The sequence below is a fragment of the Pseudomonas bubulae genome (assembly GCF_037023725.1).
In the GTDB taxonomy this organism is placed as follows: Bacteria; Pseudomonadota; Gammaproteobacteria; order Pseudomonadales; family Pseudomonadaceae; genus Aquipseudomonas; species Aquipseudomonas bubulae.
Map to the genome: position 1 here is coordinate 10,001 of NZ_CP146077.1, position 57,514 is coordinate 67,514.

Here is a 57,514-nt window from a genome sequence, read left to right on the forward strand (position 1 = left end):
GTCAGTATCAGTCCAGGTAGTCGCCTTCGCCACTGGTGTTCCTTCCTATATCTACGCATTTCACCGCTACACAGGAAATTCCACTACCCTCTACCATACTCTAGCTTGCCAGTTTTGGATGCAGTTCCCAGGTTGAGCCCGGGGATTTCACATTCAACTTAACAAACCACCTACGCGCGCTTTACGCCCAGTAATTCCGATTAACGCTTGCACCCTCTGTATTACCGCGGCTGCTGGCACAGAGTTAGCCGGTGCTTATTCTGTCGGTAACGTCAAGACAATCACGTATTAGGTAACTGCCCTTCCTCCCAACTTAAAGTGCTTTACAATCCGAAGACCTTCTTCACACACGCGGCATGGCTGGATCAGGCTTTCGCCCATTGTCCAATATTCCCCACTGCTGCCTCCCGTAGGAGTCTGGACCGTGTCTCAGTTCCAGTGTGACTGATCATCCTCTCAGACCAGTTACGGATCGTAGCCTTGGTGAGCCATTACCTCACCAACTAGCTAATCCGACCTAGGCTCATCTGATAGCGCAAGGCCCGAAGGTCCCCTGCTTTCTCCCGTAGGACGTATGCGGTATTAGCGTCCGTTTCCGAACGTTATCCCCCACTATCAGGCAGATTCCTAGGTATTACTCACCCGTCCGCCGCTCTCAAGAGAAGCAAGCTTCTCTCTACCGCTCGACTTGCATGTGTTAGGCCTGCCGCCAGCGTTCAATCTGAGCCATGATCAAACTCTTCAGTTCAAACATCTTTGGGTTTTTAAGAAACCCTAAACTTGGCTCAGCAATCGTTGGTTACATCTTTGATTTCTCGCGGAGTAACTTGTGATGCTGATAATCTTGCTGACTATCAGTCTGACTCCACAAGCACCCACACGAATTGCTTGATTCAATTGTTAAAGAGCGGTTGGTCAGCTATTCGCTGTACCGAGGCGCGCATTCTACAGCAGCCTCTGTTGCTGTCAAGCGGTTATTTTAAAATGTTTTCAAAGTTTCCTTTGTAACATCAACCACTTGCGCCTTCGATCTCTCGTTAGCGGGAGGCGAATTCTACAGCGTTACACGCTGCTGTCAACACCTCATTTCCTGCTTCGATGACTTGAAGCTGGCACTGCCAAAAACCATCCAACTCATTGAAACTCAAGGAGTTTTCCGTTTCGACTGCGCCGGAAGAGGTGCGAATTATAGGCCGTTTGAACCTCGGGTCAAGCACTAGTTTCACACTTCTGTCATATAGCCTTGAAAGGGGCCTAAAAGCAGAGGCCAGCCTGACGGCTGGCCTCTTTTCTTCTATAGGCTGCTATCGCCTGCCTTACAGACTCGGAAAGGCAAACTGAGAGGCTTCATGGCTGGCACGTTGCGGCCAACGTTGTGTGATCGCCTTGCGACGCGTGTAAAAGCGCACGCCATCCGGGCCATAGGCATGCAGGTCACCAAACAGCGAACGTTTCCAGCCGCCGAAGCTGTGGTAGGCAACAGGTACTGGCAACGGTACGTTAACCCCCACCATACCCACTTCAATCTCGTCGCAGAACAAACGGGCCGCCTCTCCATCACGGGTGAAAATGCAGGTACCGTTACCGTACTCGTGATCATTAATCAGTTGCATGGCCTCTTCCAGGCTCTTGACCCGCACGATGCACAATACCGGCCCGAAGATCTCTTCTTTATAGATACGCATCTCAGGTGTCACGCGATCAAACAGGCAGCCCCCCAGGAAGAAGCCTTCTTCATGCCCCTTGATACTCAACCCGCGACCATCGACCACCAACTGCGCACCTGCTGCTACGCCATCATCGACATAGCCACTGACCTTGTCCCGCGCCTGACCGGTAACCAGGGGGCCCATGTCCAGACCGCACGAAGTCCCCGCACCAATTTTCAGCGCTTTGATTTGAGGAACCAGTTTGGCCACCAGGGCATCTGCCACCTGATCACCGACGCACACTGCAACCGAGATGGCCATGCAACGCTCGCCGCACGAACCATACGCTGCGCCCATCAGTGCACTGACTGCGTTATCGAGATCCGCATCCGGCATCAACACTGCGTGGTTTTTCGCCCCACCCAGTGCCTGCACGCGCTTACCGCGTTTGGTGCCTTCGGCGTAGATGTACTCGGCGATCGGGGTCGAGCCAACAAAACTTAGCGCTTTCACTTCCGGCGCCTCGATCAGTGCATCAACAGCTGACTTGTCGCCGTGCACCACGTTCATAACCCCCTTGGGCAAACCAGCTTCTTGCAGCAGTTGAGCAATCAACAGTGTCGAGCTTGGATCACGCTCCGAGGGCTTAAGAATGAAACAGTTGCCGCACACGATCGCCAACGGGTACATCCACAACGGAACCATGGCCGGGAAGTTGAACGGTGTAATCCCTGCAACGACACCCAGTGGCTGGAAGTCCGACCAAGCATCAATATTCGGGCCTACGTTACGACTGTATTCGCCCTTCAAGATTTCCGGAGCCGAGCAAGCGTATTCGACGTTCTCGATCCCGCGCTTCAGTTCACCCGCAGCATCCTCCAGAGTCTTGCCATGCTCTTCGCTGATCAACTGCGAGATCCGCGCTTCGTTCTGCTCAAGCAATTGCTTGAAACGGAACATCACTTGGGCGCGCTTGGCAGGCGGGGTATTACGCCATGCCGGGAAGGCGGCCTTGGCTGCATCGATCGCCTGCTGGATTGTTTCACGGCTGGCCAGGGGAACCTGGTGGATCACTTTACCGGTGGACGGGTTATACACATCTGCGGTGCGCCCGGAATCGTTCAGCAACTCGCCATTGATCAGGTGTTGAATAGTGCTCATGGATGCTCCAGAAAGTTGTCCACAGGCGCGAACGCTGCGCGCCTGGGTGAATGCATTAAGTGTCGCTTCTATATAGAAGGATCAGTCGATCTGATTCAGCGCTTCGCCGACCGCATCGAACAAGCGATCCAGGTCTTGCGGCTTGCTGTTGAACGTTGGCCCGAACTGCAGGGTGTCGCCGCCGTAGCGCACGTAGAAACCGGCTTTCCACAGTTTCATCGCTGCATCGAACGGGCGCACAATTGCATCGCCATCACGCGGCGCAATCTGGATTGCACCCGCCAGGCCATAGTTGCGAATGTCGATGATGTTCTTCACGCCCTTCAAACCGTGCAATGCATTCTCAAAATGCGGTGCAACTTCAGCCACGCTCTGTACCAGGTTCTCTTTTTGCAATAGATCAAGCGCAGCAATACCCGCAGCACAGGCTACGGGGTGAGCCGAATAGGTATAGCCATGAGGGAATTCAACCGCGTACTCAGGCGTCGGCTGATTCATGAACGTGTGATAAATCTCGCTGGTAGCGATAACAGCCCCCATCGGAATCGCGCCGTTGGTGACTTGCTTGGCAATACACATCAAGTCAGGTGTCACGCCGAAGCTGTCAGCACCAAACATTGAGCCTGTACGACCAAAGCCAGTGATCACTTCATCGAACACCAACAGGATATTGTGCTGGTCGCAGATTTCCCGCAGACGTTTCAGATAACCCTGAGGCGGAACCAATACCCCCGCCGAGCCTGCCATCGGTTCTACAAAAACGGCAGCAATGTTCGACGCATCGTGCAATTCGATCAGCTTGAGCAGTTCATCGGCCAGGGCAATCCCGCCCTGCTCGGGCATGCCGCGAGAAAATGCGTTGCTTGCCAACAGGGTGTGGGGCAGATGATCCACATCCATCATTGCCTGGCCAAACAGTTTGCGGTTGCCGTTCACCCCACCCAGGCTGGTGCCTGCAATGTTCACTCCATGGTAGCCGCGGGCACGGCCAATCATTTTGGTTTTGCTCGACTGGCCTTTTAGACGCCAGTAGGCACGCACCATCTTCACCGCCGTGTCGGCACACTCCGACCCCGAGTCGGTGAAGAACACGTGATTGAGGTTGCCCGGCGTCAACTCGGTGATTTTTTCTGCCAGCTTGAAAGACAGCGGATGGCCGTACTGGAACGCCGGCGAGTAATCGAGGGTGCCCAATTGTCTGGCCACGGCTTCCTGGATTTCAGTACGGGTATGCCCTGCGCCGCAGGTCCAAAGACCTGACAGCGAATCGTAAATCTGCCGACCCTTATCATCCGTCAGATAACTGCCCTTGGCCGCGACGATAAAGCGCGGATCGCGATGGAAGTTACGGTTGGCAGTGTAAGGCATCCAGTGAGCATCCAGCTTGAGCTGGCTGGTCAGGTTCAATTCGGCATTTTCGGGCATGTTCATCAGCAAAACCTCGCAAGGCAAAAGCGGCGTGGGATGTTGAAAGCGTTGTTGCGCCTAAATTGCCACGGCTATAAAGTCCATGAAATCCAACTCTTCTAACCTTTAGTCAGGCATACACTAAACTATGAGCAGCCGTCGCCCCGATGCACTGGCCCAGGTCAGCGACTTTGATATTCGACTGCTGCGTATTTTTCGCAGCGTCGTGGAGTGCGGCGGCTTTTCGGCAGCAGAGACGGTACTGGGCATTGGCCGTTCTGCCATCAGCCAGCAGATGAGCGATCTTGAACAGCGCCTGGGTTTACGCCTGTGCCAACGTGGGCGAGCGGGTTTTTCACTGACAGAGGAAGGTCGTGAGGTCTACCACTCTGCGCTGCAATTACTCGGCGCACTTGAGAGCTTTCGTACCGAGGTCAACGGCCTTCACCAGCATTTGCGCGGCGAACTGACCATTGGCCTGACCGATAACCTGGTCACCCTGCCCCATATGCGTATCACCCATGCACTGGCCCAACTCAAGGAGCGTGGGCCTGATGTACAGATTCATATCCGCATGATCTCGCCCCATGAAGTTGAACAGGGTGTGCTCGACGGCCGCCTGCATGTGGGTGTGGTGCCCCAGGCCAGCACATTGTCCGGGCTTGAGTACCAGCCGCTCTACAGTGAGCGTTCACTGTTGTATTGCGCCGTAGGCCATCCGCTGTTTTATGTCGACGACAGGCAATTGGAAGATGCACGGTTGAATGCTCAGGATGCCATTGCCCCCACCTTTCGCCTGCCCTCGGATATCCAGGCCCACTACCAGGCGCTCAATTGCACCGCCAGCGCGTCGGATCGCGAAGGCATGGCCTTTTTGATTTTGACCGGGCGCTATATCGGTTACCTGCCCGACCATTACGCCAGCCTGTGGGTTCAGCAGGGCCGCTTGCGGGCACTGAAGGCAAAAACACGTTTCTACGATTTGAGCCTGGCATCGGTGACACGTAAAGGCCGGCGCCCGCATCTGGTCCTGGAAAGTTTCCTTGAGAGCCTGGAAGCGACGCGTTAACGTGAAAAACTTCGCTACACAAACAGGTTGCCCGGAGCGCCCATGACCCTTGAAGTTCCTGCCCATGACGGCAAGCCTCCCAGCCGTATCCGGCAGAAAAACGAAGAGGCCATTCTCAAGGCCGCCGAAGATGAGTTTGCCCGTCACGGCTTCAGAGGCACCAGCATGAACGCCATCGCCCTGAGTGCCGGGCTGCCAAAGGCCAATCTGCATTATTACTTCACCAACAAGCTAAGCCTGTATATCGCAGTACTGAGCAATATCATCGAGCTATGGGACCGTACCTTCAACGTTTTGACCGCTGACGATGACCCGGCCCAGGCCCTGACTCAGTATATCCGCGCAAAAATGGAGTTTTCCCGGCGACAGCCCCAGGCTTCGCGAGTGTTTGCGATGGAAATCATCAGTGGCGGGGCCTGCCTGACCGAGTATTTCTCACAAGACTACAGAGCTTGGTTTCAAGGTCGTGCAGCTGTGTTCCAGGCCTGGATAGATGCAGGCAAGATGGACCCGGTCGACCCGGTCCATCTGATTTTCCTGCTATGGGGCAGCACCCAGCATTACGCCGACTTTTCGACACAGATTTGCCGCGTAACGGGGCGCAAGCACCTGACCAAACAGGATATGCATGCGGCCTGCGACAACCTGATCCGTATCATTCTCAAAGGCTGCGGCCTGACGCCCGCAGTCTAAGCCTGGAACCGACATGCCTTCGACCCTCACGGGGCTTTGCGAGTACCGCGAAGAAATCCGTAAAAGCCGCTTTATTACTTTTGCTGCCCCCATCACCAGCGCCCAGCAGGCCCTCGAATTTATCGAGCAACACAGCGACCTGAATGCCTCGCACAATTGCTGGGCGTGGAAACTTGGTGGGCAGTACCGCAGCAGTGATGATGGCGAACCTGGCGGCACCGCGGGCCGCCCGATACTCTCGGCCATTGAAGCGCAGGACTGCGATCAGGTCGCGGTGCTGGTTATCCGCTGGTATGGCGGCATTCAGCTGGGCACCGGCGGCCTGGCTCGGGCCTATGGCGGTGGCGCTAACAAATGCCTGCAAAACGCCGAAAAACTGCCGTTGGTCAGCCGTATAGCACTCAGTTGCTCTTGCAGTTTCAGCGAGCTGGCATTGGTCAAACTGCGCCTGGGTGAACTCAACGGCCTGATCACCGGCGAAGCCTTCACTGCCAATGGCGTTGACCTGCAACTGGCGCTGGTCGAAGAACAGATTGCTCCCGCGCGACAGCTTTTAGCGGACCTTAGCCGCGGCAGGATCCTGCTGCATCGTGACGCTGTCGAGCCAGCCCCATAAAAATGCTATTTTCCGACATCCATAGTTGCCCACAGTCACTGTGCACCCACCTGTGGATAACCTGAGCACATGCGGCCACAGCCCTTGTGTGCTGGGGGGCTTGAAGCACTTGTACGATTTTTAACCAACTCATATCAACTTTGTAGAGGACGCTACTCATGACCGCAAAAAAAGCACTGATCATCGGAGCTTCACGTGGCCTGGGCCTGGGTCTGGTCAAGGAGTTGCTTGCCGATGGCTGGGACGTAACCGCCACTGTGCGCCACCCACAAAAAGCCGATGCCCTGAAGGCATTGGGGCCGGTGCGCATCGAACAACTGGACATGAACAATCAACAGGCGATCAAGGCATTGGGCAATACCTTGCACAATGAAGTCTTCGATCTGCTGTTTATCAATGCCGGGGTCAAAGGCCCGGACGACCAGCTGTCGGGCAATGCAACGCTGGCCGAGGTGGGGCAGCTGTTTTTCACCAACAGCGTGGCACCGATCAATGTGGCCCGGGAGTTTGTCAGCCGGATCCGTAAGGACAGTGGCGTACTGGCATTTATGAGCTCAGTACTCGGCAGTGTCACTCAACCTGATGCCCCCGAAATGGCCCTCTACAAGGCCAGCAAAGCGGCTCTCAACTCGATGACCAATACCTTTGTACTGTATGAACTGGGCGACAATAACCCGACTGTGCTGTCCATGCACCCGGGCTGGGTAAAAACCGATATGGGCGGCGAAGGCGCCGACATTGATGTCGAAACCAGCACCCGTGGCCTGGTGGCACAGGTCAAGGCATTTGCCGGAAAAGGCGGCCATCACTTTATCGACTACAAGGGCCAGACGATTCCCTGGTAGGCAGCCTGCGACAAATGGCGGGGGAATTGTGCCCCCTCCGACCTGTAGAATGTCGCCATCTGTACCCGATTTGATGAGAAAACCTTTTATGTATGACTGGCTGAACGCCCTGCCAAAAGCTGAACTGCACATGCATCTGGAGGGTTCCCTGGAACCCGAGTTGCTGTTTTCGCTGGCCGAGCGCAACAAGATCGCCCTGCCCTGGAACGACGTTGAAACCCTGCGCAAGGCGTATGCCTTCAACAACCTGCAAGAATTCCTCGATCTTTATTACAAAGGCGCCGACGTACTGCGTACCTCCCAGGACTTCTACGACCTGACCTGGGCCTACCTGTTGCGCTGTAAAGAACAGAACGTCATTCACACAGAACCCTTCTTCGACCCGCAAACCCACACCGATCGTGGCGTGCCGTTTGAAGTCGTGCTCAATGGCATTGCCAGCGCACTTAAAGATGGCGAGCAGCAACTGGGTATCACCAGCGGCCTGATCCTCAGCTTCCTGCGCCATTTGAGCGAAGAAGAAGCAGAAAAGACCCTCGATATGGCCCTGCCATTTCGCGATGCCTTTGTCGCCGTTGGCCTCGACAGTTCAGAAATGGGCCACCCACCGAGCAAGTTTGTGCGCGTATTCGACCGCGCCCGTGATGAAGGCTTCCTGACCGTTGCCCACGCGGGTGAAGAAGGCCCGCCGGAGTACATCTGGCAAGCCCTGGACTTGCTCAAGATCCAGCGTATCGACCATGGCGTGCGCGCCATTGAAGACGAACGTCTGATGCAACGCATCATCGACGAGCAGATCCCGTTGACCGTATGCCCGTTGTCCAACACCAAACTCTGTGTGTTTGATCACATGTCGCAACACAACATTCTCGACATGCTTGAGCGTGGCGTAAAAGTGACCGTCAACTCTGATGACCCGGCCTACTTTGGCGGTTATATGACTGAGAACTTCCACGCGCTATACACCGATCTGGGCATGACCCAGGACCAGGCCAAACGCCTGGCGCAAAACGGTCTGGATGCGCGGTTGGTCAAGCCGTAACACGCGGTCTCCCCTGTGGGAACGGGCTTGCCCACGATGGCATCAACTCGATCAGGCAGACACACCTGATTGTCAGCATCGCGAGCAAGCCCGCTCCCACAGACATTTGAAACTGCAACACCGTCACTACCACAGCAGTTTTACTGTTTCCCCGGGTACAACTTGCTCAACATCGCACAGCGCTCACTGAGCATGTCGCGCAAGAGCCGCACCGGTTTACTCAATTGCGCCCGGTGACCACACAGCAGATTCAGCGGCGCCCGCTCGCACATCAGCCCCGGCAGTAACACCTTGAGCCGCCCGCTCTGCACATCTCCCGCCACATCCAGCCACGACTTGTAGGCAATGCCCTGCCCGGCAACCGCCCACAAGCGCACCACGTCGGCATCATCGCTGAAACGATTGCCGCTTACCGTCAGCCCCAGTTCGCGCTTGCCGTCATTGAATTGCCAATGGTCGTGAACCCGCGTGCCGAGCATGTACAACAGGCAATTGTGTTGCAGCAACTGCTCAAGCTGACGCGGCTCGCCCTTGCGCGCCAGGTAGTCGGGGGACGCACACAGCACCCGGCGGTTATCCGGGGCCACCGGCAGCGCCACCAGGCTGGAGTCTTCCGGCTCGCCGTAACGCAAGGCGATATCCACAGGCTGGCGGAACAGGTCGGCAATCCGGTCACCCAATAACAGGCGCACGGTGAGTTGCGGATGCTCACGCTGGAACTCATCCAGCCAGGGCAGCAACAGATTACGGCCGAAGTCTGAAGGTGCCGACAGTTGCAACACTCCGCTAACCTGATCTTGCCCACGCGCCAACAAGCGTCGCCCCTCATCGAGGCTAGCGAGTGCCGTACGCGCATATTCAAGAAAGCCTTCGCCTTCGGCCGTCAGACGCAAACTTCGGGTTGAACGCGCCAGCAGGCGCGCGCCCAGTTGAGCTTCTATCCGTTTGAGAGCAGCGCTGGCCACCGCCGGGGACATATCCATCACCCGGGCCGCCGCAGACAAACTGCCCAAGTCAGCCGCGTGAACGAACAATTGCAGATCATCGAAACGCAGCATTCACAATCCACCCGACCATTATCAATAAAAAATTGAAAGAGACTGCTGTTTTAGCCGGTTTTATCGCGCGGTGAAATAGCCAATTATCACTGCCAGTTTCTTAATCATCTTCAGGACATGTCCCATGAAAGCTGTCGCCTACTACCACTCGTTACCGATTCAAGACCCGCTGGCCCTGCAAGATATCGAGTTGCCAGAGCCGGTGGCCGGCCCCCGGGATTTGCTGGTCGAGGTCAAAGCCATTTCCGTAAACCCGGTGGACACCAAAGTGCGCCAGAACGTGCAGCCCGAGGCCGACACTGCCAAGGTACTGGGCTGGGATGTGGCCGGTGTGGTCAAGGCCGTCGGCAGTGAAGTCAGCTTGTTCAAGGTCGGCGACAAGGTCTTTTATGCAGGCTCCATTGCCCGTGCCGGGGCCAACAGTGAACGTCATGTAGTGGATGAACGCATCGTCGGGCATATGCCCAAAAGCCTCGATTTCGCACAGGCCGCAGCGTTGCCGTTGACCGCCATCACTGCCTGGGAGTTGTTGTTTGAGCGCCTTGGCGTCAACGAGGGCAAGACCGACGAGCAACAAAGCCTGCTGATCGTCGGCGCGGCGGGTGGTGTGGGTTCAATCCTGACGCAACTGGCCAGCCAACTGACTGCGCTCAAGGTGATTGGTAGCGCATCTCGCCCTGAAACCCAGGCCTGGGTCCGTGAGCTGGGCGCCGATCTGGTTATCGACCACAGCCAGCCGCTGAGCGAAGAACTCAAGCGTCACGGCATCGACGCCGTCACCCATGTTGCCAGCCTGACCCAGACTGACCAGCATCTCGATCAGTTGGTAGAAGCACTGGCACCACAGGGCAAACTGGCGCTGATTGATGATCCCAAGGCGCTGGATATCACCAAACTCAAACGCAAGAGCCTGTCACTGCACTGGGAGTTCATGTACACCCGCTCGCTGTTCCAGACCCCGGACATGATCGAGCAACATCTCCTGCTCAATCGTGTCGCCGGGCTGATCGATGCGGGCACCCTGCGTACCACGGTCGGCGAGCACTTTGGCAGCATCAATGCCGCCAACCTGCGCCGCGCCCATGCACTGCTGGAAAGCGGCAAGGCCAAGGGCAAGATTGTGCTCGAAGGCTTCTGAGAGGACGTCTGACGGGACCCATGTGGTCATTTTTTAACCGTCAGTCAGAGACTTGATTCCGGGCATTTTAATCAAAGTTTTTCGGCATACACTGGCCTCCTTTGCGAACCGAAGGAGGCCAGTCATGAAAATCCTGATAAAAGCGCTAGCAAGATCCCGCGACTGCAAATGGCAGGTGCAAATCGACCAGCAAGCCGTCAACTTTCGCAGCGAGGCCGAGGCCCGGGCCTTTGTCGACAAGCTGCAATCGCGCCTGCATGCCCCGCACCGCCTGCCCGAACGTTTGGCTGGCTGAATCAGACCGGCTGCTGAGCGGCGATCCGTGCGGTGTACAGGCGCCGGGTCGCCACTGCCAGGCCCACTGCCACAAGCCCGCACAGGGTGATGACCATCGCCATTGGCATTGCGCTGCCGTCGTGCAATACCCCCACCAGTGATGCCGCCCCCGCCGCCACGCTGAACTGCAAACAACCCAGCATCGCCGAGGCACTGCCGGCGCGCGCGCCCTGCCCGCTCATGGCGCAGGCCGAGGCATTGGGAATGATGCAGCCCAGGCTGGCAATGCAGATAAACAGCGGCACCAGCAGCGGCCACAGTTGTTCGGTATGCAAACTGCTGACGCCCAGCAAGGCCAGACCCGCCGCCAGATACACCCACACCATGCGCGACAGCAAAAAGGCCGGGCCACGCTTGGCCAGCAGGCGGGCGTTCAACTGCGCCACCAGGATAAAGCCGGCCGCGTTGGTGCCGAACAACCAGCCGTAATGCTCGGCAGGCACGCCATAGAGTTTGATAAATACGAAAGGTGAACCCGCGATGTAGGCAAACATCCCGGCCATTGCGATCCCCCCCGTCAGGGCATGGCCAAGGAACTCGCGATCCTTGAGCAACCGCCCGTACTGGCGCAATGCCCCCGACAGCGGCTGACGTGGCACGTTGGCCGGCAGGCTTTCAGGCAAGCCAAGCGCTACGGCCGTTGCCGCCAATGCGCTGAACACCGTCAACACCAGGAAAATCGATTGCCAGCCATACAGGTTGACCAGCAACCCACCCAACATCGGCGCCAGGATTGGCGCCAGGCCCATAACCAGCATCAATTGTGAAAACACTTTGGCCGACTGCACCGCGTCGCATTTGTCACTGACAATTGCCCGCGAAAGGACCATGCCCGCACAGCCGCCAAGGGCCTGGACAAACCGGGCACCAATCAGCCACTCCAGGGTCGGCGCAAAGGCGCATGCCAGTGACGCGACAGTGAATAGCCCGACGCCCACCAGCAGCGGCACGCGCCGGCCGAAGCGGTCCGCTACCGGGCCATAGGCCAGCTGACCGATGGACAGGCCCAGAAAGTACACGGCCAGCGTCAGTTGTATCTGGGTTTCGTCGGTTGCAAAGGCTTGTGCCATCGCCGGGAAGCCGGGCAGGTAAAAGTCGATCGCCAAAGGACCGAAGGCACTCAGGGCGCCAAGAATCAAGATTGTTCGAAGGTTCATCAGGTATCCAGGGATCAGGCTGCGGTTAGCGCAAGCTGACAGTTTAGCTGTGGTTATCGACCCTGAACATTAAGTTAGCGAGCTAGCTAATAAATCACCTTGAACCCGTCCTGAAACAACACCGCCGTAGCAGCTGCCGAGGAACGAGGCTGCGTTCGGCGGCGCAGCCGTCGTAAGTCTGACATTGCGGTGCGCCAGTCAGAACTTGCTCTTAGCATTCACGACGACTACGTCGCCGGACGCAGCCTCGCTCCTCGGCAGCTGCTACATACAGGTTTAGTGCGCCGTGCGCGCCTCAAACCCGGCATTGGTGATCACGTCGATAATTTGCAACGGTGATACGTTGCTGTCCACCTTGACGGTTTTGCTCGCCAGGTCCACTTCAACCTTCGCGTCTTTATCCACCGTCTGCACCGCACGGGTCACCGCGCCCACACAGCCACCACAGGTCATACCGTCTACCTTGAACGTTTGCATGATTACGCCTCCTGTTTGAGATATGCCTACAGCTTTGACCTTGCCATCGTGGCAAGGTCAAGCCCGTTGTTTCACGCGCTGACTGGCAATCCATCCCGTGCTCGGCCAAGCTGCAAGCCTTGCGATTTGATAACAGGATACTTAGCCATGCGCTGGACCGCTTTGAGCCTAGTCAGCCTTTTGGGTCTTGCCAGTGTGCCGCTGTGGGCAAATGCCGATCAGGACTACGGAGTGCTGATCATTTCCCGCGAACGCCTTGAGGTGCCGACCAACTGCGAAGTGGGTGTGTACATCGACGACCAACTGGCCGGGCGATTGTTTCAGGAGCAGGCCCTGGCCTTTAACCTGCCGCCCGCCAGCGTCGATATCCGCCTCAAGCTGCTCCCCGGGCAAGCCCCCGGCTGCCTGCCCGGCATGCTGGTGCCGCCCGCGCAGCAGTTCACCCTGAAGGCCGGGGATGTGCGCAAATACCGCATCGCCCTGGGTAAACAGGGTATGTACCTCAAGCCCGCCAAACTGGAATATTGAGCGGCAAACAACGAACAGCAAGAAGCCTTGACCTTGCCATGGGGTCAAGGTCGATTCTATGGATAGATAACTTCTTGAGGAGGACTGCTCGTGCCCACCCAATTCGATCTGCCGATTGATGGCATGACCTGTGCCAGCTGTGCAGGGCGTGTGGAAAAATCCCTGGCCAAAGTGCCCGGTGTACGTTCGGTCAGCGTCAACCTGGCCACTGAACAGGCCCGTATCGAAGCGCCTGCCGAGAGCCTGCCGGCACTGGTCGAGGCTGTGCAACAGGCAGGCTATAGCGTGCCCGCCCACAGCCTGGAACTGGATATCAGCGGCATGACCTGCGCCTCGTGCGCAGGGCGCGTAGAAAAAGCCCTGGCCAAGGTGCCCGGGGTCAAGAGCGTCAGCGTCAACCTCGCCACCGAGCGGGCCCATGTCGAATTGCTCGGCCAGGTTGATCCGGGTTTACTGCTGAACGCGGTCACCCAGGCCGGTTATGGTGCCAGCCTGCACCAGAGTGAAAAAACCACCGAAGACGATCAGCAAAAACGCCTGCACCGTGAACGCTGGGCGCTGACCCTGGCTATCGTACTGGCGCTGCCGCTGGTGCTGCCGATGCTGCTTGCGCCTTTTGGCATCCATTGGATGCTGCCCGCCTGGGCCCAGTTTGTATTGGCGACCCCGGTGCAGTTTGTTCTGGGCGCACGTTTTTATGTGGCCGCGTGGAAAGCCGTCAAGGCCGGCGCGGGCAATATGGACTTGCTGGTCGCCCTGGGCACCAGTGCCGGTTATGGCCTGAGCCTGTATGAATGGGCCATCGCCGAACCCGGCAGCATGCCCCATCTGTATTTCGAGGCCTCGGCGGTTGTGATCGCCCTGGTGCTGCTGGGCAAATATCTCGAAAGCCGTGCCAAGCGCCAGACCGCCAGCGCCATCCGCGCCCTTGAAGCCCTTCGCCCCGAACGCGCCTTGCGCATGGTCGACGGCCAGGAACAGGATGTCGCCATCAGTGATTTGCGTCTCAATGATCTGGTGCTGGTCAAACCCGGCGAGCGGTTCCCGGTGGATGGCGAAGTCGTCGAAGGCCAAAGCCATGCCGACGAGGCCCTGATCAGTGGCGAAAGCCTGCCGGTGCCGAAACAGCCTGGGGATAAAGTCACCGGCGGCGCCATCAATGGCGAAGGTCGCTTGATTATCAAGACCATGGCCCTGGGGACGGAGACCGTACTGGCGCGCATTATCCGCCTGGTAGAGGACGCGCAGTCCGCCAAGGCGCCGATCCAGAAACTGGTGGACAAGGTCAGCCAGGTATTTGTCCCGGTGGTGCTGCTGATCGCCCTTGCCACCCTGCTCGGCTGGTGGCTCTACGGCGCGCCGATTGAAACAGCATTGATCAACGCTGTGGCGGTACTGGTAATTGCCTGCCCTTGTGCCCTGGGCCTGGCGACCCCCACTGCAATCATGGCCGGCACCGGCGTTGCAGCCCGCCACGGGATTCTGATCAAGGACGCCGAAGCCCTCGAACGCGCCCACGAAGTCAGTGCCGTGGTTTTCGACAAAACCGGCACCCTGACTTCAGGCACGCCGCAAATTGCTCACTTCAGCGCACTCGATGGCGATGAAGCGCACTTGCTGCAAGCCGCCGGTGCCCTGCAGCGGGGCAGCGAACACCCGCTGGCCAAGGCCGTACTGGATGCTTGCGCGGCGCGTGATTTAAAAGTGCCGGACGTTACCGACAGCCAGTCGCTGACCGGCCGCGGTATTGCCGGCACCCTGGAAGGCCGTCGCCTGGCCCTGGGCAACCGCCGCCTGCTGGAAGAAACCGGTCTCAATCCGGGCTCGCTCGCCGCATCGGCCAGCGCCTGGGAAACCGAAGGTCGCACCCTGTCCTGGCTGATCGAACAAAGCCCGCAGCCCCAAGTGCTGGGCCTGTTCGCCTTTGGTGACACACTCAAGCCCGGTGCCCAGTCGGCCATCGCCCAGCTCAATGCCCGTCATATCAGCAGTCACCTGTTGACCGGCGACAACCGCGGCAGTGCCAAAGTAGTGGCCGAGGCCCTGGGAATCAGCGATGTTCACGCCGAAGTGTTGCCCGCCGACAAGGCCGCGACCGTGGCCGAACTGAAAAAAACCGGTGTAGTGGCCATGGTCGGCGACGGTATCAACGACGCCCCGGCACTGGCCGCGGCCGATATCGGTATCGCCATGGGCGGTGGCACCGATGTGGCCATGCACGCAGCGGGCATCACTCTGATGCGCGGCGACCCGCGGTTGGTACCGGCAGCACTGGAGATCAGCCGCAAGACCTACGCCAAAATCCGGCAAAACCTGTTTTGGGCATTTATCTACAATGTGATCGGCATTCCGTTGGCTGCTTTCGGCTTTTTGAACCCTGTGCTGGCAGGCGCGGCCATGGCTTTTTCCAGTGTCAGCGTGGTCAGCAATGCGTTGCTGCTCAAATTCTGGAAGCCCAGGGATCTTGAATAAGGAGGCGTCATGAATATCGGCCAGGCCGCCAGACACAGCGGCTTGAGCGCCAAGATGATTCGTTATTACGAATCCATCGGTCTGCTCAAACCCGCGCAACGCAGTGACAGCGGCTACCGCCTTTACAGCGATGACGACCTGCATACCCTTGCGTTTATCAAACGCTCGCGGGACCTGGGGTTTTCGCTGGAAGAGGTCGGCAAGCTGCTGACCCTGTGGCAGGATCGCCAGCGCGCCAGCGGCGATGTGAAGGCACTGGCGCGCCAGCATATTGAAGAGTTGAACCAGAAGATCGCCGAGCTGAGCAGCCTGCGCGACACCTTGCAGGATCTGGTCGAAAGCTGTCAGGGCGACCACCGCCCTGACTGCCCGATCCTCAAGGACCTGGAGTCAGGCCCATGCTGCACCGTAAAGACATGATCATCTGCATGATCTGCTGATAAACCTGTGGGAGCGGGCTTGCTCGCGATTCAAGCGCCAAGGTGTATCTGGCTGACCAAGGTGATGCCATCGCGAGCAAGCCCCGCTCCCACAGGAACGTTAATCAGAAAGCTGTCAGCAGCACTTTAGCCAGCATCAGCACGCCAATCACCGCACACAGCCCCGCGAATCCCTGCTGTAGCCACTGGGCCGAGACGTGCGGGGCAATCACCCGCCCGGCAATCATTCCGGCCAGGGTGGCGCCAATAAATATCACGCCTTCATTCGACAGGCTCACGCCCTGGCTCATCAGATTGCCCAAGGTGCCCAGCGATACCAGCGCCACCACCATCAAGGACGTGGACACCACGGCGTGGATACGCACGTCACTGAACTTGCGAAATGCCGGCACGATCAAGAACCCGCCGCCCACACTCAATAACCCCGTCAGCAACCCCGAGGTAGCACCAATGGATACCAGGGTCATGCTGCAGCGGGCATTCCAGGTCAGTCGCCCGGTTGCAGGGTTGAGCATGCAGTTTTTTTCCAGTACCCCCAGGCTGCCGTCATCGCGGGCATCCGCCCGGGCCTGCAGGAACATGCGCACTGAGACAAACATCATCACCGCGCTGAACATCAACACCAGCACCTTGGCCGGCATCAACCGGGCAAGGTGCAGCCCGATGGGCGAGGTGGTCGAGCCGACCAGCGCCATCAACGCCGCTGCCTTGTAGCGCACCAGCCCCTTGCGCAGGCCATCCAGCGCCCCCAGTGCCGCTGCCGTGCCTACGGCCAGCAACGCCACCGGTGTCGCTTGCGCCAGGGTCCAGCCCAGCCCCAGAGTCAGCGCCGGGATGGCCAGGATGCCGCCACCGGCACCGGTCAGCCCAAGCACCAACCCCACCAGCATGCCAAATAAAATAATCAACATGGTCAGGGTCAATCCGGCTTGCAGTCAGTGAACCACTCGCGGCCTTTGAGCATGCCTTGCCAGTAAAACCACGGCAGCAATGTGGCCTTGAGCAGCCACGCCGATTTGCGGGGTACGGTCGGGTCCAGGGGAAAGGTGGGTAGCAGTTTGCCGCCATAGCCGAATTCAGCCAGGATCACCTTGCCGTTTTCCACGGTCAGCGGGCAGGAGCCATAGCCGTCATAACGCTTGGGCAAGGTCACGCCCTTGCGCAGTGCGAGCAGATTTTCGGCCACCACGACCACTTGCTTGCGGGTTGCCGCCGCGGTCTTGGCATTGGGTGTATTGCACACATCGCCCAGGGCGAAGATTTCGGGGTAGCGTGGATGTTGCAGGGTCGCCGGATCGGTCTCGAACCAGCCCGCCTTGTCCGCCAGTTCACTGCGGCGGATCACATCGGGCGCCTGCTGCGGTGGTACCACATGCAGCAGGTCGAAGGTTTTAGCAACACAAGTCACACCGCCCTTGGCATCAGTCACATCAAACCAGGCCGTTCTGGCGGGACCGTCAACCTTGACCAGATTGGACTGGAAGGCCAATTGAGCCTTGTAGGCTTCAACGTACTTCATCAGCGGCGGGACAAAAGCCGGCACGCCAAACAACACCGCCCCCGCCAGGTTGAACTCCACCTTGATAGCGTCCAGAGCACCGCGTTTGCGCCAATGATCGCAGGCCAGATACATGGCTTTTTGCGGCGCACCCGCACACTTGATCGGCATGCCCGGCTGGGTAAACAGTGCCTTGCCGCCCTTCAGGCTGCGCACCAGTTCCCAGGTATAGGGCGCCAGATCGTGACGATAGTTGGAGGTCACGCCATTCTTGCCCAGGGTTTCTTCAAGGCCCTCGATATTTTCCCAGGCCAGTTCCAGCCCCGGGCAAACGATCAGTTGCTGGTAACCCAGCTCGCTGCCATCGCTGAGCAGCACAACCTTGCGCTGCGGAGCAAAGGCACACAGCGACGCCTTGACCCACACAGCACCTTTGGGCATGACCGCAACGGTGGGGCGAACCGTGTTTTTGATATCGTAGGCCCCTCCCCCGACCAGCGTCCAGGCGGGCTGGTAATAGTGTTCGGTGCTGGGCTCGATCACGGCGATACGCAAGGCCGGGTTACGCTTCAACAGGCTGGCCGACACCGAAATACCGGCCGAGCCACCGCCCACCACGACCACATCGTACTGCCTGGCCTCACGCGTGCCCTGGGTGGCCGCTTCAAAAAGCTTGGCAGAGCGATTGCCCGTGCGGCAGTACGCCAGCACCGGTTTGGGCAACTCGTCGAGCAGTTCACGCAATTGCTGCACCTGCCCGGGTGTTGCGCCGCTGGTCGCTACTGGCAGATAGGCAAAGCTCAGCCCCAGGGCCTGCGCGGCCTGTTGCATCGCGGTGTGTTCGGGTTGCTCAGGCCCGCCTTCATGGTCGGGGCGGTTGCAGATCACGCTGGCAAAACCCAGCGCAGCCAAGGATTGGAGATCAGACTGCTCGATCTGACCGGTCACGGAAAATGACGCGTCGATTCGCTTGATGCTTTGCTCCATTGAGCACTCCAGGCACAACTAAAATGAATGGATTGGGAGGGCGTTACTTTTTGAGCGCTTGCCCGCAATACAGCCCCGACAGGGTCTGCATCACAGAAACCACTTCAAAGCTGGCGAGTGAGTAGAAAATGTATTTCCCCAGCCTTCGGGTATTGACCATGCCCTCATCGCGCAACACACCGAGTTGTTGCGACAGTGTGGGTTGTCTGATGCCGGTCAGCGCTTCAAGTTCGCCGACATTGCGCTCACCTTGAGTCAACTGGCAGAGCAGCAGCAGGCGATCTTCATTGGCCAACGCTTTGAGAAGGGTGCAGGCTTTGGAAGCAGAGTCGCGCAGAAGCCCGATTTCTTCGCTGGTTAGCTGAGCAGTCATGAAAAGCTCCGGTGCGTGATGGTCGACAGTCTACGACTCGATAATATATCTTTCAATATATTGATCATTCAACGACCGCCACGAGGCCCCTCATGCATCCCGAAATTCAAGGTTTCTTCGACCCGGCGACGTCGACCGTGAGCTACGTGGTCCATGCTGCTGGCAGCGTGGAGTGCGCAATCATCGACCCGGTGCTGGACTACAATGCCGCCGCCGGGCGTATCAGCACCGTCAGTGCCGACGCCATCGCCGCTTTCGTGCAGGCTGAAGGCCTGAAGGTGCAATGGCTGCTGGAGACCCACGCCCATGCCGACCACCTGTCGGCCAGTGCTTACCTCAAGCGCAAGCTGGGCGGTCAGATCGGCATCGGTGCTGCCATCACCCAGGTCCAGGGAGTGTTTCGCGACATCTATAACCTTGAGCCGGAATTCAAGCTTGATGGCTCGCAGTTCGATCGCCTGTTCGAGCCCGACGAGCTGTTTCATATCGGGCGGCTACAGGTGCGGGCGCTGCATGTGCCCGGCCATACCCCGGCCGATATGGCCTATCAGGTAGAACACCACAGCCTGTTTGTGGGCGATACCCTGTTTATGCCTGATGTGGGCACCGCCCGTTGCGACTTCCCGGGTGGCGATGCGCGGCAGTTGTATCAATCGATCAAGCGCCTGCTGGCATTACCTGAGTCGACCCGCCTGTTTATGTGCCATGACTACCCGCCAGCCGGGCGCGAAGCCTGCTGGTCGACCACGGTGGGTGAACAGCGGGCAAAAAACATCCACGTCAATGACAGCATCGACCTGGCAGGTTTTGTCGGCATGCGTACGGCCCGCGATGCCACTCTGGGGGTTCCGGCGCTGCTGATTCCGGCGATTCAAGTCAATATTCGTGCAGGCAACCTGCCGCCTGCGGATGACAGCGGCCTGTGCAGCCTGAAGATTCCGCTGAACCGGTTTTGAGCCGCCCAAACACTTGCCAGGAACAGGGCAGCAGCGGTTTTGATGAGCGGCGCATTACCCGTGGGAGCTGGCTTGCCTGCGATGCAAACAACGCGCTCTGACAGGTAACACACGGTGATTCCATCGCGAGCAAGCCCGCTCCCACAAGAACCCGGGCAGCCCCAGGCGCATAAAAAATCCGGCCTGAGCCGGATTTTTTAGTTAGCCAATTACTGCATCCACGGGGGTGGTGGCTCTTCAGCCTTGCTCGGTGGCGCATCATCGGCAGCACGCACTGCCTGGCGGAAAGCTTCGTCCAGACGTGCGGCTTCGATTTCGCGCATCACCCCGCCGACATCCGCCAGCTCGTCCGGCTCGTCAAACTCGCCCGTCAACACACTGCCAGGGTGCAGGGTGGCAGCTTCGTAAAGTGCCCACATTTCCTTGGCGTACTTGGTCTTCTTCAGTTCCGGCGCAAAACGCCCGAAATAGGAAGCCATGTTGCCCACGTCACGCTCCAGCATGTTGAAGGCGTGGTTGTTACCCGCCGCATCGACCGCCTGGGGCAAGTCGATGATGACCGGGCCGGTTGGCGTCAGCAAAACGTTGAACTCGGACAAGTCGCCGTGAACCAGCCCCGTACACAGCATCAGCACGATTTGCTGAATCAGGAACTCGTGGTACTCGCGGGCCTGATCCGGCTCCAGCACCACGTCATTGAGACGCGGAGCCGCATCGCCGTACTCGTCCGCCACCAGTTCCATCAACAGCACGCCTTCGAGGAAGTCGAACGGTTTAGGAACCCGCACACCCGCACCGGCCAGGCGAAACAGCGCCGCTACCTCGGCGTTTTGCCAGGCATCTTCGGTTTCTTTACGACCGAACTTCGAGCCCTTGGCCATCGCTCGGGCCTGACGGCTGTTGCGAACCTTGCGACCCTCCTGATATTCGGCGGCCTGGCGGAAACTTCGTTTGTTGGCCTCCTTGTAAACCTTGGCGCATCGCAGCTCATTGCCGCAGCGGACTACGTATACAGCTGCTTCCTTGCCACTCATGAGTGGGCGCAGCACCTCGTCGATCAGACCGTCTTCGATCAGGGGTTCTAAGCGTTTTGGAGTCTTCATCAGCTTTTATTGTGGGTCCTTTATTACCAAACACGCGAATGTCATTCGTTATACGGCAATCCACTCACCACGGGGAGAGGGCAAACGATTTGAATGATAGACGAGCAACACGTTTTGAGCACCGACTTAACCCTGTCGAAACAAGTCACCCGGGGTAAAGCCGAACATCTTTTTAAACGCCGCAATAAACGCCGACGTTGATTCATACCCGCAAGACAGCGCCGCCCGCGTGACATGACCGCCCTCCTCCAGCACCCGTAACGATGACAGAAGACGCACCCGCTGCCGCCAACTGCGGAAACTCAAGCCTGTTTCACGTTGAAACAAACGCATCAGGGTTTTTTCGGACATCCCCAGCCGATCCGACCACAGGCCCAGGTTCGCCTCGGCATCAGGGGTTTCGACCAGCTCATTGCACAGCACCAGCAAACGTTCATGACGGGGCAACGGCAGTGAAAAACCGACCTCGGGCAGGCTTGCCAACTGGTCCAGCAGCACCGCCACCAAGCGTTGCTCGCAGCTCCCGTCCTCGGGGTAGTCGACGGGCAGCGCACAAAAGCTTTTGATCAGCTCCCGGGCCAGCGGCGTGACCTCCAGTACCCGGCACTGCCCCGGCGCCCATTGGCAGTCCTCACGGCGCACATAGAGGCTGCGCATTTCAGCGCGCATCGAGGTGATCACTTCATGCTCCAGCCCGGCCGGAATCCAGATACCCCACTGCGGGGGCGCAAAAAAACTGCCCTCGTCGGTATGTACGCCCAGCACACCACTAATGGCGTACGAAAACTGCACCCAATCGTGTCGATGGCGCGGCGTCCACGAGCCCGCGCCCAGGCTTTCGGCCCGGGCATACAGGGGTCGTGGCAGGGCATCGAGTACCGGAATGGCACGCGGCAGCCCACGTTGTCCGTTTGGCGGCATTGATTGGCCTTATATCGCAAGACGACAGATTGCTGCGACGTTAGGCTAAGTCATCAATTCTTACAATGTTGCGGTGCCGACAATGCCTGTACTCAAACATCTCAAACGAATGTTCACCGACTGGTTTCTGTGCGGCATGCTGCTGGCGACTTTCCTGGCCTATGTGTTTCCGCATTTCGGTAGCACTGGCGGTGCAATGCACGCGGAATGGGTGATCAATATCGGAGTGTTTCTGGTGTTTTTCCTGCACGGGGTGAACCTGTCCAGTGAGCAGATCAGTCACGGTCTGAAAAACATTCGCCTGCACGTTATGGTGCAGGGCTTTACCTTTATCGTCTTCCCGCTGATCTGGGTGGTCGCCAACAAGCTGTTGGGCGCCCATATCCCGCCGCTGCTGATGTTGGGATTTTTCTACCTGTGTGCCCTGCCCTCGACCATCTCCTCGTCGGTGGCACTGACCGGCAGTGCTGGAGGCAATGTGCCGGCAGCGATTCTTAACGCCAGCCTGTCCAGCGTGCTGGGGATTTTCCTGACACCCTTGCTGGTCAGCTTCGTGGTGGGCAGCGGCGCAGGGGGCATCGACCTGGGTTCAACCCTGCTCGACCTGTGCGCCATGCTGTTGCTGCCGCTGGTGCTGGGCCAGTTGGTTCGCCCGCTGTGCGGACGCTTTTTTGCCCGGCACAAGCGCTACACCAATATCTGCGACAAGGTGGTGATTCTGCTGCTGGTTTACGCCGCGTTCTGCAACTCGATGGTCTCGGGCATGTGGCAACAGCAGGGCAGTTCGGTGATTGTCAGTGCATTGGTCGGCAGTGCGGTCCTGCTGGCGATTATCCTGTGGATGACCACCCGCACCGCCCGCGCCCTGAAATTCAGCACCGCAGATGAAATCGCTGCAGTGTTCTGCGCCAGCAAGAAATCCCTCGCGGCAGGTGCGCCGATGGCGGCCCTGATTTTCGGGGCCAACCCGGGGCTGGGCCTGATTTTATTGCCGATCATGATCTACCACCCACTGCAGTTGATCGTGTGTTCGGTGATGGCCGAGAGTTATGCCACGCGCAGTCGCGCAGAAGCCAAACACAACAACATCTCGGGTGGGAGCGGGCTTGCTCGCGATGCCGACGCCACGGCGTAACAGGCACACCGCATTGCGCCCATCGCGAGCAAGCCCGCTCCCACAGACGGCTATCGCTCAATTATTGCAGTAACACCCTGCCCGCCCGCCGCGCAGATCGAGATCAAACCTCGACCCTGCCCGGCGGTGGCCAGCAGCTTGGACATATTGGTCACGATACGCCCGCCCGTCGCCGCAAACGGATGACCCACCGCCAGGGAACTGCCCTTGACGTTGAGTTTGCTGCGATCAATCGCCCCCAGCGCTGCATCAAGACCCAACCGGCTTTTGCAGTAAGGCCCATCCTCCCAGGCCTTCAAGGTGCACAGCACCTGGGCAGCAAAGGCTTCGTGAATCTCGTAGTAGTCAAAGTCCTGCAAGGTCAGGCCATTACGCGCCAGCAGCCGTGGGACGGCATATACCGGTGCCATCAATAACCCTTCTGCACCGTGTACGAAATCTACAGCAGCTGTTTCACCATCGCGCAAATACGCCAAGACCGGCAAGCCGCGCTCCCTGGCCCATTCTTCACTGCCCAACAAGACCGTCGACGCACCATCGGTCAGTGGCGTGGAGTTGCCCGCCGTCAACGTGCCCTTGGCGCTGCGCTCGAATACGGGCTTGAGGGCGGCCAGTTTCTCCAGGGTCAGGTCGGCACGCAGGTTGTTATCACGGCTCAGGCCCATAAATGGCGTAAGCAGATCATCTTCCCAGCCGGCGTGGTAAGCCGCCGTCAGTGCCTGATGGCTGTGCAGCGCCAGCTCGTCCTGCTCAACCCGGGGGATGTTCCAGGTTTGCGCCATCAACTCGCAGTGCTGGCCCATCGACAGCCCGGTGCGAGGCTCGCCGTTGCGTGGAAATTCGGGCTTCAAAAAGCCCGGACGCAATTGCAGCAACGCCTTGAGCTTGTCCACAGGTGCCTTGAGGCGATTGAACTGCAGCAGCCATTTGCGCAGCCCGTCATTGATGCCGATCGGAACATTGGAGGCAGAGTCCACGCCACCGGCAATCCCGCACTCGATCTGCCCCAGGGCAATCTTGTTGGCCACCAGCAATGCCGCCTCAAGCCCTGTACCGCAGGCCTGCTGCAAGTCATAGGCCGGAGTTTGCGGCGACAGCCGCGAGCCCAGCACACATTCGCGGGTCAGGCTGAAATCCCGCGAATCCTTGAGCACCGCCCCGGCCACTACTTCGCCCATGCGCAACCCGTGAAGGTTGTATCGCTCGATCAGCCCTTCCAGCGCCGCCGTCAGCATGTCCTGATTACTGGCAGTCGCATAAGGCCCGTTGGCGCGAGAAAACGGGATTCGATTACCACCAATAATTGCTACACGACGCAGACTCATACGATTCACCCTATTCTCTTAAATCCATTAATCGTTACCAGCGTAGGCCTTATTGCCGATAACGAACGACCACGGTCTGTTTGTGGTCAACCCTTTGAACCCCACCTGTCGGAGAGTGTTCCATGTCAGACCGTTATATCGACTTCGTCAACTCATCCCTCGGCCAGCGGCTGGTCGGCGCGTTGGGGCTGCCGTCACCGGGACGACTGGAGCGCTGGCAGGCCGGGCGCCTGCGCCCCGTCGAAGGCCCTCTGCTGATTGGCGGCGGTGCGCTTGCCGCACAGGTGGCCCGCTTTGGCGGCAAACTCACCGATGCGGTGTTCAGCTATGGCCCTGAACCCTTGCATGCCACACCGTGGATTCCAGGCCAGGGACCAAAGCTCAAGGCCGTGGTGTTTGACGCCAGCGAGCTGTTGCACACCGGGCAGCTCAAGCAACTGCGCGAATTTTTCCAGCCGCTGCTGCGCAATCTCGAGCACTGTACCCATATGGTGATCCTGGGCCGTGCCCCTGAAACATTAAGCGACCCTTTTGCCGCCAGCGTGCAACGTGCGCTCGAAGGTTTCAGTCGCTCGTTGGCCAAGGAATTGCGTAACGGCAGTACCTTGCAACTGCTGTATATCGGCGAGGGGGCCGAAGATCAGCTTGAAGGCGCACTGCGCTTTTTTCTCTCGCCAAAAAGTGCCTTTATCAGCGGCCAGGTGCTGCGCCTCAAGGCCTGCGCCAACCAGGTGCAGGACTGGACCCGCCCCCTGGCCGGGCGCAAGGCACTGGTTACCGGTGCGGCCCGTGGCATTGGCGCCGCGATTGCCGAAACCCTGGCCCGGGATGGCGCCGAACTGATCCTGCTCGACGTGCCGGCCGCCAAGAGCGATCTCGATGCGCTGGCCGCGCGCTTGGGCGGGCACAGCATCGCGCTCGACATCTGTGCCGCCGATGCCGCAGAACAACTGACCGGGCAACTGGCCGATGGTATCGATATCCTGGTGCACAACGCCGGTATCACCCGTGATAAAACCCTGGCCAATATGACCCCGGAATTCTGGGACTCGGTACTCGCCGTTAACCTCAACGCCCCGCAAGTGCTGACCAAGGCCCTGCTTGATAGCGGCACCCTGCGCGATAACGGCCGGGTAATCCTGCTCGCATCCATCAGCGGTATCGCCGGCAATCGCGGCCAGACCAACTACGCCGCCAGCAAGGCCGGGCTGATCGGCCTTGCTCAGGCCTGGGCAGCGTCGCTGGGCGAGCGTGGCATCAGTATCAATGCCGTGGCCCCGGGTTTTATCGAAACCCAAATGACCGCGCATATTCCCTTTGCCCTGCGCGAAGCGGGACGACGCATGAGTTCGCTGGGCCAGGGTGGCCAACCCCAGGACGTCGCCGAGGCTGTGGCCTGGCTCGGCCAGCCGGGTTCGGGCGCGCTCAGCGGCCAGGCACTGCGGGTGTGTGGCCAAAGTATTCTGGGAGCATAAGCCATGACCGTGAAATGGCTCGACCTCAGCGGCCCACCGCACTTGCCCGCGCTGTACGCCCATGCCGCGGCCCGGCGCAAGATCACCTCCAGCCCCTTGCCGGAGCAAGGTCTGCGCTGCTGGGTCGAGGTGGAGCCCAAGGCCCTGGCGGCGTTTCGCGATGTTTGCGACCTGGTGCCAAGCCCATTGCTGCCGCCCACTTATCCACACATCCTGGCCTTCGGTCTGCAAATGCAGTTGCTGACTGCCAAGGACTTCCCCTTCCCGCTGCTGGGGCTGATTCATCTGACCAATCGGATCCGTCTGCTGCGCCCGATGGGCAGCGTGACGCAGCTGCGCATCGGGGTATATGTACACAACCTGCAAAAACACCCCAAGGGCGCGACCTTCGAGGTGGTCACCCAGGTTGACGATCTGCTGGGGCCAATATGGGAGGCCGAAAGCACCCTGCTGTGCAAAGGCGTGGAACTGCCGGGCGACCTGCCCCAAATCAACGATCCTGCGCCGGTGGCCCTGAGCGAACTGACCCGCTGGTATGCCCCCGCCGATATTGGCCGGCGTTATGCCAAAGTCTCGGGCGACTACAACCCCATCCACCTCAGTGCCGCCAGCGCCAAGCTGTTTGGCCTGCCCAGTGCAATTGCCCACGGCCTGTGGATAAAAGCCCGAACGCTGGCGGCACTCAATTCGCAGCTGCCGGCGGCCAATGTTGAGGTTTTTGTTGCCTTCAAAAAACCGGTGCGCTTGCCCGGCGAAGTGATTTTGCTCAGCAGTGAGGCGGGTTCCAGTGGCGACTTCCAGCTCAATGGCCATGACGGCCTGGTGCACTTGATCGGCAACTGGCGACCGGTTAGCTGACCACCCCCTGTGGGAGCGGGCTTGCTCGCGATGGCATCCGCGCGTTTTACCTGTTAAACCGCGGCGCCTGCATCGCGAGCAAGCCCGCTCCCACAGAGGATGGCATGCGAGCCGAAAATCCCGCAGGGCTGCCCGTGCCTTTCACTTGCACCAATCCCCGTTCGGTCGCAAGCTTTGCGCCTTCTGGAGAGCACGCCCGCAATGAACCTCGACGAAATAACCCGACGCATGCATCGCATCCGCGATAACAACGACTGGAAGCAGTTCCACAGCCCGAAAAACCTGGCCATGGCCGCCAGTGTCGAAATGGCCGAGCTGGTGGAGATCTTTCAGTGGCTGAGCGAAGACCAGTCACGCCAGCTCCCTGCCGACAAGCTCACCCACGCCGGCCAGGAAGTGGGCGATATCGTGCTGTACCTGGTATTGCTTTGTGCCGAACTGGGCCTGGACATGAATGAAGTGGTACGCAATAAACTGGCCGACAATGAAAGGCGTTTCAACAAATGAGTGACCGTCACTTCGATCAACTGGCCACCCGCTTCGCCGAGAAAATCTACGGTGGCGCCAAGGGTGCGATTCGTCTGACCGTGCTCCAGGCCGACCTGCAGGAAGCCCTGCCCAAACGCCCGTTGCGGGTGCTGGATATCGGCGCCGGGCTGGGCCATATGTCCTTGTGGCTGGCCCAGCAAGGTCACGATGTGACCCTGGCCGAACCGGCCGCGCCGATGCTGGAAGGCGCCCGCCAGCGTTTTGCCGAAGCTGGCCAGACTGGCACCTTTATTCAGGCGCCGTGGCAGGAGCTGCTGGGCCAACTGACTCAACCGTACGATCTGGTGTTGTGCCACGCCGTGCTGGAGTGGCTGGCCGAGCCCCACGCGATCCTGCCGGTGCTGCATCAATTGACCGCCAAAGATGGCTGGTTGTCGCTGGCGTTTTACAACCGCGACGCGCTGATCTATCGCAACTTGCTCAAGGGGCACTTTCGCAAGATGCGCAAGAACGACATGGCCGGCGAAAAACAGAGCCTCACCCCGCAGCAGCCACTCGACCCAAGGGAGCTGGCCACAGCACTCGAAGGGCTGTGGCAGGTCGAAACCCAAAGCGGCGTGCGGGTGTTTCACGATTACATGCCAGTGGAGTTCCAGGCCCGCGCCGAGCTTGAAGCCCTGGTTGAAATGGAGTTGGCCCACCGTCGCCACCCTGCGTTTGCCGGGCTGGGACGTTATCTTCATTGGGTGTGTCGCCCGGTTTAAATCGCCCTGCGGGGGAGAGCATGATGTATCGCCGCGTTGCCTTGATCGTTTTGAGCCTGGGGCTGGGCGCTTGCCAAAGCCCCAACCCGTACACCGCCACCTCAATGCCCATGCCTCCGGCTCCGGCACAGGCAGCCAATACCCTGGACTTGAGTGCCTACCCGGCCCCGCCACGGGATTACGGGCGCTACCAGAGCTGGGCCTGGCTCAATGGTCGGCTGCCGGTTGGCACGGCATGGGCCGACTCGGCGCAAATCGCCGAAGCGGTTAACAATGCCCTGGACCAGCGCGGCTTGCGCCCGGCACAACCCAACCGTCCGGCGGATCTTTGGGTCAGTGCTGATTTGCACACCGAAAAACGCTTGCGCCAGGTACAGGACGACTATGGTTACGGGGCCGGCTACGGCAGCGGTTACGGCCGCTACGGCAGCCAATACGGCATGTACAACTCCGTCCCCGTCATACGTACCTATGAGGTTGAGGTCATGGTGGTTCGACTCAACCTGTATGACGGTAAAACCGGCCAGCCGGTGTGGAGTTCCAGTGCAGAAACCAGCAGTAAAGGCAGCCTGAGCGAACGCAGTGACGCCCTGCGCGAATCACTGAACAAGGCAGTACAGGCTTACCCTCCCCATTGAGTCTCAATAGTGAAGTGGAGAAATCATCATGCTTCGTCGCATTGCATTACTGGGCCTGGCCCTGCTGCTCAGTGCCTGCGAAACCATGCAGGTCAGCCATGATTACAACCCTGCTGTCGATTTCGCCCAGTTCCGTACCTGGGCCTGGAAAGACCCTGCCGTGCAATACCAACCCAACAACCCGATGCTTAGAAGCGACCTGACCGAGCAGCGCATTGTCCAGGCCGTCAGCAGCCAGCTGGACCAGCGCGGCCTGCGCCCGGTAGCGGCAGGCAGCAAGCCGGACTTGCTGGTGCAAACTTGGCTGATCGTGGCCAACCGCCAGGAGCAAGTGGTGACCAACTACGGCTACGGTGGCCCTTGGGGTGGGCCGTGGGGGGGTTACTGGGGCGGCCCGTGGGAAGGTTACTGGGGCGCACCGATGTATAACGAAACCCGCAACGTGGTCTACCAGGTTGGTACGCTGCAGATCGACCTGATCGATGCCAAAGACGGCAAGCTGGTGTGGCGAGGCAGTGCAGAGAAAGTCGTCGACAGCAGCCCGACCCCGGCTGAACGCAGCGCTACAATCCAGCAAGCAGTCACCAAGATCCTGAGTACGTATCCGCCCAAGTAAGTTACGCAGCATTAACTTGCTCACGATGTATATAAGTAAGTTGGTATTAATACTTTCGTGAGCAAGTTGGTTTTTACACTGTTTTTCTGACCACTTGTCGTTGTCTTTTGATTAACCGTTCACATCGCGCTTATAAAACTGGCAACTGGCCAGCGCACCGATCACTTCTTGTCTACACTCGCTGAAACTTTGGAGAGTTAGCGCTGGGCACTGTTCCAGCATCAGGAGTGCTCGATGTCTCCCCAACTACGCGGTATGGGTTTTTATGGTCCCCGGCAGCAGCATGGCGCAATCGGCCTGATGGCTGCCGTGACGCTGGGCATGGTGCTGCTGTTTATGCTGCTGGTGGTCGACAGCGGGCGCCTTTACCTGGAGCAGCGCAAGTTGCAGCGCGTGGCGGATATGGCGGTGCTGGAGGCGGTGAGTCGGGGCGGTAACTGTGCTGGCGCCAGTACTGCTGCCGGTTTCGCCAACCAGAGTGCCACTCGCAACAGCTTCACCCCCGGCAGCGTGCAAAAAGTAAACACCACTTGCGGCACCCTGAGCACCAACAGTAGCCAGTTGCGGGTATTCACTGCCGACGCAACCAAATCCGATGCCATTCGCGTAATCGCCACCACCACTGTGCCGACCAGCGTGGCCGGAGGCTTGTGGAGTATGTTTTCCAAAAACGGGTTTAATCTGAATACCAATTTGACGGCGAGTGCGGTGGGGAGTGTCGGAGGGGGGCCGTTGGCTCAAATCAGTATCAGAAGTACTCTTGTGACGATTTCATCACAGAGCGAAGCATCAGCACTTAACGCTCTATTTTCCAAGCTGCTTGGCTCCGATGTAGTACTCAGTATTGCGGGATGGAACGGGCTAATCAATGGCGATATTAACTTGCTCAAGTTCATGGACCAACTTGCGCTAGACCTTCACATCTCAGCGGGCAACTACGACCAACTATTATCAACCAGTACAAACCTCACTCAATTTCTCACCACAGCTATTACGGTGGCTAACAACAATGGCGCAACCGCAGACATCAAAACAGCACTGGGAAATTTGAAAGTACCTGGTATTAACTCCACCCCACTCAAACTCGGCGACATTCTTAAACTTCAGAGCGGCACTCCGAGTTCCGGGCTGGATGCAAACCTGCAACTCATCCAGTTTCTGGAAGCCTCTATCCAGGCCGCCAATAAAAATAGCGGACTTGCGATCACGCTTCCCGTCAGCCTGCTGGGCATCGCCAACGTCACTACCCAGGCTAAAATCATCGAACCCCAACAGTTTTCTGCAATGGGTGATCCTCGACTAGCCAAAACGGATCCGCTTGGCGCAAATCGTATTTATGTGCGCACGGCCCAAGTAAGAACATTGATCTCTGTCCATATTAATGGACTTCCGGGTGCAGCGGGAATAGTCAATGCCCTTAGCGGGCTAATCGGTAGCCTCAGCTCGGTTTTAAGTGGTGTGCTTTCACTAAACCTCGTGACAACCCTTGATTCGACACTTTGTTTGCTGGGAAAAAAATGTAAACAGATCGACCCTCAACTCGTCGCGTCCCCACACATCGACATCAGTATTGATGCCGGCGGGGCAACAGCCTATGTCACAGACTTCACTTGCCCCAGTGGAAGTAACCAAACCAAAAGCCTGACGCTTCGTACAGAGTCTTCGCTGGCGGATATCCGAATAGGCCTCATCGATGCGACAGCTGCCTTTTCAAGCTCTACCCCGCCCGCTTATACCCCTGCCCCACTGGTAGATATTGGCATTCAAACCTGCCAGAAACTTTTAGGCATCGGTAGTTGCGTTGACCGCGTTGCATTTGCCGGGGGCGGACTTGGCATTGCAACCAGTACATCGGTAGTTGGATCCACAGGCAACATGATATATTCAAGTAGCGCTCCACTTTTCGCGGTACCTGCTAACATAAAAGACGCTTCCAGCCTGCAAGCCATGCCAAGCAATCCAAACATTGTAAGTTCATTGGCAAACACCTTGGCCGGTGTAAAAATACAAGCTTACACGCCGACTCAAAGCAACCCTCTTGGAAACTTGATTGTCGGTGCTGAATCGCTCATCACCGGCGTAACGAATATCTTGACCCCCCTTATCCTGAATGTATTGAACCCGCTGTTAACCCCTATACTTAATAACGTCCTTAAATTGCTTGGGGTTAGCCTGGTAGACGTTCAAGTCGGCGCCAACCTCTCCTGCAACCAGGGTGGCCGCGCCCAGCTGGTGCTTTGACCTAAATGGAGTGCAATACCTTGTGGGAGCGGGCTTGCTCGCGATTCAGGCACCTCGGTACATCTGATATACCGAGGTGATGCAATCGCGAGCAAGCCCGCTCCCACATGAAGGGTGGAACGCTGAATTCAGGCTGCTACCAGGGGCAGCTCCACACAAAACCGCGCCCCATGCTCGGTATTGCTGACACTCAGCCGCCCGCCCATATTGTCGATAATGCCGTAACTCACGGACAACCCCAGGCCGGTGCCCAGGCCAATGGGCTTGGTGGTGAAGAACGGTTCGAAGATCCGCTCCAGCAACCGCGGGTCGATGCCACCCGCATTGTCATCCACCCACAAGCGCACACTTTGCGCATCGGACTCAACACTCAGGGCTATCCAGGGCTCAAAGTCGCGGTCAGTTTCACGCTTGCTCATCAGCGCATCACGGGCATTGACCATCAGATTGATCAACACTTGCTCCAACTGATCCACATGGCCGCGCACCTGCACAGCGCAAGCCTGGCCCTCACTGCGCAATTGCACACCCTTGCCCCTCAAGCCCTCACCCAGCAAGGCTACAGAGCCTTCCATGGCCTGCGCCGGGTTGAACACTTGCTGTTCGATTTCGGAACGACGGCCAAACACCCGCAAGTGGTCTACCACCCGCGCCGCACGCTGGATCTGACCGTCAATACGGGTGAGTTTGTCTTGCAAATAATCGATCTGCGCATCGCCATTACCCAGGCGTTTGAGCACGTTGACCACGGCCATGCGCATCACGTTCAGCGGCTGGTTGATTTCGTGCGCCAGCCCCGTGGCCATTTCGCCCAGGGTGGCCATTTTCGCGCTGTGGGTCAGTTGCTGTTGCGAGCGACGCACTTCGGTGTTGTCGCGGCCCACGGCCTGCACTTCAAGCAAGTTGCCCTGCTCGTCGAAAATGCCCCGGTCCGACCACACCCACCAGGCATATTCACGCCCCGGCAGTTGCAGGCTGATTTCCGCCGTGCTGACCGGTGCCTGCGGAGTCAAGCCGGCAATACGCTGCACAAAGGCCTCGCGCTGCTCAGTGGATAGCCAACTGCTCAGGTTGATGCCCGGCAGTTGCGCAGTGGTGCATTCCAGGTAGCTGGCCAGCGGCTGATTGCCGAAGGTCAGGGTCAGGTCGGGCAGGTAACGGCAGATCATCGCCGGTGAGTCCTCAACCAGTATCCGGTAACGCTCCTCGCTGTTTTTGACCCGCTCGGCCGCTTCGGTAGCCTCGGTGATATCCAGCCACAAGCCGACCACTTCTACCGGCAAACCAAGGTCGTTACGCAAAAGCTTGGCCTCATCCAGCAACCAATGATAATCGCCGCGCCGATCGCGCAGGCGATAACGGTTGCGGGCGCTGCCTTCGCGCAGCAACTGCCGGGTACGGCCAAAAAACTGTTCGAGGTCATCGGGATGGACCCACTCGATCAAGGTTTCACTGGTACATTCCTCCAGCGTCCAGCCCAGTAAAGGCTTGAGGCTGTCACTGAAAAATGCCGGTACCAGCGCGCCTTCAACATAACGCTGTACATAAATCACCGCCGGGGAACTGGCGATCAGGTTGTCCAGCCGCGCATGGGCGGCGGCGACTTGTTGCTGCTGGTTTTTGATATCGCTGACATCCAGCATAAAACCTACGATGCGCCGCCGGGTGCCGCTGCCCAGCACCTGGCCCTGAATCCGGTACCAGCGGGCAGGCTCTGTGGCCTGAGGCTCATGTACCCGGGCAAACAGTAATAATTCTTTGCCATGTTCCAGCAGTTCATTGAAGCGACCGCTAAGTTCATCCCGGTCAGCTGGGTGAAACAACGCCAGCCATGCCTGGCGGGTCATGGCCTGCGGCTCGGCCACAGCGTCCAGGTTGATGGCCAGTTGTGGAGCCAGTTCCAGCAGTTCGCTGGTGCTCGACCATTCCCACCAGCCGGTGCCCAGCAGGCCTTGCAGGGCTTCCATGCGCTCGCTTTGCTGCAGATGCTGCTGCTCACGTAAACGGTCCAGCAGTGGTGCGGCCAGGGCAGCGCACACCTGCATCCAGTCGCTTTCACTCATTTGCGGGCCGTGCAGGGACGCCGGGTAAAACCCCAGCATCAACCAGGCACACAAGCCTTGCTGATCGCTGTAAGGCACCAGCACACCATCGGCATTGCCAAACAAATCGTTTAATCGCGGGTTACCGTCGCGCTCGACACGCTGGGGTGACGTTCCGCCAAGCGGATCGAGCAGGCTGCCAAGGTTTTGTTCGGGCAGCCACAGTTGCGGCGCATCAAAGGCGTGATACGTGCTGTGCATATACCAGGAAGCCTGTGGACCCTCACGCAGCGCCAGCGCCATACAGGGCACCCGCCCATGCTGGGCGACGCTGCGCAGCGCTTCGTGCATGACCTCGGACAGACGCGACGAGCTGCACTGGCGCAACTGCCCGGCCAGCCCCAGGATCAGTTGCGTGCAGCGCTCGCGGCTGCGGGCCTGCTCACTGCCAAGGCGCAGGTCGCTGATATCCAGCAACTGCAAAAGCCAGCTGCCCCCCTGGGGTTGCACCCAGCCCCGGGTATGTACCACACGCAGACCCGCACACTGGAAGTCGAGATCAAGACTGTGACCAACCCAGTCTGCCGGTACGCCTTCAAGCGCCAGCGTGCTCCCCGGCACCAGATAGCTCAGGAGCAGGCGCGGTGAACCATCGTCGCTGCCCCGCGCCAGGCCGTAGCGCTGCAGGCCGTGGATTTCAATGACGTGCCCCAGCGGATCAAGCATCAGCTGGATACCCGCATGGGTGCGTGATTGCGGATCGGTGGATTCAGGCAAGCGCTCGTCGGTCCGTCCCAACAAGCGCCCGAACAGCCCTTCGCTAGGGGACAAGTTGAGCACTCGATTCGGCTTTCAAATTTGTTGGCAGGCTAGGCACTGTGATCGTTCCCAATTTGAGCACCGGCATGATGGTGGTCAACGCCGTAGCAGGCAGGGTCACACTGGCAGTCAGCACTTTGGTTGTCGGGTTATAGGTCGCGGCCGGAACCAGGCTGCCTTTAACCGCAGTGGGCACCCAGGCCAGTTTCTCGTTCAATACGCTCTTGGCCAACGTCTCCACCAGCCCGCCATAGTTGGCCGCCGTCGGATCCACCGCCATGCTGCGCCGCACCGCCTCAGCCGTCGCATTGTTGAATGACTGCACCAACAGCAGGGGCAAGCTGTAGCTGAGCACGCCATAAAGCACCGCAAAAAAAATCACAAACACCAGCGCGAACTCAATCGCCGCCGCGCCCTGCTGCTTTTTGCCAAGTCTTGTTTTCATGACTGCGTCTACCCTGACTGTCGACAGTAATATCATCATAGAATCATTGGTAAAAAACGGAGGATCTTTACGTGATCCAGTTAGCTGTTGTGTTGCTTTGGTTTGTGGCCTGTTCCATTCAAGACCTGCTCCAACGCCATATTTCCAACTTCCTGACGTTGGGTGGCGCAGCGCTGGCGCTGCTGTATCTGCTGTGGACCGGTCACACCTGGCTGGGAGCAAGCGCAACCGAAGGAGGCTGGGCGCTGCTGATCGCGCTGGTGCTGACACTGCCCGGTTATGCCTTGAACAAGCTGGGTGCCGGCGACGTAAAGCTGTTGATCGCCCTGGCGCTGACAACCGATCGTCCGACAATTCTTGGCACCGTTATCGGTGCTGGCATCTGTAGTGGCATCTGGTGGTTTTGTGCGTCAAAAATACTGCCGTCAATAAATCAACAAGTTAAGACGCTCTCGCTTGCGAAAGGCGCCACAGTGTCAAAAAAGCTTCCCTTTGCACCCTTCCTGTTCGGTGGTTTTACCCTGACAATGGCTCTGCTTCACTAGTCATTACGAGGGATTAATACCTTGTACATAGTCGTAAAGTAGGTCTACGTTTAATTCAATCACCGCAAGTATGTGGACCAAGATGTCCCTGATTGGTTTACCAGGAAGGAGAACCACGTGAACACGCCCAACCCCCTAATAAAAGTGCTCGTAGTCGACGATCAGTCGTTGATTGTCGAAGAACTGTGCGAGTTTCTGGAAAGCAGCGGTTACCGTTGCGTGCCTTGCAATACAACCCGTGAAGCCATTGATGCGTTTGTGGCCGACCCGCAAATCGGCCTGGTGCTCTGCGACCTTCACATGCCCGACATGAACGGCATCGAACTGACCCAGCAGTTGCAAAAACTGGCCGGCAAACACCGCGCCTTTGAAAGCATCCTGTTGACCGGTCGCGCCGATAAACAGGATGTGATCAAGGCCCTGCGTATCGGCATCGCCGACTACTATCAAAAGCCGGTCGACCTCAATGAGCTGCTCGAGGGCATCCAGCGCCAGGAAGCTATTTTGCGTGAACGCCACAAGAGCGATCAGCTGGGCCACCTGAACCAGAAATTGCAATTCCTGGCCGAATCCATCGATGACCTGTATCAGGACATGGAGTCCGCCCGGCGCCCTCCGCAAGCTGCCACTCACCCCTTGAACAGCCAGGAACCAGGTGAGGGCCCCTGGCAACAGATCCCGACGATCTTCAAACAGCTGTCACCACGCCAGCTGGACGTCGCCAAGCTGGTCAGCAAGGGCCAGACCAACTACCAGATCGCCTGTGACCTGGGCATCACCGAAAACACGGTCAAGCTCTATGTGTCGCAAGTGCTGCGCCTGCCCCATATGAACAACCGCACCCAACTGGCCCTGGCCCTGTCGCCAAACGCCGGCGCCCATCGGCAAACTGCGCACTAGCTACCTGATCACTTCACTGTAGCGGTGCGAGTTGCCCGCGATACAACTGGCGCGGCGGGTGAGTGATGCCGCACCGCTGCCATCGCGGGCAAGCCCGCTCCCACAGGTTTTGCGCCGCCTACTGCCTGTGGGGGCCCGCTATTGCAGGAAAGAACTTATTCCTGGCTGGCCTTGCCACCCTCTTTCTGCCCGTAGTACTCGGGGATTTCATGTTTATAACTGTCCAGCCAGCGCTGCAGGCTGAGCTCACGCTCCGCCGGCGTAGCCGTTTGGTGGATGGGCGACTGGACGCTGCCGCTCACTTGCAATTGCAGCCAGTTCTCGGTTTGCTGCTGGGTTCTGGGGGTGGGGCCAGGCTCGATAGCCAGCGCACCCAGCGGCATCAGGGCCAGCAGCACCCCCACACGAATAGATAAAGTCATGGCAAACCTCCAACGCGTTATTTGACGACAGCCACCTGGTTGCTGGCGGTCCTGGCTTGAGCTTTCAAAGCTTGTGCCCGGTACTGGGCATCACTTACCTGTTCGGGGGTCAGGCCCGCGCGGGTTACCAGTTCTGCGGCCTGCTTCCACTGGTCCTGATAAATCAGCAAGGTCACCAGGTTCAATGCCGCCGGAGATTCATCCTGCTTGAGCTCCAGAGCGGTCAAAAACTCGAACCGCGCTTCATCAACCCGCCGTTGATTGAGATAAACCACACCCAGGTCATTGCGGATCTTGGCATCGGTCGGCGCCATTTGTGCCGCACGCTCCAGATGGGTGATCGCCAGGGCGTTGTCACCGTGCCCGGCTGCCAGTTGGCCCAGGCCATGCTCCCCTTCGGCTGCCAGGCACGACCCCAGCAACCCTTGATACAGCGGCCCGGCCTCATCGCGGCCCAACTGGCGATAAATCCGTGCCTTGCGCAGTTGTACCTGCGCCGACCCCTGCGGCAGGTTTTGCAGGTTGGCCAGGCTGGCGTGCAGCTTGCCTTCCTTGGCCATGTCATCGGCCAGGTTCAGTGACAGCTCCTGGTCACCACTCAACTTGGTGCAACTGCCGCCCATGGCCATCCACGGCGGATTACTCTGACCTCCTGTGGCACAGCCGCCCAGCATCAGCAGCCCGCACACGACGATGACAGCTTTCATGTTCATACCCCTGGTCAAGAGAGAAAGGCTCGCGAGATAGCGACAAAACTCGGCCCGGCCAAGACGATCATCAAAGCGGGGAACAGAAACACCATCATCACTACCGACATTTTGGCGGACATCTTGGAGATATATTCCTCCATGCGGGTCAAACGACGGTCATCCAGCAGCTCCTTGAGTGCCTGCAATGACTTCATCGCGCCACCACCCTGCTGAATCAATTGCTGCAGAATCACGCAGGTGTCATTGAACTCGTCTACATCCAGCAGACTCGCGGTTTTGCTCAGTTCCTGATTCAACTCCAGCCCCGAGTCGACCCGGGCCAGAATCACCCGCAACTCACCGGTCAGTACCGGCAGCAGGTGCCGCGCTTCCTGGCTCAACACCCGCAGCGCCTGTTCGACTGCCATGCCCGACTCAAACAGAATGCGCAGCAACGGAATAAAGGTTGAAACTTCGATCGCCACTTCCTGCTGGCGCCTTTTTGCAGCATAGGCCAACAATCGCTTGGGGATCAGATAGCCCAAAGCCAGGGAGAACAGCATCACCACCAGCAGATTGCCCGAACGCGGAAAAAACAGCTCATAGCCCAAGAACACCAGCCCGGCAAAAGCTATCGGGGTGCCAACCTGAAAAGCGGCAAACAGCGAGCGCTGACTGGCGGTGCGCCAGCCGATGCGGTTGAGCAGGGTCTGGGTTTCGCTGTCCATCGACACCGAACGCTGGCCAAACTTGCTGTTGCCCACCGCCCGCATCCACAGGCTGAGCTTGCCGGGGCCGGTCTTGTCACCATCCAGGCGCTGCATGACCCGTTGCTGGCTCATGCGATCCTGAACCACGTTATTGATCAACAGCGCCATGGCGCCCAGCAGCAACACCACACAAATCAAAAAGGCCATGTCATACGCTCCGTACCATGCGCCACAGCGCCACACTGCCGATTATCTGCATGGCCATTGCGGTCAGGAGCATCTGCTGCCCTCCGCCGTCCTGCCACATCTTGAGCATGTAGCTGGGGTTGGTCACCATAAAGAAACCCACCACAAACACCGGCAACGAGCCCAATACCAGCGCCGTCATCCGGGTTTCACCGGTCATGGCCCGCAACTTGCGCGCCCCCTGCTCACGCTCGCGAATCAGCACGATCAGGTTCTCCAGCAACTCACTGGCATTACCACCGTAGCGATGGTTGACCTTAAGCCCCAGGGCAAACATGCGAAATTCATCACGTTCATAAAGCTCGGCAAAGTCGTTCACTGCCTCGGGCAGGCTCACCCCCATCTGCACGTTGCGCGATACCCGGCTGATACTGCTTTTGAGCGGGTCGCTGGATGCCTCGATCGCGGTCAACACCGCATCGGCTAAGGTGCGTCCGGCCTTGAGGCTGCGCACGCAGTGATCGAGCAGCAATGGCAGTTGCTCAACCATGCGCCGAACCCGGCGGTGGTAACGCCAGCTGACAAAGAGTTTGAGCAGCACCGGCGGCAACACCAACAACGCGAGCAAGAACACCCAGCCACCGATCAGGCCCGCCACAATCACCGCAGCGGCCCATAGCGACAGCCACAAACCCAGACGCTCTGAAGGGCGCCCCAGGCCTGCCTGCAAAAAAGCCCGGTCCAGCCAGGCCACGCCCTGGGCTTTCTCCAGCAACTGCGGCTGGCCTTCACCCAGACGCTCCAGCACACGGCCCGTGGTCGGGTCGGTCAGGGCGCGATACACCAGATTCAGCGATAGCGCGAACATCAGGAAACTGATGGTAAAAAGCAGTAAGGCCGGGTTCATATGCAGTGTCTCAGCCGTGGGCGTTCAGGACGGGGTCACGACGCAACTTGTCGCTTGCCGGGTTCAAGGCCTCGCGCATAAAACCAAAGCCGGTGCGCTTGTCGAGACGGAACAGGGTGTTGGTCACATACACATCGTCACGCACCCCCACCACCTCCAGCACTTCACTGACGCAACGGCGACCATCAGGCATGCGCGTCAGCTGGATAATCACGTCCAGTGCGGCGCAGATCATCTGGCGCAAGGTTTTCTCCGCCACCGTACGCCCGGTCAAACCCACCAGGGTTTCCAGTCGCAGCAGGGCATCCTGTGCGGTGTTGGCGTGGACGGTGCTCATGGAACCATCGTGACCGGTGTTCATCGCGGTCAATACATCGAGCACTTCCACACCGCGGATCTCGCCGAGAATGATGCGGTCCGGACGCATCCGCAGGGCGTTGCGGATCAGGTCGCTGGATTTCACCTCACCATGCCCTTCGGCATTGGGCGGGCGGGTTTCAAGGCGCACCACATGAGGGTGGCCCAACTGCAATTCAGCCACGTCCTCGATGGTGACCAGGCGCTCATGGGGGTTGATCAACTGGCTGAGGATGTTGAGCAGCGTGGTTTTACCGGTACCGGTACCGCCGCTGATCAGGATGTTGCAGCGCTTGCCCACCGCCTCCTGGAAGAATTCAAAGATTGCCTGGTCGATGGTCTGCATGGCCACCAGGTCGCTGCTTTGCAGCATGTCCTTGCGAAATTTCCGGATCGACAGGCACGGGCCATCCAGGGCAATGGGCGGAATGATGGCGTTGACCCGGCTGCCATCGGGCAGGCGCGCATCGACCATCGCCGAGGACTCATCCAGACGCCGCCCCAGGGGCGCCAGAATGCGCTGCATCACCCGTTCCACATGATGGTCATCGATAAAGCGCAGATCGCTCTGGCTAAGTCGACCCTCGCGTTCGACAAACACCCGATGGGGGCCGTTGACCAGAATTTCAGTCACGGCCGGGTCGCGCAGCAGCACTTCGAGGGGGCCGAATCCGGTCAGTTCGTCGACGATCTCCTCGGCCAGACGCTCCATCTCATAACGGGAAATAGCCAGATGCAGGCGCGACACATACTCGGCTACCCGCTCGGTAACAAACTGGGCCAAAGACACCCGGGAACCTTCCAGCAGGTTTTTTCCGGTCTCTTCAATGGCATCGATGATATAGCGGTGCAGCACCAGTTTCAGGCCGTCATGGTCCGCACGACCATCCTTGTACAGGCCTGAGCCAAACAGCTGTTCATTGCTCATTTGGCCCCCCACAGGCGGTTCAGGTTCAGCCAGGTACCCGATTTGGAAGTCGCTTGCTCAGGCACCTGTGAACGCAAGACCAACCGTTCACCGAGTTTTTTCAAAGCCTGGCTCAGGGCTTCGCGCGGGGCCAGGTCAAACAGGGTGGTGGCCTGATTCTTGGCATTGATGCGCAGCTCCGGGCTGGGTGGGAGTGTTGTCAGCACCGGCAGGCCAAAGCTTTTACCCAGGGCATCGGCATTGGGAGCAACGCCACTCATATAGCGGTCGATCAACAAGCCCGTATGCTCGAACTTCATGCCCTTGGCCCGCCAGCGGCTGAGTACGTCGAGATTGCGGCGGCAATCGAGCACGCTTTGGTCGGTGTACCACAGCAGGCTGTCGCAATGGGTGGCAAAGGTACGCAGCGCTTCACTGTCAGGCTGACCGGTGAGGTTGACCACAATATGCTGGAAGTGCTGACGCAAGGCACTGAGCAACATATACAGTTCGGCGGCACTGGTTTGCTCCAGCGGTTCGTCACTGTCACTGTGGGCCAACACCCGCAAGCCACTGGCAGTCTTGGTAAAGGCACTGTCAATCAAGGTGCTGTCCAGGCGCCGCAAATGACGCAGGGCATCACCGAAAAAGAACGAGCTTTCCAGGCCCAGCACGGCCAGGCCATCACCACGGGGCACGCCCAGGTCCAGAAACAGGGTTTTTTGATCGTGCTTTTGCACCACCAGCCCCAGGTGGCTGGCCAGCAATGCACCATCGGCATTGCATTGCGCACTGAACAACACGCTCAGGCCACCCAACTGGGCATTCGGTGCCACAGGTGGCAGGCGCTTGCTCAGGCGCCGCACCAGCCCCGCCACTTCACTGGAGCGCGAACCGTAGGCCACAAAGTCCCTCGCCCCGGCGCGCATGGCATTGAGTACCAGTTGGTTATCCATACCGTCGCCCAGGGCAACGATGGCCAGCATGGGCTTGGCTTCCAGAGCACCTTCAATCAGCGCGCACTGGTTGACTACCTTGTCCCGATCCAGGCCCACAAATATCAGGCCGGCAAACGTCACATCAACCAGGGCCAGCAGTTCATCCAGGCTACTTGTGCCTGCACCCACCACTTGACCCAACGGCGCTAATGCTCCCTGCAGCCACTCAAGATCGGTGTTGTTGCGCGTCAGCGCGAGAAATGTCTGGCTTAGGCTTTGGCTCATTGAGATAACCCGCTACGGCTATTGAATTTGCCGTTCTCCAGGAAATACAGGCGATACCAGTTAGGGTCGTAATTGCGCAATTGCTCCCCGGGCATCGTCGGCAGTGCCGCATTGGCAGCCAGTGGCTGAACCAGATGCGGGGTGACGATCATCAGCAGTTCTTTCTCTTCACGACTGATATTGGAGTCGCGGAAAAAAGCGCCAAGAATCGGAATGTCGCCCAGCCCCGGGAATTTGTTGACCTGGGAGCTGTTGCGCGAACTGATCAAGCCACTGATCACAAAGCTTTCGCCGTCGGCCAGTGAGATGCTGGTATCGGTGCGTCGAACCGTCAGGCCCGGAACCAGGGTGCCGGCGATATTCACCGCATTGGTGTAGTCCAGCTCACTGACTTCGGGGGCCACCTTGAGCATGATGCGATCACGCCCCAGCACGGTCGGGGTCAGCGTGAGGCGGATACCGAACTCCTTGTACTCGATCGACACGTTATCGCTGCCGCTGCTGGGCACCGGGATTGGCACTTCACCACCGGCCAGAAAGGTTGCACTCTGCCCGCTCATGGCCACGAGGCTGGGACGCGCCAGGGTGTAGGCAAAGCCGCTGCCTTCCAGGGCATTGATCATGGCCCTGACCTTGCCGCCGCCAAAGCCGATGTTGAAATACTTGGCGTTGGCCACCGGACCACCGGTGATGATCCCTTCAGCGGTGCTGAGGAATGAGCCCGGCGAGCCGAACAGGAAGTTGCTGCCCATACCGAAGATCGAGGTACTGGCTTCCTGCAGTTTGGTGCGGCTGACTTCGACAAAGCGGATATCGGTTTGCACCTGCACCGGCAAGGTCGGGTCTTCGGAGGGCGGCAACGTCGTACCGGTCAGCCCCGAGGCGGCCTTGCCCTTGACGAAAAGCATGGTCTGGTGCGGCTCTTTCGAGCAGGCACTCCAGACCATCAGGCTGGTGGTGCCCGAGGCAATACCGGTGAGCAAAAAAGCGTTTGGCCCATTGGAGCGAATATCGGCAATGGTGGGGTCGCCCACGGCAATGCGCGAGATGTTCACCGGAAAGCCCATCGCCTTCTGGGCCCCCTGGGCCACTTCCAATACCGAAGGCAATGCGTTGAATGCCGCGCAGTTTTCGCCTGCGGCCAAGGCCATCTCCAGGGGCAAGCTGCTCAGCAGCAGCGTCCAGAAAGCGCGTTTATAAAGTGGAGGGCAACGGTGGCTCATGTTGGTTTTCCTTTCAGATAAGGATTTTTATTGGGCCTACTGCTGAGCCGTTTGATTGCCGCGGATCACTTCAATACCGCGTACCCGAGGGGCGACAGCGGGATTGCTGCTGACTGGCACTCTTGCCGGACTGGCCATGGCTAACTGGTTAAATTGATAAAGACTGCGCTTGGCATTATCAAGATTAGTCGCAGATTCCTGCTCGCCCGCCCAATATTTGCTCAAACGTTGCTCGTCGGCACTGCGCACGGCCAGGCGCAGGGTGCCTGCCTGGGTCGCCAGCATCAGTTGATTGAGAAGCTGCTCGGGAACCGCCAGGACTGCGGATCGCGCATTGATGCGGCTTTGTTCTTGCTTGAGCGCTTCCTCGGCATTTTTCGGCTGGCTGGCCAACTTGCCATCGCTGGTCAAGCCCAGTTCACCCCCCACGCTCAGCACCCGCACTGCCGGCAATACCACCTGGGCCGACTGCTGAGGGTTGCCACTGTCCTGACGCAAAAACAACAGGATATCGACGTAATCACCGGGGCTGAGTTGCCCACCCGCAGCGGACACCTCGTCAATCATGACCCCCAGTGCGCGCTCATCCGGGCGAATCATGCGAGCCAGCGGCCCGCCCACGTCAAAGCTTTGATCACTGAGCCAGGTGCCTGCACTCAGGCTGCGCCACGGGGTGCGGCCCACCGCCTGATCGATGGCAGTCAGGCTGCCAGCGGGGGCGGTACGGAGTTTTTCCAGGGTCAGGTCATCGGCCGTCAAGGCCACATTCGGGGGGACATCGCGAACCAGTACCACCACCGCCTGGCGGGTTTTGTCTTCAACGGCCGCTACACCTTGTTCTACAGACTGAGCCACCGGAACTTCGGCGACCGGCTGCTGTCGACTCAATACCAGCCCCCAGTAACCGGCGGCAATTGCCCCGACAAACAAAATGGCGGCCAGTATCAGACTGCGTCGATTGTTCATGCACAAACTCCCTTTATCACTGCGCACTGCAGACTAAAAAACCCATTCACAATCAGGCAGCTACGAACCTTTAATGCGTTTGAAACCAATCGCTATTTAAAAATAGCTCAGGTAAAGCAAAATGCCATTAGCGAACTAAAAAATCTCTAATCAATTGTGAATAGTTTGATTTGACACGCATTTTTTAAATAGTCATTTGGATTAATACTTTGTGATTAGTCCAATGATACAGTTGTGGGAAAGTCATTTATTGCCAATGCTGTGACTGCAGGTGGGAATCACCCTGCACCCAAGTTACGCAGCGCCCGCCCCGGCGCACTAAGGAGAAGTCAGATGATATTAAATACTGTTCTGAAAGTGTATGTACCTGCCCAGGTATTTGTAGCGCGCCAAGCCAAGTTGTTTGCAAAACGGACCGAAGGCGCTTCGGGTATTGAATATGCAATTATTGCAGCGATGGTGGCGGTGGTTATTGCGGGGCTTTCGCCTGATGTGCAAACTGCAGTTACCGGTATATTTACCAAAATCAAAACTGGTCTAAACCCTCCTGCTTAACACCTCATCGCGGAGCTGTTAAATTCAACCGCTATAAGAGTACTCAACATGCCTCTCTCCCCATCACGCCAACAGCTTCTCCTGGTGGATGACGAAGAGGACGCACTGCTGGAGTTGGCTGAGCTGCTGGAGGGCGAGGGCTTTTGTTGCTATACGGCAACTTCAGTCAAACTCGCCCTTTCGCAGTTGACCCAACATCCGGATATTGCGCTGGTCATCACCGACCTGCGCATGCCGGAAGAGAGCGGTATTGCGCTGATCAAGCGCCTGCGCGAGCACACATCGCGCCAGCATTTGCCGGTGATTGTCATTTCCGGGCACGCCGATATGGACGATGTAAGCGACCTTCTGCGCCTGCAGGTGCTGGACCTGTTTCGCAAACCCATCTACCACGTGCGCCTGCTCGACACCCTCGAAAACCTCTTTCCACAGCCCACACACTTACACCTGGCAAGAACTTGACCCCCATACTATAAAAGCCCGCCCCCCTGACTTGGGGAGGCGGGCTTTTACGGTCACACACTACAACTGATAACTAAAACTCAATGTATATCGCGGCCGGCGATTAAAACTGTCCAGCGCTATATCCGACATGGGCTTGGCAACTTCCAGGGCAACGTTGTAATAGCGCTTGTCACCAAAACGCAAGCCCAGTGCTGCCGAAGACATATCCGAACCTTTTAACGGCAACTCGTTGTACCAGACTTTGGCCCTGTCCACGACGGCATAGGGTTGCAGCAACTTGACCCATTCACCCTCGCGATTGAAGCTGTAGTTAAGTTCGTATGCCGCCCCCCAGCCCTTGTCGCCGGATGCCTGATCGTCCGGGTAGCCGCGACCGAAGTTCTGCCCGCCAAATACCGCCCTTTCGCTGTCAGGCAGGGTGTCGTCACTCCAGTAAAGAGCGCCCGATATCACCCCCTGCCAATTGTCGAAGTAGCCGTTACTCTGCACGCCCGACAGACGCAAACGGAAGAAGTCCAGATCGTACTGCGTGCCGGTCAGGTTGGTCTCGCTCTTGGCACCCATGCCATCTATGCCCTGGTACAAGCCGGCACTGACGATGCGCAGTTGTTTGGCATCGGACTTGCGCCAGTCGCCCTCAAACGCCAGTGCCCGCACGTTGGTTTTGTCACTGATGGTCTGCCCGTAGCCGACGATCTCGTAGTCAGTCTTGTCATTGACCCCGTAGAAACGCGCGGCGGCGCTGAGCCATTGATCCGGAGCAGCAATCAGTGGATGGCTGATACCGATCGAAAAGCGGTCATTCTCGCGATGGGGCTTGAGTTCAAAACCGTCGCTGGTGACGATACTGGTACTTGGATCACTGCGATAACTGGAACCAAACAGGTTCAACTGCGTGCCTTCCGCGTTGAGGTACTGGCTGTAATCAAGGCGGTAGTAGTGCTCCTTGTCATTGCCCGGGGGAAACAACCCGCTCAGGGTCAATTGTTCGGCCATGGCCGTTTGCGAATTGCTGCTGGCCGCCAGCAGCGCCTGGGTGCTGCTGCGATTGCCTTCGACCAGGCTCATGCTGGTGGTGAAGGGCTTGCGGCTGGCACTGATACTCAGCGTCGATGCACCATCGGTGGTGCCGGGTGGTGGCACTTGCGCCTCCAGGGTGACGCCGGGGATGCGGCTCAACAGCGTGCTGTAGCGGTTGAACGTCTTGCGGGTCAGCGGGCGTTCGCCCTTGAGCTTATCGACCAGCTCATCCACAAACCCTTTGACCCGCCCGATATCGCCGTCAACCTTGTACTCGCTGATATAGCCTTCAACCAGCACCACACGCACCAGGCCCTGGTCGAAGTTCTGCTGAGGCAAAAACGCATAGGACAATAAATAGCCATCGTCCTGGTAACGCTTGGTGATCTTGCGTGTGGCCTCGATCAGTTCGGCCAGGGTGATTTCATGGCCCAGCAGCGGTTTGTACACCGCCCCCAGCTCTGGCAACGGATAGATCGTGCCACCTTCGATCTGCAACTTGCGAATGGTCAGGCGGGTACCCATTTCCAGTGGCCGGGGTTGTGCAGCCGCCGGCTTGGGTAGCTCCAGCGCAGGCGCCGCAGGGCGATAGGCATCCACCGGCAGGTTGGGCGTGGGCAGGGTTTGCATGCTGTCATTGCTGTTGAGAAAACGCGGAAGGGTCTCGGCACCCGCGTACGGGGCCAGAGCCAACAACAAAAAGGGAACGCAATTACGCATAGGACACTCCATGTTCAACTACGGCGACATAACGAAGGGCTTTATTTTTAGAATGCTTTGCAAAGCGGCCCGAGCATCAGTCCTACAATCTGCACATGAAAAAAGACGAGAGACTCATCTGAATCTCTCGTCCCAACCAAGCGTAGGCGCTGTAGGTAAGGCCGTCGAACCGGCCAGGTGCAATATTCTTCAGTTATTTCTTGCCCAAGTTGCCCAGCCCGCCAACCACGCCCCCAAGTACCCCGCCCAGACCGCCTGTACCAGCGCCCGCGGCTCCTGCTGTTGTATCGGCAGTGTTGTTGACTGAGTCCACTTTGACACCCAGCAAGCCGCCAAGACCACCAACTACCCCACCGACGACACCGCCAACACCACCGACTGCACCTGCACCTGCACTTGCACTTGCACTTGCACCTGTAGTGTCAGCACCAGCTCCGACACTGCCGCCAGTGCTTGCCCCCACACCCAGACCGCCCAGCAGACCGCCAACCCCGGCGCCTACACCAGCGCCTGCACCGGCCCCCGCACCTGCGCTCACACCACCTGTACTAACCCCGGCACCGGCACCTACACCGGCCCCGGCGCTTGCGCCCACACCCAGCCCGCCCAGCAGACCACCCAGCCCTGTCCCGGTACCAGTACCGCTGCCTGTGGAGCCCGCTGCCGGATTCACGTAGCCGCCAGCCTTGTCAACCGCACCGCCTACACCGGTCAGCACACCACCCACCAGAGAAGTCACCGGGTTGTCGCCGCCGGTAGCTGTCACCTTGTCGCCGAGGCCGCTCACGGTGCCGCCTACTTTGTTCAGCAGACCATCTACCGGTGCCCCCAGCCCTGTGGTGGTACCCACTTTGCCCGTGACGTTCTCGACCAGGGAAATCACCGGCACCAGCACCTTGTCATTTACGCCGCCGGTCAAGGCGCCCAGCTTGCCACTGCTCACATCGGTGGTCAGGGTATTGCCGATCATGGTCACCGTGGTGCCCACTTTGTTGACCAGCCCGCCCGTGGTATCAGTCACCTTGCCAACCACGCCACCCACCAGCGGAATCTGGCTGATCGGGGTGTTGTCCAGCACGGTGCTCAGACCGGTACCCACTGACGAAACGCCTTTGCCTACATCACCAACCGCGTTGGTAACACCACCGACAGTCAGGCCGAGGGAGTTCTTGTCGGTACCCAGCGAGCCCAGGCCACCAGTAATACCATCTGTTACGGAGGTCACGGCATTGCCGGTATTGGTCACCAGGCCGCCAGCCACGGTACCGACCACAGGCACGGTGCTCAGGGTGCCACCAACCCCGCTGACAGTGGTGCCCACGCCGCCAAGGGCGCTGCCGACCTGACCTGCGACCTGACCTGTAACCAGAGGAGTTGTGCCTGTACCGCCTGTGCCGCCTGTGCCTCCGCCAGTGCCGCCACCGGTTCCACCGCCTGTACCACCGCCTGTACCACCACCAGTACCGCCGCCTGTACCACCGCCTGTACCACCACCAGTTCCACCGCCAGTACCGCCGTCTGTACCACCACCAGTTCCACCGCCAGTGCCGCCGTCTGTACCACCACCGGTACCGCCGCCAGTGCCGCCGTCTGTGCCACCGCCTGTACCACCGTCAGTCCCGCCGTCAGTGCCACCGCCAGTACCTGCGTCAGTACCGGTATCACTGCTGGCTACATAGCTCTTGTGGCCGCCACCGCCGCCGCTGCAGCCAGCCAGGCTGACAGTCATGACCAAGAGGAGCGCTGTGCTGGTTTTCAGAAAAAGTTGAGTATTCATGATTAAGTCCCTTGCACCTGTTATGCCTGAGTTCGAAGTTCCCTGCTCTGTGTCGGGGATACGTTCGTCCGTTGGGTACATAACAACGCCGCGGGCCTTATCAAACAATTCACAACTTGGTATTAACCCCTTATATAAAACACCTTGCCCCCTTCTTGATGATTAATACTTTGGTTTTAAATGCCAGTAAAAAAACCATATATATCAACGCCATTACTTCCCCGAAAAAACACTGCCAGCAGCGACTCTACTTTAGGTATAAGCATAATTGACGGGTTTCAAGTTGATATTCAGTGCGTAAAACAGGCACAAAGAGGGGCTGTTACTCCACCACACTGAACTCGACACGGGCAGTTTGCCCGCTTTCATCGAGCACGCTCAGCTCATAACGCCCTGGTAGTTCCAGGCTGGTGTTGAATACCTCTGGTTGTGCACTGTCGCCCAGTGGCGCGCCATTGATAAACCACCAGCGCCGACCTTCACCGCCCAAGGCCGATAGCGCCAGGCGCAATATCGCCTGGCTGGCAGCAGGACGGCGCAGTCGGTCGCCGTCACGTACACCGACAATCGACAGCGGGGTCAGCGCACTCAAGGCCGGTGGCGGGCATTGTGTGGAAGCCTCAGGCAACCGCGCTTCACGTCGCTCTACCCGGGGTAGCCAGGGCTCAAGGGGGGCTGGCCACAATGCCACCTCGTGTTGTTGCCCGTCGGCGCATTGCGGGCCAACACGCAAGCCTTGCGGATTGACCCGGATGATTTCGCGCAGGCCCACACCCAGAGGTTGATCCGCCGCCAGCAAGGTCGGCGGCGTGGTGTGATCCAGGGTCCAGGCAAACCGCTGGCGACGACAATTGGCATCGCTCTTGTTCATGGGCTGCCCCAATGGCCAGCAAATCGCTGCCACCCCAACACTGTCCGGCACCGCCTGTACTGGCGCGACAATGCCACGCTGGTTGTCGCGGTTGCTCAATACGTCGTGGACTTGCAGCATCAAGGGAGCCGCCGACGCCAGGCCGAACTGCCCCGGCACGGGGGTTCCATCCGGGCGACCGATCCACACACCGATCAGGTAACGCGGCCCAACACCGATCGCCAGCGCATCGCGAAAGCCATAACTGGTACCGGTCTTCCAGGCCAGTTGCGGGCGCAGCACCAGGTCGGCATGGGGGTCGCGGTCAGGGCGCGCCTGCCCGCTGAGGATGCGCCGTATCACCCATGCCGCCCCCGGCGACAGCATGCGCCGCTCGCGCAGTTCGTCGTCGGGTTGCAGCCGCAGGTTGGCGCTGCGCCCTTCACGTGCCAGGGCGCTGTAACCGCTGACCAGATCTTCCAGACGGCTGCCGGCGCCGCCCAGAATCAGCGCCAGATTGGGCTCGGCCAGTGCTGGCAAACTCAAGGGCACGCCACCGTTGCGCATATCGGCGGCAAAACGCTTGGGCCCATAGGCTTCAAGCAGTTGTACAGCGGGCAAGTTGAGCGAAGTGACCAGCGCGGCACTGGCCGATACCGGCCCGCTGAAACCCATGGAGAAGTTGCCCGGACGATAGTCGCCATAACGCCGCGGCACATCCTGCAGCAGCGATTCAGAGTGAATCAGCCCAGCATCCATGGCCATGCCGTACAAAAACGGCTTGAGGGTCGAGCCCGGCGAGCGCATGGCGGTGATCATGTCGACATGGCCAAAGCGGCGTGCATCGTTGATGTCCACCGACCCCAGATAGGCGCGTACGGCCATGTTTTCGGTTTCGACCACCACAATGGCCGCCGAGGTGTGATCGGGCAAACGGGCGCGCCAGCCCAGCAGCAAGTCTTCGAGGCGACGCTGCAAACTGGCGTCGATCATGGTACGGATCAGTGGCGGGCTGCCGGGGCGGTTAAGGCGTCGCGCCAGCAAGGGTGCAAGGCTCGGTTCAAGGCGCGGTGCCAGCAGCAGCGGCTCCTCCAGAGCTTCATCCACCGCCGGCTGTGGCCACACCTGATATTCGGCCAGGCGACGCAGCACCTTGTCCCGAGCCACTTGTGCGCGTTGCGGGTGACGGTCGGGGCGCAAGCGGCTCGGCGCTTGTGGCAACACGGCGAGCAGGGCTGCCTCTGACCGGGTGAGCTGTTGCGGCGCTTTGCCCAGATAGGCCCAACTGGCCGCAGCAACACCCTGCAGGGTACCGCCAAATGGCGCGCGATTGAGGTACAGCTCAAGAATCTGCGGCTTGCTCAGATGCCATTCCAGCTGAGCGGTGCGCCATAGCTGACGCAATTTGCCAGGCAACGTCCGCTCATGGGGATCGAGCAGGCGTGCAACCTGCATCGACAACGTGCTACCGCCTGATAACACCCGCCCGCCGCTAAGGTTTTGCCAGGCCGCACGGCCCAGCGCCAGCGGGTTGACCCCGGGGTGTTGAAAGAACCAGCGGTCCTCGTAGGTCAGCAAGGCATCCAGGTACAGCGGCGACACGTCTTCGACATGCACCGGGTAGCGCCACACACCGTTGGCATCGGCAAAGCGCCACAGTGGCGTGCCGTCTTCGGCCAGGACAACGCGGGCCTGGTCATCCTTGGGCAACGGCAGCGGCCAGATCCTGTCAGCCAGCCACAGCAACGTACACAGCGCCAGCAGGCCGCCAGCCGTCCAACCCAGTAATTTTTTGATCCCTGGCCCCACTCAAACTCACTCGCTACGCAACTTGCACCATGAATGGATGCCTAATGTGTATATCTGGCACAGTGGCCACCTTACTCATCGGAACCTGACCATGCACGTCGAAAGTTTTATTGGAAATCTTGGCCTGTGGCTGGGCACGCTGGTGCGTTTTATCGTCGAGACCCTGAACGGCCTGTTCGGCACCATCACTGAGGCAGGCAGCAACTTTGTCGACGGCATGGCCCGGGCGTTGGGCATGGACACCTCGATCATAAGCATTGCGGTGTTGATCATCGGCCTGTTGTTTTTGTACAACGCCGTGCGCGCCTTTATCCGCGCCTCGATCATCGGCGGTGTGATCTGGCTGGTGCTGGGGCTGTGGCTCTTGAGCTGGATCATCAGTTGAGCTCTTACTCCTGTGGGAGCGATGCGCCAAACCTGTAGCCGCTTTAGCCGCTTTAGCCGCTGTGGCGGTTTAAGCGGTACATCGGGTACATATCCAGCATCTGCGGTTAACTGAAGTATCGGTTTCGCCCTTACGGCGAGTCCCTTTTTGAAGGACCAAAAAGGAACCAAAAAGTCCTCGCCCTACCATACGGCCGACTCGCCAAGGCTCGCCGGTTCCCTCTCTCCGGCACTGTTATGGGGGCACGCCGCGACGGGCCATCCATGGCCCATCGCGGCTGGCGCGGCGTCCTGCCGCGCCACCCCCATAACAGCACCTGCGTTCGGCCTTCTGTGAGGGGCATTCGCGTCGCCTGCACAATCGAGTGGCAACAACAAAAGCAAAAGCAAAAGCAAAAGCAAAAAATTTAACCAACACCAACTCTTGTGGGAGCGGGCCTGCCCGCGATGCCAGCACTTTGTTCCTCCAGATAGAACGAGGTGCCTGCATCGCGGGCAAGCCCGGCTCCCACAGGGAAATATGTCGGTCGCAGATCCTGTATTCAAACAGGCCGGCCGGTCGGCCGCCTCGACGGCTGTTGATCTACCCGCCCCATCGGGAGGCCGAGTGGAGGTTCTGCGCAGTGGGCCTCCCGGCATGGATGCCGGGAGAGCCGCGATGGGCCAAGGATGGCCCGTGGCGGCGTGCCCACGGAGCGGGACCGGAGCGAGGGAACCTGAGCGCAGCGAAGGCCGGACGCCAGGGGCAAGCCTTTTTGGTTACTTTTTCGGCGTCTGGAAAAAGTGACTCGCCGTAAGGGCGAAACCAATATCCCGTTTAAACGCGAATGCCGGATATGTACCCGGTGTACCTGCTAAACCCTACCGCGGCCACAGACCTAACGCCCCTTGATCACCATCTCCCCCACCGCATCCCCCACGGCCTGCCAGTTGGGCCGGTACATCGACTCCACTTGCGGCGGCGGTACCCGGTAGGTACCCGGAGTCACTGCACGGGCCAGGTACAGCAGGTGCGTGGTCCCGTAGCCATCCAGTTTGACTGCCGCCACATAACGATCATCCCGATACTCCTGATGCTGCACGCTGGCGTTCTGCATCGACTCGCGCCATTGCTTCACTTGAGTACTGGCGTTTTCAAGGCTGGCCGCGCTCTGCCCCAGGTTCTGGTTTTCCAGCTCCAGGCCTGCCGGCAGCAAATCCACCACCAGCGCATCAGGCACTTGCTGCTTGGCCGTCACGGCCAGATGCACCAGCACCAGATCACCACTTTTCAGCGCCTTGAGATCCAGCGGCTCACCGTTCATACCCAGGTAGTCGCGGCGAATGCTCATGTTTTCGCCGCCCGCCGCCGGGGCGTGCTGTGGATAACCCGAAATCGTCAGCTGTTGATAAATCGGCGCGCTGCCTGCGTTACGCAGGCTCAGGGGCGAGGCTAGCAGCGGCCCGTCGAGCTTGAGCCCTGAGCGGGCGTTGTTCAGCTCGCGGGTCTGATCGCCACTGGTGAGTTGCGCACTCCAGCTGGCCTCAGGCTTGCCCAGCAAATCGCGACCGGCGAGGAACAGTGAATTGCGTTCCTGGGTCGACAGCCACTGACTCGCCGCCAGTTGATCGGACAGGTCGAACAGTCGCTGTTCACGCTGACCACTCATCAGGTTGTTCTCTTCCAGCAAGGCCAGAATCAACGCCTGATCGCGCAGCGGGCTGCCGTAGTCGCCCAGCCATTGATCAGCCTTGCGCTTCGCCGCCAACCCCGCCACCAACGCTTGATCGGCGCGCGGTTGATCGCCCATTTTCTGCAGGGCAATGGCCAACTGCACCAGAGGCAAACCGGAACGGGCATCGCTGCGGCGCTCAAAAATGCTGCGCAGCGCACCCAGCGGCGCCTGTTGGCTTCGGGCCAGGACCAGCGCTGCATAGGCCTGTACGGCAAAGCGGGTGTGGTCGAGGTTGTCGCTGTAGTCGGCCTCGATCAGGTTGCGTTCCTGCACATAACGCAGCAACCGCTCGCTGGCCTTTTTCAGCGCCTCGGGAGGTACCGCGTAGCCTTGATCGCGGGCGCGCAGCAGGAAGTCGGTGATATAGGCTGTGAGCCAGTACTCTTCCTGACCGTCCGCGCCCCACAGGCCAAAACTGCCGTTGTAGCGCTGCATGCCCAGCAGGCGCTCGATACCCAACTCGATTTTGCGTTTGCGCTCGGTGTCCGGCTCGCCTTCAAGGCCCAGGCGTTTGAGCAGGGCTGCATCGGCATACAGAGCCGGGTACAGGCCGCTGGTGGTTTGCTCGGAACAGCCATACGGGTAAGCCTTAAGCGCACGAATCTGCTCGCCAAGATTCAGCGGCGGGCGGCTCGACAAGCTGAGCAAGGCTTCACGCCCGGCCGGTTCAAAGGCTTGCAGCTCGCCCTCGGGCAGGCTCCAGGGCTGGTCGTTGAGCACACCACGGTAATGCTTTAGCAATGCTGGATACGCCGGGCGCACCCCCAACGTCCATTCGCGGGTGAACGGCGCCAGGGTTTCACCCGGCAGGTCCAGACCATTGACCGTCACCTTGACCACACCGGTGCCATACCCGCCCAGCGCCTTGACCGGAACCTGCAAGGTACTGCGCTGGCCGGGGCTGAGTGTCAGGTTCTGTGTCGCGTCACCCAGCAGGCTCAGTTGCCCCTCGGTGTTAAGGTTCACGTGCAGCGTTTGCGGCTTGTCGGTGAGGTTGGACAGGTCCAGCGCCAGCCGCGTCTCGTCGCCACCGGCCAGAAAGCGCGGCGCAGCCAGCTCGGCCACCAATGGTGCTGCGACCACGGTTCTGGCCTCGGCCATGCCGTAGCGATCGTCGGTCCAGGCTTGTGCCATCAAGCGCAACTCGCCGTTGAAGTCAGGGATATCCACACTGACTTCACCTTCGCCCTGCTCGTTGAGCGTCACCGGTGCACTTTGCAGCGCCACGATGGTGACACTGGTGGCAGGTCGCTTGCCGCCCTTGGCCAGTGCCGCATCGCCGCCGAACGCCAGGCTGGCCAGACGGCCCTGCCCGGCCTCAATCAACTGCCCGTAAATATCCAGCTGATCCGCCCCATAGGCCTTGCGCCCGAACAGGCTGGTGAACGGGTCGGGGGTCGGGTACTCAGTGATATTGAGCACGCCCACATCCACGGCAGCCAGCAGTACATGGGCCTGTTTGGGAATGCTGCCATCGGCATTTTTAGCCGAGAGCTTCACCGTCAGAGGTTGCTTGGGACGCATTTTTTCAGGGGCATCCAGCGTAAGAGCCAACTTGCGCTGGCTGCGATCGATGGGCAGGTGCAGCACCCCTACAGCACGCTTGGGAGTGATATTGGTCTTGCGTTCACCGGGGCGGATCACCAGTGCACTGATATACAGGTCATGCCGGGCCCAGCTCGGGTCGAGTCTGATTTCGTAGGCCTTGCCCTCGGCCGGCACTTCGATTTCCTGCCACCACAACGGGCCATCGCTGCCTTCAACCAGCAAGTAGCCCTTGCCAGCCGCAGGTGGCGTGACCGTGACCTTGGCCGTATCGCCATCGGCATAAGCGGCCTTGTCCAGCGCCAGCTTGACCTGGTCGGGGCGCACGGCACCGCCTTCGGCGTTGTCCTGGGCACGATAACCGGCCCAGAAGCGCAGGCTGCTGATCAAGCCGGTTTGCGGGTCTTCAACCTCTACGCGGTAAGGGCCCCACTCCACCGGAAAGCTGACCTTGGCGGTTTCGCCCGCCTTGAGGCTGAGGGTCTCTTCGTTGAGGTTCAGAAACTTCTCGTTGTAGTGATAACTCCAGCCGTCGTTGTCCGAGTAGTTCCAGTAGTAATCGCGGCGTTCACGCACCAGACGCACCTTGAGGTTGTCGGCCGCCAATTTGTTGCCCTGGCTGTCAGCAACCAGCAGCTCGAACTCAACCGGGCCGTCGCCATCGGTTTCAGCACCGTCAAACAGGCCGCGCAGCCCCGGCAGACGGTCTGCCGGCCATACCGGCTGCACCAGGCGACGGGTAATCGGGCGCCCGCCCGACTCCTGCAAACTGGCCTGCACAATCAGTTGCAACGGCGATTTGGCATCGCTCCATTGACTGTCAATGCTGAGGGTTTGCTTGCCGTCGGCGTTGAGCACGCTTTCGTCCAGCTCCAGATCCTGGGTCAGCTCCGGTTCTGTCACCGAACCGAACTGATAGCCCGGCAAGGCACTGACCGCCTCGCGCAATGGCCGCACATAGACCTGCCCGCTCAAGCGGTTACCGGCTGCCGGAGCACCGTACAGGTAACGCCCCGCAACCTGGATTTCAGCGGTTTGCCCGGGGCTCAGCGGGGTATCGCTGCCCTTGAGTTCAAGTGCCATGCGCTCGGGTAAAAAGTCCTCGACCAAAAACTCGTACAGCTGCGGCTTGCCGTCACCAAAGTCGAACACCAGCTGCCAGCGCCCGGTCGGCGCTTCGGCGGCCAGTTGCAGCGGGTACTGATAAAGACCGGAAGCATCCGGCGTCCAGACGAACTTGCGGCTCACCTGCTCGTCCGGGCGACGCACCTCGACGCTGACCGGCTGCGGCTTGACCGGGTTGCCGTCGCGGTCGCGCAGCAAGGCATTGAGCAGCACGGTTTCGCCGGGGCGATACAGATCACGGGGGCCAAATACAAAGAACTGCAACGGATGCGCCTGCGGGCCGCCGATATCGAATTCGGCCAGATTCAGCGCCGCCGTGTTCAAGCGCAACAGGCTGGTCTGGTCGCCCTGGCGCGCCAGCAGCACTTCGGCCTTGGGTGGCAAGGCCAGCTCGGCATGCCCGTCCTTGCCCGTCTTGCCCTGGCCAAGCATCTTGCCCTTGCCATCAAGCAACTCGAGATCGATGCCGCTCAGTGCACTGCCACCTTCCAGGGCCTGTGTGAACACATCCAGGCGCTTTTGGTAGCGATGCACCGAAAGGCCGATATCGCTGAGGGTAAACAAGGTGGCTGGGGTCGAATAGTTGTAACTGCCAGAGGCGGTCATCACCGCCAGATAAACTCCCGGCTGCTGCAAGGGCTTGATCCCGGCCGTGGGCAGGATCAGGGTTTCCCGGGTATTGCGCGCCGGGTTCAAGTCAAAACGGCCGCTGTAAACCAGATCGGCCATATTCAGCAGATCCCTGGCTTCGTAGCTTTGCAGGCTGCTGTTGCGCCCCCACTGGCTGAGAAACGCCGGCAGCGACTCGGGTTTGACCCGAAAGAACTCGACATCGACCTTGTCGACGTTCAGCGCGATCACCGGCAGACCTTCGGCCAGGCGCGTGGGCAGCAGGTTGCCACGGCTGGCGAAGCCGACCGTGGGTTGCAGGTCGCGGGTTTCCAGGCGACTGACGTATTCGGCGGCGAGCTTGGCATCGTTGACGGCGCGCAGGCCGGGGTCGACGGTAAGGATCAGCTTGCGCTGCGGCTCAAGGTGGCGCAGGCGCAACTCCATCAGGTTGTCCGACAGCTCCCAGGCGCCATCGACCTTACCGGTTTTGGCGTCCACCAGATGCAGTTTGTCGGTGAAGTTCTGCTGCGGGTCCAGGGGCACCGAGAAACTCACGGACAAGGTACTGGCCCCGTCCAGCTGCACTTCAGAGACGTCTACCACACTCAACTCGCGCCCGGCATAACGCCCGGCCAGCACTTTGACGTCCTGTACCGGTTTAGCCGGCTGGCTCGTGGCCACCTGTGGCGTGGCGGGTTTGTCGACGCTGGAAGAATCACAAGCGCTCAGCAGCGCCAGCGTGCAGGCCAAAAGCAGTCCTTTGTTCAGCATGGTGTACTCGTTTACCGGGCAGTTAAGGGTTGACTATATAACAGCTGGATGAAGATCAAGAGCCCCTCACCCTAGCCCTCTCCCGAAGGGAGAGGGGACAAAAGCGCAGATCAGCCCCCTCGCCCTCAGGGAGAGGGTTGGGGTGAGGGCAGGCTTTGCGGCTACAATCGCGCTCCCCCAAGGAGCCTGCATGTCATCTTCCCTGTTAGCCGACTGGCGCGACCGTCCTACCCATCGCCGGGTGTGGGCGCTGGCGGCCCCCATGATCCTGTCCAATATCTCCGTGCCGTTGGTAGCGTTGGTCGACAGTACCGTTATCGGCCATTTGCCCCACGCCCATCAACTGGGCGCCGTCGCC

51 protein-coding genes and 1 rRNA gene (2 of these 52 cut by a window edge) are annotated in these 57,514 nt (G+C 59.2%); 25 read left to right on the top strand and 27 right to left on the bottom strand.

Annotation, left to right across the window (positions count from 1 at the left end):
- From V6L81_RS00150 to V6L81_RS00160, 3 genes are all read right to left on the bottom strand, one after another.
- Positions 1–748, bottom strand: a 16S ribosomal RNA gene (locus V6L81_RS00150); it reaches 789 nt to the left of the window's first position.
- 568 nt (positions 749–1,316) lie between these two features.
- The gene (locus tag V6L81_RS00155) at positions 1,317–2,810 is read right to left on the bottom strand and encodes a CoA-acylating methylmalonate-semialdehyde dehydrogenase (protein WP_095001080.1); all 1,494 of its coding nucleotides are present in this window, start codon (positions 2,808–2,810) and stop codon (positions 1,317–1,319) included.
- A gap of 81 nt (positions 2,811–2,891) precedes the next feature.
- The gene (locus V6L81_RS00160; RefSeq protein WP_095001079.1) at positions 2,892–4,241 is read right to left on the bottom strand and encodes an aspartate aminotransferase family protein; all 1,350 of its coding nucleotides are present in this window, start codon (positions 4,239–4,241) and stop codon (positions 2,892–2,894) included.
- 124 nt (positions 4,242–4,365) lie between these two features.
- Between V6L81_RS00160 and V6L81_RS00165 the strand changes: the two genes are divergently transcribed.
- The 5 genes from V6L81_RS00165 (at position 4,366) to V6L81_RS00185 (ending at position 8,482) form a co-directional block, all read left to right on the top strand.
- Positions 4,366–5,286, top strand: a complete 921-nt coding sequence (locus V6L81_RS00165; protein ID WP_095001078.1) for a LysR family transcriptional regulator — start codon at positions 4,366–4,368, stop codon at positions 5,284–5,286.
- Positions 5,287–5,328: 42 nt separating this feature from the next.
- Positions 5,329–5,979 carry a TetR/AcrR family transcriptional regulator gene (locus V6L81_RS00170; RefSeq protein ID WP_095019808.1) on the top strand — a complete coding sequence of 217 codons (651 nt, stop codon included), beginning with the start codon at positions 5,329–5,331 and terminating at the stop codon, positions 5,977–5,979.
- A gap of 13 nt (positions 5,980–5,992) precedes the next feature.
- Positions 5,993–6,595, top strand: coding sequence for a YigZ family protein (locus V6L81_RS00175; RefSeq protein WP_095019807.1), 603 nt, complete (start codon positions 5,993–5,995; stop codon positions 6,593–6,595).
- 158 nt (positions 6,596–6,753) lie between these two features.
- Positions 6,754–7,440, top strand: a complete 687-nt coding sequence (locus tag V6L81_RS00180; RefSeq protein ID WP_095001075.1) for an SDR family oxidoreductase — start codon at positions 6,754–6,756, stop codon at positions 7,438–7,440.
- 88 nt (positions 7,441–7,528) lie between these two features.
- A complete protein-coding gene (locus V6L81_RS00185; protein WP_016783589.1) occupies positions 7,529–8,482 on the top strand; it encodes an adenosine deaminase in 954 nt (317 codons plus the stop codon).
- 140 nt (positions 8,483–8,622) lie between these two features.
- On the opposite strand, the gene V6L81_RS00190 is transcribed toward V6L81_RS00185, so the two are convergent.
- On the bottom strand, positions 8,623–9,540 hold the full coding sequence (locus V6L81_RS00190; RefSeq protein WP_095001074.1) for a LysR family transcriptional regulator: 918 nt from the start codon (positions 9,538–9,540) through the stop codon (positions 8,623–8,625).
- A 124-nt stretch (positions 9,541–9,664) separates the two neighbouring features.
- On the opposite strand from V6L81_RS00190, the gene V6L81_RS00195 reads away from it, so the two are divergent.
- Both V6L81_RS00195 and V6L81_RS00200 read left to right on the top strand, forming a co-directional pair.
- Entirely contained in the window at positions 9,665–10,678 is a 1,014-nt protein-coding gene (locus V6L81_RS00195; RefSeq protein WP_153400460.1) for a zinc-binding alcohol dehydrogenase family protein, read from the top strand.
- Between the two features lie 124 nt (positions 10,679–10,802).
- Positions 10,803–10,973, top strand: a complete 171-nt coding sequence (locus V6L81_RS00200) for a sensor domain-containing protein (protein WP_130872246.1) — start codon at positions 10,803–10,805, stop codon at positions 10,971–10,973.
- Position 10,974: 1 nt separating this feature from the next.
- Here the strand turns inward: V6L81_RS00200 and V6L81_RS00205 are convergent, their stop codons facing one another.
- Both V6L81_RS00205 and V6L81_RS00210 read right to left on the bottom strand, forming a co-directional pair.
- Positions 10,975–12,171 carry a multidrug effflux MFS transporter gene (locus tag V6L81_RS00205; protein WP_095019805.1) on the bottom strand — a complete coding sequence of 399 codons (1,197 nt, stop codon included), beginning with the start codon at positions 12,169–12,171 and terminating at the stop codon, positions 10,975–10,977.
- A 276-nt stretch (positions 12,172–12,447) separates the two neighbouring features.
- The gene (locus V6L81_RS00210; protein WP_016783584.1) at positions 12,448–12,648 is read right to left on the bottom strand and encodes a heavy-metal-associated domain-containing protein; all 201 of its coding nucleotides are present in this window, start codon (positions 12,646–12,648) and stop codon (positions 12,448–12,450) included.
- Between the two features lie 147 nt (positions 12,649–12,795).
- Between V6L81_RS00210 and V6L81_RS00215 the strand changes: the two genes are divergently transcribed.
- The 3 genes from V6L81_RS00215 to cueR all read left to right on the top strand — a co-directional run bounded on the left by V6L81_RS00215 (position 12,796) and on the right by cueR (position 16,068).
- The gene (locus V6L81_RS00215; protein WP_016783583.1) at positions 12,796–13,176 is read left to right on the top strand and encodes a hypothetical protein; all 381 of its coding nucleotides are present in this window, start codon (positions 12,796–12,798) and stop codon (positions 13,174–13,176) included.
- An 84-nt stretch (positions 13,177–13,260) separates the two neighbouring features.
- Positions 13,261–15,648 (top strand): heavy metal translocating P-type ATPase, encoded by a 2,388-nt coding sequence (locus V6L81_RS00220; protein WP_153380913.1) that lies wholly within the window; start codon positions 13,261–13,263, stop codon positions 15,646–15,648.
- A gap of 9 nt (positions 15,649–15,657) precedes the next feature.
- Positions 15,658–16,068 carry a Cu(I)-responsive transcriptional regulator gene (gene cueR / locus V6L81_RS00225; RefSeq protein ID WP_095020831.1) on the top strand — a complete coding sequence of 137 codons (411 nt, stop codon included), beginning with the start codon at positions 15,658–15,660 and terminating at the stop codon, positions 16,066–16,068.
- A 124-nt stretch (positions 16,069–16,192) separates the two neighbouring features.
- Here the strand turns inward: cueR and V6L81_RS00230 are convergent, their stop codons facing one another.
- From V6L81_RS00230 to V6L81_RS00240, 3 genes are read right to left on the bottom strand one after another with little or no spacing between them, the layout of a single operon-like run.
- Positions 16,193–16,999, bottom strand: coding sequence for a sulfite exporter TauE/SafE family protein (locus tag V6L81_RS00230; protein WP_095001069.1), 807 nt, complete (start codon positions 16,997–16,999; stop codon positions 16,193–16,195).
- 8 nt (positions 17,000–17,007) lie between these two features.
- Complete coding sequence (locus tag V6L81_RS00235) at positions 17,008–18,573, bottom strand: bifunctional protein tyrosine phosphatase family protein/NAD(P)/FAD-dependent oxidoreductase (RefSeq protein ID WP_095020830.1); 1,566 nt, start codon at positions 18,571–18,573, stop codon at positions 17,008–17,010.
- A gap of 43 nt (positions 18,574–18,616) precedes the next feature.
- A complete protein-coding gene (locus tag V6L81_RS00240; RefSeq protein ID WP_095001067.1) occupies positions 18,617–18,946 on the bottom strand; it encodes a metalloregulator ArsR/SmtB family transcription factor in 330 nt (109 codons plus the stop codon).
- Positions 18,947–19,038: 92 nt separating this feature from the next.
- On the opposite strand from V6L81_RS00240, the gene V6L81_RS00245 reads away from it, so the two are divergent.
- Positions 19,039–19,902 (top strand): MBL fold metallo-hydrolase, encoded by an 864-nt coding sequence (locus V6L81_RS00245; protein WP_095001066.1) that lies wholly within the window; start codon positions 19,039–19,041, stop codon positions 19,900–19,902.
- Positions 19,903–20,111: 209 nt separating this feature from the next.
- Here the strand turns inward: V6L81_RS00245 and V6L81_RS00250 are convergent, their stop codons facing one another.
- Together V6L81_RS00250 and V6L81_RS00255 are read right to left on the bottom strand one after the other, a co-directional pair.
- A complete protein-coding gene (locus tag V6L81_RS00250; RefSeq protein WP_016783575.1) occupies positions 20,112–21,005 on the bottom strand; it encodes a PA4780 family RIO1-like protein kinase in 894 nt (297 codons plus the stop codon).
- A gap of 126 nt (positions 21,006–21,131) precedes the next feature.
- Positions 21,132–21,926, bottom strand: coding sequence for a helix-turn-helix domain-containing protein (locus V6L81_RS00255; RefSeq protein ID WP_095020828.1), 795 nt, complete (start codon positions 21,924–21,926; stop codon positions 21,132–21,134).
- Between the two features lie 82 nt (positions 21,927–22,008).
- Between V6L81_RS00255 and V6L81_RS00260 the strand changes: the two genes are divergently transcribed.
- Positions 22,009–23,061, top strand: coding sequence for a bile acid:sodium symporter family protein (locus V6L81_RS00260; protein WP_095001064.1), 1,053 nt, complete (start codon positions 22,009–22,011; stop codon positions 23,059–23,061).
- A 50-nt stretch (positions 23,062–23,111) separates the two neighbouring features.
- Here the strand turns inward: V6L81_RS00260 and V6L81_RS00265 are convergent, their stop codons facing one another.
- Positions 23,112–24,386, bottom strand: a complete 1,275-nt coding sequence (locus tag V6L81_RS00265) for an acetyl-CoA C-acetyltransferase (protein WP_095001063.1) — start codon at positions 24,384–24,386, stop codon at positions 23,112–23,114.
- Between the two features lie 122 nt (positions 24,387–24,508).
- Here V6L81_RS00265 and V6L81_RS00270 point away from each other — a divergent pair, with 122 nt between their 5' ends.
- From V6L81_RS00270 to V6L81_RS00300, 7 genes are all read left to right on the top strand, one after another.
- Complete coding sequence (locus tag V6L81_RS00270; protein WP_095001062.1) at positions 24,509–25,861, top strand: 3-oxoacyl-ACP reductase; 1,353 nt, start codon at positions 24,509–24,511, stop codon at positions 25,859–25,861.
- A 3-nt stretch (positions 25,862–25,864) separates the two neighbouring features.
- Entirely contained in the window at positions 25,865–26,719 is an 855-nt protein-coding gene (locus V6L81_RS00275) for a MaoC/PaaZ C-terminal domain-containing protein (protein ID WP_338660386.1), read from the top strand.
- Positions 26,720–26,920: 201 nt separating this feature from the next.
- Positions 26,921–27,226, top strand: coding sequence for a nucleotide pyrophosphohydrolase (locus tag V6L81_RS00280; protein ID WP_095001060.1), 306 nt, complete (start codon positions 26,921–26,923; stop codon positions 27,224–27,226).
- A complete protein-coding gene (locus tag V6L81_RS00285; protein WP_338660387.1) occupies positions 27,223–27,972 on the top strand; it encodes a methyltransferase domain-containing protein in 750 nt (249 codons plus the stop codon). Before V6L81_RS00280 ends, V6L81_RS00285 begins: the two co-directional genes overlap by 4 nt.
- A 23-nt stretch (positions 27,973–27,995) precedes the next feature.
- Positions 27,996–28,610, top strand: coding sequence for a DUF4136 domain-containing protein (locus V6L81_RS00290; protein WP_095019795.1), 615 nt, complete (start codon positions 27,996–27,998; stop codon positions 28,608–28,610).
- A gap of 28 nt (positions 28,611–28,638) precedes the next feature.
- Positions 28,639–29,226, top strand: a complete 588-nt coding sequence (locus V6L81_RS00295) for a DUF4136 domain-containing protein (RefSeq protein WP_338660388.1) — start codon at positions 28,639–28,641, stop codon at positions 29,224–29,226.
- A gap of 234 nt (positions 29,227–29,460) precedes the next feature.
- The gene (locus V6L81_RS00300; protein ID WP_338660389.1) at positions 29,461–31,467 is read left to right on the top strand and encodes a pilus assembly protein TadG-related protein; all 2,007 of its coding nucleotides are present in this window, start codon (positions 29,461–29,463) and stop codon (positions 31,465–31,467) included.
- 128 nt (positions 31,468–31,595) lie between these two features.
- On the opposite strand, the gene V6L81_RS00305 is transcribed toward V6L81_RS00300, so the two are convergent.
- Both V6L81_RS00305 and V6L81_RS00310 read right to left on the bottom strand, forming a co-directional pair.
- Complete coding sequence (locus V6L81_RS00305) at positions 31,596–34,340, bottom strand: ATP-binding protein (RefSeq protein WP_338660390.1); 2,745 nt, start codon at positions 34,338–34,340, stop codon at positions 31,596–31,598.
- Complete coding sequence (locus V6L81_RS00310) at positions 34,330–34,773, bottom strand: TadE/TadG family type IV pilus assembly protein (RefSeq protein ID WP_095020824.1); 444 nt, start codon at positions 34,771–34,773, stop codon at positions 34,330–34,332. Before V6L81_RS00310 ends, V6L81_RS00305 begins: the two co-directional genes overlap by 11 nt.
- A gap of 71 nt (positions 34,774–34,844) precedes the next feature.
- Between V6L81_RS00310 and V6L81_RS00315 the strand changes: the two genes are divergently transcribed.
- The gene (locus V6L81_RS00315) at positions 34,845–35,318 is read left to right on the top strand and encodes a prepilin peptidase (RefSeq protein ID WP_095001053.1); all 474 of its coding nucleotides are present in this window, start codon (positions 34,845–34,847) and stop codon (positions 35,316–35,318) included.
- 117 nt (positions 35,319–35,435) lie between these two features.
- Positions 35,436–36,218: a response regulator transcription factor gene (locus tag V6L81_RS00320; RefSeq protein ID WP_338660391.1), complete on the top strand. Its 783-nt coding sequence runs from the start codon at positions 35,436–35,438 to the stop codon at positions 36,216–36,218.
- Between the two features lie 155 nt (positions 36,219–36,373).
- Here V6L81_RS00320 and V6L81_RS00325 read toward each other — a convergent pair whose 3' ends face one another.
- Genes V6L81_RS00325 through cpaB form a run of 8 tightly spaced genes read right to left on the bottom strand, consistent with a single transcriptional unit; the run spans position 36,374 to position 43,808 of the window.
- Positions 36,374–36,640, bottom strand: a complete 267-nt coding sequence (locus V6L81_RS00325; protein ID WP_095001051.1) for a DUF3613 domain-containing protein — start codon at positions 36,638–36,640, stop codon at positions 36,374–36,376.
- Between the two features lie 17 nt (positions 36,641–36,657).
- Entirely contained in the window at positions 36,658–37,347 is a 690-nt protein-coding gene (locus tag V6L81_RS00330; RefSeq protein ID WP_095001050.1) for a lipopolysaccharide assembly protein LapB, read from the bottom strand.
- Between the two features lie 14 nt (positions 37,348–37,361).
- Positions 37,362–38,246: a type II secretion system F family protein gene (locus V6L81_RS00335; RefSeq protein ID WP_095020823.1), complete on the bottom strand. Its 885-nt coding sequence runs from the start codon at positions 38,244–38,246 to the stop codon at positions 37,362–37,364.
- 1 nt (position 38,247) lies between these two features.
- Positions 38,248–39,132, bottom strand: coding sequence for a type II secretion system F family protein (locus tag V6L81_RS00340; RefSeq protein WP_095001048.1), 885 nt, complete (start codon positions 39,130–39,132; stop codon positions 38,248–38,250).
- A 10-nt stretch (positions 39,133–39,142) separates the two neighbouring features.
- The gene (locus V6L81_RS00345) at positions 39,143–40,417 is read right to left on the bottom strand and encodes a CpaF family protein (RefSeq protein WP_338660392.1); all 1,275 of its coding nucleotides are present in this window, start codon (positions 40,415–40,417) and stop codon (positions 39,143–39,145) included.
- Positions 40,414–41,619, bottom strand: coding sequence for a pilus assembly protein (locus V6L81_RS00350; protein ID WP_095001046.1), 1,206 nt, complete (start codon positions 41,617–41,619; stop codon positions 40,414–40,416). Before V6L81_RS00350 ends, V6L81_RS00345 begins: the two co-directional genes overlap by 4 nt.
- The gene (locus V6L81_RS00355; protein ID WP_338660393.1) at positions 41,616–42,842 is read right to left on the bottom strand and encodes a type II and III secretion system protein family protein; all 1,227 of its coding nucleotides are present in this window, start codon (positions 42,840–42,842) and stop codon (positions 41,616–41,618) included. Before V6L81_RS00355 ends, V6L81_RS00350 begins: the two co-directional genes overlap by 4 nt.
- A 36-nt stretch (positions 42,843–42,878) precedes the next feature.
- Positions 42,879–43,808 (bottom strand): Flp pilus assembly protein CpaB, encoded by a 930-nt coding sequence (gene cpaB, locus V6L81_RS00360; RefSeq protein WP_095001044.1) that lies wholly within the window; start codon positions 43,806–43,808, stop codon positions 42,879–42,881.
- A 333-nt stretch (positions 43,809–44,141) separates the two neighbouring features.
- On the opposite strand from cpaB, the gene V6L81_RS00365 reads away from it, so the two are divergent.
- Together V6L81_RS00365 and V6L81_RS00370 are read left to right on the top strand one after the other, a co-directional pair.
- Positions 44,142–44,363 (top strand): Flp family type IVb pilin, encoded by a 222-nt coding sequence (locus tag V6L81_RS00365; protein ID WP_095020821.1) that lies wholly within the window; start codon positions 44,142–44,144, stop codon positions 44,361–44,363.
- A gap of 48 nt (positions 44,364–44,411) precedes the next feature.
- Positions 44,412–44,825, top strand: coding sequence for a response regulator (locus V6L81_RS00370; protein WP_095001042.1), 414 nt, complete (start codon positions 44,412–44,414; stop codon positions 44,823–44,825).
- Between the two features lie 60 nt (positions 44,826–44,885).
- Here V6L81_RS00370 and V6L81_RS00375 read toward each other — a convergent pair whose 3' ends face one another.
- The 4 genes from V6L81_RS00375 to pbpC form a co-directional block, all read right to left on the bottom strand.
- Positions 44,886–46,568, bottom strand: coding sequence for a ShlB/FhaC/HecB family hemolysin secretion/activation protein (locus V6L81_RS00375; RefSeq protein WP_095001041.1), 1,683 nt, complete (start codon positions 46,566–46,568; stop codon positions 44,886–44,888).
- Positions 46,569–46,761: 193 nt separating this feature from the next.
- Entirely contained in the window at positions 46,762–47,889 is a 1,128-nt protein-coding gene (locus tag V6L81_RS00380; protein WP_338660394.1) for a collagen-like triple helix repeat-containing protein, read from the bottom strand.
- Positions 47,853–48,233 (bottom strand): hypothetical protein, encoded by a 381-nt coding sequence (locus V6L81_RS00385; protein WP_338660395.1) that lies wholly within the window; start codon positions 48,231–48,233, stop codon positions 47,853–47,855. The genes V6L81_RS00380 and V6L81_RS00385 overlap by 37 nt, the downstream gene beginning before the upstream one ends.
- A gap of 434 nt (positions 48,234–48,667) precedes the next feature.
- Positions 48,668–51,004 (bottom strand): peptidoglycan glycosyltransferase PbpC, encoded by a 2,337-nt coding sequence (pbpC, locus tag V6L81_RS00390; protein WP_404824647.1) that lies wholly within the window; start codon positions 51,002–51,004, stop codon positions 48,668–48,670.
- Between the two features lie 91 nt (positions 51,005–51,095).
- On the opposite strand from pbpC, the gene V6L81_RS00395 reads away from it, so the two are divergent.
- Positions 51,096–51,389, top strand: coding sequence for a hypothetical protein (locus tag V6L81_RS00395; protein ID WP_095001099.1), 294 nt, complete (start codon positions 51,096–51,098; stop codon positions 51,387–51,389).
- An 877-nt stretch (positions 51,390–52,266) separates the two neighbouring features.
- Here the strand turns inward: V6L81_RS00395 and V6L81_RS00400 are convergent.
- Positions 52,267–57,156, bottom strand: coding sequence for an alpha-2-macroglobulin (locus V6L81_RS00400; protein ID WP_338660396.1), 4,890 nt, complete (start codon positions 57,154–57,156; stop codon positions 52,267–52,269).
- Between the two features lie 190 nt (positions 57,157–57,346).
- Between V6L81_RS00400 and V6L81_RS00405 the strand changes: the two genes are divergently transcribed.
- Positions 57,347–57,514: the start of an MATE family efflux transporter gene (locus tag V6L81_RS00405; protein WP_338660397.1), read on the top strand. 1,176 nt of this gene lie beyond the right edge of the window; only the first 168 of its 1,344 coding nucleotides appear in the window; its start codon is at positions 57,347–57,349; the stop codon falls past the right edge of the window.

What these genes read in the sequence shown, in the direction of transcription:
- V6L81_RS00340 (WP_095001048.1), bottom strand. Translation starts at nt 39,132, where the DNA reads ATGAACCCGGCCTTACTGCTTTTTACCATCAGTTTCCTGATGTTCGCG.
- V6L81_RS00295 (WP_338660388.1), top strand. Translation starts at nt 28,639, where the DNA reads ATGCTTCGTCGCATTGCATTACTGGGCCTGGCCCTGCTGCTCAGTGCC.
- V6L81_RS00270 (WP_095001062.1), top strand. Translation starts at nt 24,509, where the DNA reads ATGTCAGACCGTTATATCGACTTCGTCAACTCATCCCTCGGCCAGCGG.
- V6L81_RS00310 (WP_095020824.1), bottom strand. Translation starts at nt 34,773, where the DNA reads ATGAAAACAAGACTTGGCAAAAAGCAGCAGGGCGCGGCGGCGATTGAG.
- V6L81_RS00205 (WP_095019805.1), bottom strand. Translation starts at nt 12,171, where the DNA reads ATGAACCTTCGAACAATCTTGATTCTTGGCGCCCTGAGTGCCTTCGGT.
- V6L81_RS00275 (WP_338660386.1), top strand. Translation starts at nt 25,865, where the DNA reads ATGACCGTGAAATGGCTCGACCTCAGCGGCCCACCGCACTTGCCCGCG.
- V6L81_RS00300 (WP_338660389.1), top strand. Translation starts at nt 29,461, where the DNA reads ATGTCTCCCCAACTACGCGGTATGGGTTTTTATGGTCCCCGGCAGCAG.
- V6L81_RS00370 (WP_095001042.1), top strand. Translation starts at nt 44,412, where the DNA reads ATGCCTCTCTCCCCATCACGCCAACAGCTTCTCCTGGTGGATGACGAA.
- V6L81_RS00200 (WP_130872246.1), top strand. Translation starts at nt 10,803, where the DNA reads ATGAAAATCCTGATAAAAGCGCTAGCAAGATCCCGCGACTGCAAATGG.
- V6L81_RS00165 (WP_095001078.1), top strand. Translation starts at nt 4,366, where the DNA reads ATGAGCAGCCGTCGCCCCGATGCACTGGCCCAGGTCAGCGACTTTGAT.
- V6L81_RS00195 (WP_153400460.1), top strand. Translation starts at nt 9,665, where the DNA reads ATGAAAGCTGTCGCCTACTACCACTCGTTACCGATTCAAGACCCGCTG.
- V6L81_RS00210 (WP_016783584.1), bottom strand. Translation starts at nt 12,648, where the DNA reads ATGCAAACGTTCAAGGTAGACGGTATGACCTGTGGTGGCTGTGTGGGC.
- cueR (WP_095020831.1), top strand. Translation starts at nt 15,658, where the DNA reads ATGAATATCGGCCAGGCCGCCAGACACAGCGGCTTGAGCGCCAAGATG.
- V6L81_RS00235 (WP_095020830.1), bottom strand. Translation starts at nt 18,573, where the DNA reads ATGGAGCAAAGCATCAAGCGAATCGACGCGTCATTTTCCGTGACCGGT.
- V6L81_RS00325 (WP_095001051.1), bottom strand. Translation starts at nt 36,640, where the DNA reads ATGACTTTATCTATTCGTGTGGGGGTGCTGCTGGCCCTGATGCCGCTG.
- V6L81_RS00280 (WP_095001060.1), top strand. Translation starts at nt 26,921, where the DNA reads ATGAACCTCGACGAAATAACCCGACGCATGCATCGCATCCGCGATAAC.
- V6L81_RS00160 (WP_095001079.1), bottom strand. Translation starts at nt 4,241, where the DNA reads ATGAACATGCCCGAAAATGCCGAATTGAACCTGACCAGCCAGCTCAAG.
- V6L81_RS00400 (WP_338660396.1), bottom strand. Translation starts at nt 57,156, where the DNA reads ATGCTGAACAAAGGACTGCTTTTGGCCTGCACGCTGGCGCTGCTGAGC.
- V6L81_RS00215 (WP_016783583.1), top strand. Translation starts at nt 12,796, where the DNA reads ATGCGCTGGACCGCTTTGAGCCTAGTCAGCCTTTTGGGTCTTGCCAGT.
- cpaB (WP_095001044.1), bottom strand. Translation starts at nt 43,808, where the DNA reads ATGAACAATCGACGCAGTCTGATACTGGCCGCCATTTTGTTTGTCGGG.
- V6L81_RS00335 (WP_095020823.1), bottom strand. Translation starts at nt 38,246, where the DNA reads ATGGCCTTTTTGATTTGTGTGGTGTTGCTGCTGGGCGCCATGGCGCTG.
- V6L81_RS00355 (WP_338660393.1), bottom strand. Translation starts at nt 42,842, where the DNA reads ATGAGCCACCGTTGCCCTCCACTTTATAAACGCGCTTTCTGGACGCTG.
- V6L81_RS00155 (WP_095001080.1), bottom strand. Translation starts at nt 2,810, where the DNA reads ATGAGCACTATTCAACACCTGATCAATGGCGAGTTGCTGAACGATTCC.
- V6L81_RS00395 (WP_095001099.1), top strand. Translation starts at nt 51,096, where the DNA reads ATGCACGTCGAAAGTTTTATTGGAAATCTTGGCCTGTGGCTGGGCACG.
- V6L81_RS00180 (WP_095001075.1), top strand. Translation starts at nt 6,754, where the DNA reads ATGACCGCAAAAAAAGCACTGATCATCGGAGCTTCACGTGGCCTGGGC.
- V6L81_RS00265 (WP_095001063.1), bottom strand. Translation starts at nt 24,386, where the DNA reads ATGAGTCTGCGTCGTGTAGCAATTATTGGTGGTAATCGAATCCCGTTT.
- V6L81_RS00230 (WP_095001069.1), bottom strand. Translation starts at nt 16,999, where the DNA reads ATGTTGATTATTTTATTTGGCATGCTGGTGGGGTTGGTGCTTGGGCTG.
- V6L81_RS00330 (WP_095001050.1), bottom strand. Translation starts at nt 37,347, where the DNA reads ATGAAAGCTGTCATCGTCGTGTGCGGGCTGCTGATGCTGGGCGGCTGT.
- V6L81_RS00190 (WP_095001074.1), bottom strand. Translation starts at nt 9,540, where the DNA reads ATGCTGCGTTTCGATGATCTGCAATTGTTCGTTCACGCGGCTGACTTG.
- V6L81_RS00290 (WP_095019795.1), top strand. Translation starts at nt 27,996, where the DNA reads ATGTATCGCCGCGTTGCCTTGATCGTTTTGAGCCTGGGGCTGGGCGCT.
- V6L81_RS00255 (WP_095020828.1), bottom strand. Translation starts at nt 21,926, where the DNA reads ATGCCGCCAAACGGACAACGTGGGCTGCCGCGTGCCATTCCGGTACTC.
- V6L81_RS00345 (WP_338660392.1), bottom strand. Translation starts at nt 40,417, where the DNA reads ATGAGCAATGAACAGCTGTTTGGCTCAGGCCTGTACAAGGATGGTCGT.
- V6L81_RS00260 (WP_095001064.1), top strand. Translation starts at nt 22,009, where the DNA reads ATGCCTGTACTCAAACATCTCAAACGAATGTTCACCGACTGGTTTCTG.
- V6L81_RS00285 (WP_338660387.1), top strand. Translation starts at nt 27,223, where the DNA reads ATGAGTGACCGTCACTTCGATCAACTGGCCACCCGCTTCGCCGAGAAA.
- V6L81_RS00170 (WP_095019808.1), top strand. Translation starts at nt 5,329, where the DNA reads ATGACCCTTGAAGTTCCTGCCCATGACGGCAAGCCTCCCAGCCGTATC.
- V6L81_RS00250 (WP_016783575.1), bottom strand. Translation starts at nt 21,005, where the DNA reads ATGAAGACTCCAAAACGCTTAGAACCCCTGATCGAAGACGGTCTGATC.
- V6L81_RS00350 (WP_095001046.1), bottom strand. Translation starts at nt 41,619, where the DNA reads ATGAGCCAAAGCCTAAGCCAGACATTTCTCGCGCTGACGCGCAACAAC.
- V6L81_RS00245 (WP_095001066.1), top strand. Translation starts at nt 19,039, where the DNA reads ATGCATCCCGAAATTCAAGGTTTCTTCGACCCGGCGACGTCGACCGTG.
- V6L81_RS00175 (WP_095019807.1), top strand. Translation starts at nt 5,993, where the DNA reads ATGCCTTCGACCCTCACGGGGCTTTGCGAGTACCGCGAAGAAATCCGT.
- V6L81_RS00375 (WP_095001041.1), bottom strand. Translation starts at nt 46,568, where the DNA reads ATGCGTAATTGCGTTCCCTTTTTGTTGTTGGCTCTGGCCCCGTACGCG.
- V6L81_RS00365 (WP_095020821.1), top strand. Translation starts at nt 44,142, where the DNA reads ATGATATTAAATACTGTTCTGAAAGTGTATGTACCTGCCCAGGTATTT.
- V6L81_RS00240 (WP_095001067.1), bottom strand. Translation starts at nt 18,946, where the DNA reads ATGACTGCTCAGCTAACCAGCGAAGAAATCGGGCTTCTGCGCGACTCT.
- V6L81_RS00185 (WP_016783589.1), top strand. Translation starts at nt 7,529, where the DNA reads ATGTATGACTGGCTGAACGCCCTGCCAAAAGCTGAACTGCACATGCAT.